The 49,035-nt window shown below is 65.0% G+C and carries 42 protein-coding genes and 1 pseudogene (1 of these 43 running past the window's edge); 17 read left to right on the top strand and 26 right to left on the bottom strand.

All coding sequences use genetic code 11. The annotated features are described in order from the left end of the window. Window positions 1-92: 92 nt before the first annotated feature. Complete coding sequence (locus BSIN_RS10685; protein WP_089340463.1) at window positions 93-941, top strand: arylamine N-acetyltransferase family protein; 849 nt, start codon at window positions 93-95, stop codon at window positions 939-941. A gap of 382 nt (window positions 942-1,323) precedes the next feature. Here the strand turns inward: BSIN_RS10685 and BSIN_RS10680 are convergent, their stop codons facing one another. The 6 genes from BSIN_RS10680 to BSIN_RS10655 all read right to left on the bottom strand — a co-directional run bounded on the left by BSIN_RS10680 (window position 1,324) and on the right by BSIN_RS10655 (window position 7,388). Continuing rightward, window positions 1,324-2,238 carry a metal-dependent hydrolase gene (locus BSIN_RS10680; RefSeq protein ID WP_089340462.1) on the bottom strand — a complete coding sequence of 305 codons (915 nt, stop codon included), beginning with the start codon at window positions 2,236-2,238 and terminating at the stop codon, window positions 1,324-1,326. Beyond that, a complete protein-coding gene (locus BSIN_RS10675; protein WP_089340461.1) occupies window positions 2,235-3,170 on the bottom strand; it encodes an SDR family NAD(P)-dependent oxidoreductase in 936 nt (311 codons plus the stop codon). Before BSIN_RS10675 ends, BSIN_RS10680 begins: the two co-directional genes overlap by 4 nt. A 20-nt stretch (window positions 3,171-3,190) precedes the next feature. Then, a complete protein-coding gene (locus BSIN_RS10670; RefSeq protein WP_089340460.1) occupies window positions 3,191-4,789 on the bottom strand; it encodes a flavin-containing monooxygenase in 1,599 nt (532 codons plus the stop codon). Between the two features lie 174 nt (window positions 4,790-4,963). Continuing rightward, the gene (locus BSIN_RS10665; protein ID WP_089340459.1) at window positions 4,964-5,629 is read right to left on the bottom strand and encodes a lysoplasmalogenase; all 666 of its coding nucleotides are present in this window, start codon (window positions 5,627-5,629) and stop codon (window positions 4,964-4,966) included. 289 nt (window positions 5,630-5,918) lie between these two features. After that, entirely contained in the window at window positions 5,919-6,785 is an 867-nt protein-coding gene (locus BSIN_RS10660) for a MerR family transcriptional regulator (protein ID WP_059514448.1), read from the bottom strand. Window positions 6,786-6,812: 27 nt separating this feature from the next. After that, the gene (locus BSIN_RS10655) at window positions 6,813-7,388 is read right to left on the bottom strand and encodes a GNAT family N-acetyltransferase (protein ID WP_089340458.1); all 576 of its coding nucleotides are present in this window, start codon (window positions 7,386-7,388) and stop codon (window positions 6,813-6,815) included. A 300-nt stretch (window positions 7,389-7,688) separates the two neighbouring features. Between BSIN_RS10655 and BSIN_RS10650 the strand changes: the two genes are divergently transcribed. After that, window positions 7,689-9,251, top strand: coding sequence for a methyl-accepting chemotaxis protein (locus BSIN_RS10650; protein ID WP_089340457.1), 1,563 nt, complete (start codon window positions 7,689-7,691; stop codon window positions 9,249-9,251). Between the two features lie 84 nt (window positions 9,252-9,335). Here the strand turns inward: BSIN_RS10650 and BSIN_RS10645 are convergent, their stop codons facing one another. From BSIN_RS10645 to BSIN_RS10635, 3 genes are all read right to left on the bottom strand, one after another. Then, window positions 9,336-11,003, bottom strand: a complete 1,668-nt coding sequence (locus BSIN_RS10645) for an ATP-binding domain-containing protein (protein WP_089340456.1) — start codon at window positions 11,001-11,003, stop codon at window positions 9,336-9,338. 552 nt (window positions 11,004-11,555) lie between these two features. Then, on the bottom strand, window positions 11,556-12,410 hold the full coding sequence (locus BSIN_RS10640) for a helix-turn-helix domain-containing protein (RefSeq protein WP_059514441.1): 855 nt from the start codon (window positions 12,408-12,410) through the stop codon (window positions 11,556-11,558). A 308-nt stretch (window positions 12,411-12,718) separates the two neighbouring features. After that, entirely contained in the window at window positions 12,719-12,895 is a 177-nt protein-coding gene (locus tag BSIN_RS10635; protein ID WP_176704054.1) for a hypothetical protein, read from the bottom strand. A gap of 724 nt (window positions 12,896-13,619) precedes the next feature. Here BSIN_RS10635 and BSIN_RS10630 point away from each other — a divergent pair. Continuing rightward, a complete protein-coding gene (locus BSIN_RS10630; RefSeq protein WP_059514437.1) occupies window positions 13,620-14,015 on the top strand; it encodes a carboxymuconolactone decarboxylase family protein in 396 nt (131 codons plus the stop codon). Window positions 14,016-14,139: 124 nt separating this feature from the next. Here the strand turns inward: BSIN_RS10630 and BSIN_RS10625 are convergent, their stop codons facing one another. Next, window positions 14,140-15,015, bottom strand: coding sequence for an alpha/beta fold hydrolase (locus BSIN_RS10625; RefSeq protein WP_089340455.1), 876 nt, complete (start codon window positions 15,013-15,015; stop codon window positions 14,140-14,142). Window positions 15,016-15,360: 345 nt separating this feature from the next. On the opposite strand from BSIN_RS10625, the gene BSIN_RS10620 reads away from it, so the two are divergent. Further along, window positions 15,361-16,353 carry a delta(1)-pyrroline-2-carboxylate reductase family protein gene (locus BSIN_RS10620; RefSeq protein WP_089340454.1) on the top strand — a complete coding sequence of 331 codons (993 nt, stop codon included), beginning with the start codon at window positions 15,361-15,363 and terminating at the stop codon, window positions 16,351-16,353. On the opposite strand, the gene BSIN_RS10615 is transcribed toward BSIN_RS10620, so the two are convergent. Further along, entirely contained in the window at window positions 16,325-17,197 is an 873-nt protein-coding gene (locus BSIN_RS10615) for an alpha/beta hydrolase (protein ID WP_089340453.1), read from the bottom strand. The two genes, BSIN_RS10620 and BSIN_RS10615, sit on opposite strands and share 29 nt — an antisense overlap. Before the next feature lie 66 nt (window positions 17,198-17,263). Beyond that, window positions 17,264-18,445, bottom strand: a complete 1,182-nt coding sequence (locus tag BSIN_RS10610) for an OpgC domain-containing protein (RefSeq protein WP_089340472.1) — start codon at window positions 18,443-18,445, stop codon at window positions 17,264-17,266. 419 nt (window positions 18,446-18,864) lie between these two features. Here BSIN_RS10610 and BSIN_RS10605 point away from each other — a divergent pair, with 419 nt between their 5' ends. After that, on the top strand, window positions 18,865-20,019 hold the full coding sequence (locus BSIN_RS10605; protein WP_059514429.1) for a porin: 1,155 nt from the start codon (window positions 18,865-18,867) through the stop codon (window positions 20,017-20,019). An 86-nt stretch (window positions 20,020-20,105) separates the two neighbouring features. Here the strand turns inward: BSIN_RS10605 and BSIN_RS10600 are convergent, their stop codons facing one another. Further along, complete coding sequence (locus tag BSIN_RS10600; protein WP_089340452.1) at window positions 20,106-21,020, bottom strand: LysR family transcriptional regulator; 915 nt, start codon at window positions 21,018-21,020, stop codon at window positions 20,106-20,108. A gap of 121 nt (window positions 21,021-21,141) precedes the next feature. Next, window positions 21,142-21,378, bottom strand: a complete 237-nt coding sequence (locus BSIN_RS25825) for a hypothetical protein (protein WP_159935940.1) — start codon at window positions 21,376-21,378, stop codon at window positions 21,142-21,144. A gap of 241 nt (window positions 21,379-21,619) precedes the next feature. On the opposite strand from BSIN_RS25825, the gene BSIN_RS10590 reads away from it, so the two are divergent. The 5 genes from BSIN_RS10590 (at window position 21,620) to bla (ending at window position 25,173) form a co-directional block, all read left to right on the top strand. Then, a complete protein-coding gene (locus BSIN_RS10590) occupies window positions 21,620-21,961 on the top strand; it encodes an AMP-binding enzyme (protein WP_256583737.1) in 342 nt (113 codons plus the stop codon). Further along, window positions 21,958-22,122, top strand: coding sequence for an acyl-CoA thioesterase (locus tag BSIN_RS25820; RefSeq protein ID WP_159935937.1), 165 nt, complete (start codon window positions 21,958-21,960; stop codon window positions 22,120-22,122). Before BSIN_RS10590 ends, BSIN_RS25820 begins: the two co-directional genes overlap by 4 nt. After that, entirely contained in the window at window positions 22,123-22,356 is a 234-nt protein-coding gene (locus BSIN_RS10585) for an acyl-CoA thioesterase (protein ID WP_089340450.1), read from the top strand. 173 nt (window positions 22,357-22,529) lie between these two features. Continuing rightward, entirely contained in the window at window positions 22,530-23,744 is a 1,215-nt protein-coding gene (locus BSIN_RS26000) for a peptidoglycan DD-metalloendopeptidase family protein (protein WP_173678664.1), read from the top strand. Between the two features lie 535 nt (window positions 23,745-24,279). Beyond that, window positions 24,280-25,173 (top strand): class A beta-lactamase, encoded by an 894-nt coding sequence (gene bla, locus BSIN_RS10565; protein WP_089340448.1) that lies wholly within the window; start codon window positions 24,280-24,282, stop codon window positions 25,171-25,173. 266 nt (window positions 25,174-25,439) lie between these two features. Here the strand turns inward: bla and BSIN_RS10560 are convergent, their stop codons facing one another. The 8 genes from BSIN_RS10560 to BSIN_RS10525 form a co-directional block, all read right to left on the bottom strand. Beyond that, window positions 25,440-26,207, bottom strand: coding sequence for an ABC transporter ATP-binding protein (locus BSIN_RS10560; protein ID WP_173678663.1), 768 nt, complete (start codon window positions 26,205-26,207; stop codon window positions 25,440-25,442). Window positions 26,208-26,248: 41 nt separating this feature from the next. After that, window positions 26,249-27,211 (bottom strand): ABC transporter ATP-binding protein, encoded by a 963-nt coding sequence (locus BSIN_RS10555; RefSeq protein WP_256583736.1) that lies wholly within the window; start codon window positions 27,209-27,211, stop codon window positions 26,249-26,251. Between the two features lies 1 nt (window position 27,212). Further along, on the bottom strand, window positions 27,213-28,154 hold the full coding sequence (locus tag BSIN_RS10550) for an ABC transporter permease (RefSeq protein WP_089340469.1): 942 nt from the start codon (window positions 28,152-28,154) through the stop codon (window positions 27,213-27,215). A 45-nt stretch (window positions 28,155-28,199) separates the two neighbouring features. Next, on the bottom strand, window positions 28,200-29,270 hold the full coding sequence (locus tag BSIN_RS10545) for an ABC transporter permease (RefSeq protein ID WP_089340468.1): 1,071 nt from the start codon (window positions 29,268-29,270) through the stop codon (window positions 28,200-28,202). Window positions 29,271-29,290: 20 nt separating this feature from the next. Next, window positions 29,291-30,889: an ABC transporter substrate-binding protein gene (locus BSIN_RS10540; RefSeq protein WP_089340447.1), complete on the bottom strand. Its 1,599-nt coding sequence runs from the start codon at window positions 30,887-30,889 to the stop codon at window positions 29,291-29,293. Window positions 30,890-30,925: 36 nt separating this feature from the next. Then, window positions 30,926-31,507, bottom strand: a complete 582-nt coding sequence (ddpX, locus tag BSIN_RS10535) for a D-alanyl-D-alanine dipeptidase (RefSeq protein WP_089340446.1) — start codon at window positions 31,505-31,507, stop codon at window positions 30,926-30,928. Continuing rightward, the gene (sapR, locus tag BSIN_RS10530) at window positions 31,504-32,421 is read right to left on the bottom strand and encodes a sap1 transcriptional regulator SapR (protein WP_089340445.1); all 918 of its coding nucleotides are present in this window, start codon (window positions 32,419-32,421) and stop codon (window positions 31,504-31,506) included. Before sapR ends, ddpX begins: the two co-directional genes overlap by 4 nt. 213 nt (window positions 32,422-32,634) lie before the next feature. Next, window positions 32,635-34,230, bottom strand: a complete 1,596-nt coding sequence (locus BSIN_RS10525) for an ABC transporter substrate-binding protein (protein WP_089340444.1) — start codon at window positions 34,228-34,230, stop codon at window positions 32,635-32,637. A gap of 304 nt (window positions 34,231-34,534) precedes the next feature. On the opposite strand from BSIN_RS10525, the gene BSIN_RS10520 reads away from it, so the two are divergent. After that, entirely contained in the window at window positions 34,535-35,791 is a 1,257-nt protein-coding gene (locus tag BSIN_RS10520) for an oxalate decarboxylase family bicupin (protein WP_089340443.1), read from the top strand. 97 nt (window positions 35,792-35,888) lie between these two features. Then, window positions 35,889-37,202: an Nramp family divalent metal transporter gene (locus BSIN_RS10515; protein WP_089340442.1), complete on the top strand. Its 1,314-nt coding sequence runs from the start codon at window positions 35,889-35,891 to the stop codon at window positions 37,200-37,202. A gap of 170 nt (window positions 37,203-37,372) precedes the next feature. Here BSIN_RS10515 and BSIN_RS10510 read toward each other — a convergent pair whose 3' ends face one another. Further along, window positions 37,373-39,703 carry an FdhF/YdeP family oxidoreductase gene (locus tag BSIN_RS10510; protein ID WP_089340441.1) on the bottom strand — a complete coding sequence of 777 codons (2,331 nt, stop codon included), beginning with the start codon at window positions 39,701-39,703 and terminating at the stop codon, window positions 37,373-37,375. 136 nt (window positions 39,704-39,839) lie between these two features. Between BSIN_RS10510 and BSIN_RS10505 the strand changes: the two genes are divergently transcribed. Both BSIN_RS10505 and BSIN_RS10500 read left to right on the top strand, forming a co-directional pair. Beyond that, complete coding sequence (locus BSIN_RS10505) at window positions 39,840-41,282, top strand: aminotransferase-like domain-containing protein (RefSeq protein WP_089340467.1); 1,443 nt, start codon at window positions 39,840-39,842, stop codon at window positions 41,280-41,282. A gap of 25 nt (window positions 41,283-41,307) precedes the next feature. Further along, on the top strand, window positions 41,308-41,640 hold the full coding sequence (locus tag BSIN_RS10500; RefSeq protein ID WP_089340466.1) for a hypothetical protein: 333 nt from the start codon (window positions 41,308-41,310) through the stop codon (window positions 41,638-41,640). A 70-nt stretch (window positions 41,641-41,710) separates the two neighbouring features. Here the strand turns inward: BSIN_RS10500 and mgtA are convergent, their stop codons facing one another. The 3 genes and pseudogenes from mgtA to BSIN_RS26885 all read right to left on the bottom strand — a co-directional run bounded on the left by mgtA (window position 41,711) and on the right by BSIN_RS26885 (window position 46,138). Continuing rightward, a complete protein-coding gene (gene mgtA, locus BSIN_RS10495) occupies window positions 41,711-44,473 on the bottom strand; it encodes a magnesium-translocating P-type ATPase (protein WP_089340440.1) in 2,763 nt (920 codons plus the stop codon). A gap of 715 nt (window positions 44,474-45,188) precedes the next feature. Next, a pseudogene (locus tag BSIN_RS26890) lies at window positions 45,189-45,644 on the bottom strand (S8 family serine peptidase); the annotation flags it as partial. Then, complete coding sequence (locus tag BSIN_RS26885; RefSeq protein ID WP_440245143.1) at window positions 45,629-46,138, bottom strand: hypothetical protein; 510 nt, start codon at window positions 46,136-46,138, stop codon at window positions 45,629-45,631. The pseudogene BSIN_RS26890 and the gene BSIN_RS26885, both read right to left, overlap by 16 nt. A 431-nt stretch (window positions 46,139-46,569) precedes the next feature. Between BSIN_RS26885 and BSIN_RS10485 the strand changes: the two genes are divergently transcribed. The 3 genes from BSIN_RS10485 to BSIN_RS10475 all read left to right on the top strand — a co-directional run. Continuing rightward, on the top strand, window positions 46,570-47,472 hold the full coding sequence (locus tag BSIN_RS10485) for a glutamate/aspartate ABC transporter substrate-binding protein (protein ID WP_089340439.1): 903 nt from the start codon (window positions 46,570-46,572) through the stop codon (window positions 47,470-47,472). A 251-nt stretch (window positions 47,473-47,723) separates the two neighbouring features. Further along, window positions 47,724-48,239, top strand: a complete 516-nt coding sequence (locus BSIN_RS10480; protein WP_089340438.1) for a sugar dehydrogenase complex small subunit — start codon at window positions 47,724-47,726, stop codon at window positions 48,237-48,239. After that, window positions 48,239-49,035, top strand: the start of a protein-coding gene (locus BSIN_RS10475; protein WP_089340437.1) for a GMC family oxidoreductase. The gene runs 817 nt beyond the window's last position; only the first 797 of its 1,614 coding nucleotides appear in the window; the start codon lies at window positions 48,239-48,241; its stop codon lies off the right edge, out of view. Before BSIN_RS10480 ends, BSIN_RS10475 begins: the two co-directional genes overlap by 1 nt.

Here is a 49,035-nt window from a genome sequence, read left to right as displayed (position 1 = left end):
CGCCGTGCGCGGAGCGGCCCGCTTGCCCCCCGTCGCGCGGGGTTATTCGCGCAGTGCTATGGTGTGGCGTTTCGTCCTCTGCGAGCGGCTCGATGCGCGACACTGTCGATCTTTCCCGTTATTTCACCCGTATCGGCTATCGCGGCCCAGCCGAGCCGACGCTCGACGTGCTGCGTCAATTGCAATTGCACCATCCGTTGGCGATTCCGTTCGAGAACCTCAATCCGTATGCGGGCTTGCGCGTCGCGCTTGATCTCGATTCGGTGTGCGGCAAGCTGATCGAGCGGCGGCGCGGCGGCTATTGCTTCGAGCAGAACAAGCTGTTCCACGCGGTGCTCACGCAACTCGGCTTTCGCGTGACGCCGCTGATCGCGCGCGTTTACTGGCAGCGGGCGCCCGAACTGCCGCCGCCGCCCCACTCGCATATGTTGCTGTCCGTCGAACTGGACGGCGCGACGTGGCTCGCCGACGTCGGTTTCGGCTCGATCACGCTGACGGCGCCGCTGCGCGTGTCGCTCAATCAGGCGCAATCGACGCCGCACGGTCAATTTCGCGTGACCAGTGCGCCGGCGGCGGATGAACTCGATCTCGAATGCGAGACGCCGTCCGGCTGGAAACCGCTGTACCGTTTCGCGCTCAGTCCCGTCGAATGGATCGACTATGAGGTGGCGAATTGGTTTACGTCGACGCATCCCGAATCGTTTTTTACGCACGATCTGGTGGTGTGCCGCGTGATGCCCGATTCGCGCGCGAATCTGTTCAACGACATGCTGACGCTGCGCGGATTGCGCGGGGACGCGCAGACGTCCCGGCTGCCGGATTTCGACGCATGGTCGGACTGCTTGCGCGAGCGGTTCGGGCTCGATCTAACTGGATTCGACGCGCCGGCGCTTTATGCGCGCGCGGTCGCTCGCACCGATGCGGGCAGGCCGGCCGCCTGAGCCGGCTCGTTGAGCCGGCCGGTGGCCGGCGGCCGGCGGCTTGACGGCCCGGCGGGCTGTCGGCCTGGAGTCGGCCCCGGCCGACGAGCGGCCAGCGGCTGACAGCCGTTGCGGCGGTGCGATTTGATTTCGCGCGAGGACGGATGGCCACTGGCGGGCGCGGCGTGGTGGCGCATCCGGCGCATCCGCGCCGCCCATATTTCTTGCGACCGCCCGCGCCCGTCCGCGACAAGGCTCGCGCGCACGCTTATCCAGACGTGCGCCGAATCCGGCCGATCATGCGCCAGAATCGCGGGCGCGCGGTGTGCCTATGCGAACCGCAAGCGCTTCGTTGCCGCGGCGGACCACCCGCGCGTGCCGCGGGCGGCGCTTGCGGTTGCGCTCAGGACTGCGCCGCGGCGGGCGTCGGATGCAGCGGCACGCGGCGCGGCGCGGCCTGATCGGCATAACGCTCGTTGGCGGCGTCGATGTTCGCGAGCAGCGTATCGACGTTCTTCAACAGATGGCGATTGTCGTAATCCCACGGATGGAAGCCCGGCCGGAAATAGTCGAGCCATTCGAGCATGATGCTGGCGAATACGCCCTTCGTCGGGCTGTACAGAAACTTGAAGAGCCGCCACATGCCTTTGAGCTTGCCGTGACGCAACCGATGCGCCAGCATCAGCCGGACGTGGAAATCGAAGATCACCGTCCAGAAGATCACGGTCGTGACGAGCATCGTGCCGGTGCGCAGCAGATAGGTTTTCACACCGGACGGCATCACCGCGTTCCAGACGTCGTAGGACACCGATTTGTGCTCGGTTTCCTCCGTCGCGTGCCACAGCCACATTTGCGTATAGCCTTGAACCGAGCCTTCGATCCAGCGCGACGGGTAGGCCAGCAACTGATTCGCGAACATCGCCGTGTAATGCTCGAGCGCGATCGTGATCGCGAGCTGGACCGAGTGCGGCAGCACTTTCTTGCCCCAGCCGAGGAACGTCCACAGGCGCTTGTCCAGCTTATGCGCGGGCAGGCCCGCCGCTTCGAGCAGATCGTTGTATTCGATGTGCTCGCGCGTATGCATGGCTTCCTGGCCGATGAAGTCCGCGACCTGCTTCTTCAACTCGGGGTCTTGAATCTGATCGCGGTAGTTGCGCACCGAATCCATGAAGAAGCGCTCGCCCGCCGGAAACAGCAGCGACAGCGCGTTCATGAAATGCGTGACGGGCGCGCCCTGGACGTGCCAGTCCTGCACGCGATCGGCGGGCAGCGCGAAACGGATGTCGCGCCGCACCGGCAGCAGATGAGGATGAGTCATGATTGTTCGCCTCCTTGGTTGGCTGCGTTGTCGTAGGTGGCATGCACCGGAGCCGGCGCGGGCGGCGTGCGGCCCGATGCACGGCGCGCCCGCGAGCGTTGCAGTTTGGTCGCGAGCACGACGAGCGATTGATACGCGCTGGGCAGCGTGCGTGCGAGCCAGTCCGCGCCATGCGCGTCGCGGCCGATCAGCACGCGGCGCTTGTTCTTGCGCACGCCGTCGAGGATCACGCGCGCGGCTTCGTCGGCGGTCGTGATGAAGAACTTCTCGAAATCCGCCTTGCCCTGCTGCTCGCTCTCGACGATGAAGCCGACCATGTTCTTCGCAAGCCGCGCCGATTGCGCGATATTGGTGCGGATGCCGCCCGGATGCACGCAAGTCGCAGACACGCCGCACTTCATCAGATCGAGTTCCTGGCGCAGCGATTCGGTGAAGCCGCGCACCGCATATTTCGTCGCGTTGTAGCCGCTCATGCCCGGCTGCGCGAAGATCCCGAAAATGCTCGACGTATTGACGATATGGCCGTCGCCGGACGCCTTCAGGTGCGGCAGGAACGCCTTCGTGCCGTGGACGACGCCCCAGAAATTGATGTTGACGATCCATTCGAGATCGCTGTATTCCATGCCGTCGATCGTGCTCGACAGCGCGACGCCTGCGTTGTTGAAGATGAGGTTCACGCGGCCGTGCGCCGCGGCGGTCTCGTCGGCCCATGCGTGCATCGCGGCGCGATCGCCCACGTCGAGCGCACGGGTGGTGACCTGGATGGAAGGCGCGAGCGCGCGCACGATCCGTTCGGTCTCGGCGAGACCGGTTTCGTTCTTGTCCGCCAGCGCGACGTTGCAGCCGTCCAGCGCGAGCTGCACGGCGAGCGAGCGGCCCATGCCCGAGCCTGCGCCCGTGATTGCTGCGACTTTGTTGGTGAAACTCTTCATGTTCGATGACCTCGTGCGGTTCAGGCTTCGGCGGGCGCCGGCGCGGCGGCGGCGGGCGCGGGCGCATCGGCGGGGACCGTGCGCTGCGCGTCGCGGGGCTTGGATTCGTAGTAGTACGGCTGGTAGGCCAACATCGAGAAGCATTCCGTCTCTTGCCGGAAACGCCAGGTGAAATCGGGCCACAGCGTTGTGTTTCTGCCGGTTTTCGGGTCGAGATACCAGCTGTTGCAGCCGCCCGTCGACCATACCGTGCCTTTGAGCTTGGTCTGTATCCGGTCGTTGTAGTCGTGCTCGACGATCGGGCGCACGTCGATCGCCTCGACACGCTCGGTGCGCATCGACTTCAGCGCGCCGAGCACGTATTCGATCTGCGACTCGATGATGTACACCATCGAGTTGTGGCCGAGACCGGTGTTCGGGCCCATCAGGATGAACCAGTTCGGATAGCCGGGAACGGTCGCGCCGAGGTACGCGTGCAACCCGTCGCGCCACGTGTCGACCACGTCGACGCCGCCGCGTCCGATGATCGTGCCGCGCGGGAACGGATTGTTGATCTGGAAGCCGGTGCCGTAGATCAGGCAGTCGACCTCATGGCGCTTGCCGTCCTTCGTGACGACCGCATCTTCTTCGATCCGCTCGATGCCGGTCGTGACGACATCGACGTTCTTGCGCGTGAGCGCCGGGTAGTAGTCGTTCGAAAGCAGGATTCGCTTGCAGCCGATCGTGTAATCGGGCGTGACGGCCGCGCGCAGCTCCGGCTCGGAGATCTGGCGGTGCAGATGGCGCAGCGCGAGCTTCTGCACCAGTTTCATCGCCGACGGGTGAACGGCGAAACCGAGCACGCGCGATTCGAGCATCCAGTACAGGCCGCTGCGCAGCAGCTTTTGCGTGAACGGCAGATTGCGGAACAGCCATTGCTCGAGGCCGTTGATCGGGCGATCGGGCTTGGGCATGATCCACGGCGGCGTGCGCTGGAACAGCGACAGCCGTGCGACGCGCGGCGCGATCTGCGGCACGAACTGAATCGCGCTCGCGCCGGTGCCGATCACCGCGACGCGCTTGCCCTCGAGCGGGTAGTCGTGGTTCCAATGCTGCGAGTGGAACGCTTCACCCTTGAAGCGTTCGATACCGGGAATGTCCGGCAACGCCGCGCGCGACAGGCCGCCCATGCCCGAGACCAGCACGCGCGCGACCACGCGCTTGCCGTTGGCGAACGCGAGGCGCCAGCGGCGCGCGGCTTCGTCGTAGGTCGCGTTGACAAGCTCGTGATCGAAACGCAGATGCGGATACACGCCAAAGCGCTGCGCACAGTCTTCGAGGTATGTGCGAATTTCCGGCTGTGGGGCGAACATCCGCGTCCAATTCGGGTTGGGAGCGAACGAAAACGAATAGACGTGCGATTGAACGTCACATGCACAACCGGGGTAATGGTTGTCGCGCCAAGTGCCGCCGACCGAATCCGCTTTTTCGAATACCGCGAAATCCTCATGGCCGGTTTGCCGGAGGCGGATGGCCATCCCGAGCCCGGAGAAACCGGTGCCGATGATTGCGATGTCCAAGGTTTCTTCCGCGTTCGCGCTGTCTAGCGGAACGAGGGGCAACTTGCTGCGCGCGTTCATCCAAGCGTCTCCTATTGGCTCACTTTTAAATGTGACATTAAATGATGTCACAATAAGCCAGGAAAGCCTGATCCGCAAGGCGGGTAGACCGGAGACTCTAGGCGCGCGCGCGCATTTATTGCACCGCGATAACATCGGTAATTCGTGTGGACAAGGGCTGGATTCGCGGCCCCGTTAATTCGATGTGCGCCGCCGCAATACGCCGAACGTGATGGCGAGTTGCGCGGCCGCATAGAGAAACCAGATCCAGTCGTCGATACCGGCGAATGCGAAGGCGGGGAGAAAACGCCCGATGCCGATCATCGCATCGGAGCCGACGAACGCGAGCGCGCCGGTGGCGATCTGCGGGCCGGGCGTGCGTGCGCATAGCGCGAGGCTCGCCATCACGCCGAGCGTCGCGATGTAGAAGGCGACCGGGGCCGCGAGCACGGCCAGATGCGGAAAGAACGCGGCATACAATCCGGGCGCCGCCACCCACAGCACCGCGAGCGCAACCGCCCGCGGCCCGCGTGGCGCGGCTCGCCACGGCGCGAACAACGCGCAGTAGGCGAGATGGGCGAGCAGGAACGCGCCGAGGCCGGCGACGAACGACAACGGCCACTGCGGGAGCGCGAGCAGCACGTCGCCCAGCACCGACGCGCCGAGCGCCGCGACAAGCCAGCCGCGCTCGCGTGCGGCGGGATGCCGCAGCGCCGCGACGAGCAACAACATGCCGAGCGCCGCTTTGGCCGCAGGCTGGCCGGGATAGGGTGTATGGCCGAGCGACAGCCCATACAACAGCGCAGCGAACGCCGCGGCGAGCCAGAGGCCGCGCGTGCGCACGGGCAGGTTGGATAACAAAGTTGTCTCCTTGCATGTAGCGGATTGACGCGCGCGGGCGGCGGCCAAGTCTGCGGGATGAGCACGAAGACAATTTCAGGGACGGATAATCATCCGTCAAGCGCAGCGAAGGACGGTTGATCGCGACAGCGCGCGCCAACGGCGAGTTAAGAGCGGGCGAAGCGGGAAGGCGAAGCCGGCCGCTGGTCGTTCCGCTGCCGCCCGGCGGCCCGGCGCCGCAGGGGATGACCTGCGCACGCGCGTGGCCCGCGAGCGGGACGCGGGCCGGCTGCTATGGGCGCGGGTGCGCCTAGCGCTTTTTCGGCCCGCCTTTTGACGCTTTCGATGCCGCCTTTCCGAGCGCGAGCGCCGTGTCCTGCGCGGCCTGGTTGCTCAGCTTCTTGTCGAGTATCGTCGCGACCCTGCCGCCCAGATAATCGCTCGACGCCGCTTCAAGCGCGCGATTCATCTCACCTTCGACGAATACCGCCGACAGCGGCCGCAGCCGCCAGATCGCGTCGACGAGCGCCGGTACGTCGGTGGGCGGCGGCAGCGAGCCTTCGTCGTAGCGGTCGAGGCGGCGCACGACGAGTTCGACGAGTACGCGTGCGATGGCGTCGAAGTACGGGCGCGTGAGCGAGATCGCGTCAAGCAGTTCGCGTGCCGGAATGCCTTCGCGCACCATCGCCGCCGCGGCTTCGATGAGCGCCGGGCTTTTTGCGATGAACGACAGGCCGCGCCGCTCGAGCAGGCCCAATTCGGCGACGCGCCCGAGCGAAGCGGGCGTCTGCGGGCCGAACATCTGGATCAGTTGCGCGAGCGAATAGCTTTGGGGGCGCTCGTGCGACCAGCGGCCGCCTATCGCGTTCTCGAGACCGAGGATCGAGCGCAGATCGTGGCCGTCGTCGATCGCCTTGATCAGATCCTGGATGTTCGACAGCGTGTAGCCGCGCGCGAGCAAGTGATTGATGACTTTCAGGCGTGCGACGTGCGTGTCGTCATAAATGCCGACGCGGCCGCGCTTGCGCGGCGGCGAGAGCAGGCCGCGATCCTGGTACGCACGCACGTTGCGTACCGTCGTGTCGGCCATGCGCGCAAGCTCGTCGACCGTGTATTCGCTCGGCGCCGTTGCTTCGTCGGCGCCTTCGGCTGATTGGGTAGGGTTTGATTTCGACATGCGGCGATTTTAACGCGGCGATGTGTCTCAATGTGAGACGTCGATGACAGCTTCTGACGGCGGGTGTTGCGCGCCGTCGCCAAGCGGGCGCTGCAGCAGCGCGGTGTCGATCCAGCGGCCGTGCTTGAAGCCGACCGCGCGCAAGGTGCCGGCCGGCTCGAAGCCGAGCGAGCGATGCAGCGAGGCCGAGCCGCCGCGGCCGCCGTCCGCGATGACGGCGATCATTTGCCGCCACGGCCCGGCTTCGCAGCGCGCGATCAACGCGGCGAGCAGCGCGCGGCCGATGCCGCGGCCGCGATGCGCATCGGCCACGTAGATCGAATCCTCGATCGCGTAACGGTACGCGCTGCGGGACCGGTACGGCGTCGCATACGCATAGCCGGCGAGTTGCCCGTCGAATTCGGCGACGAGATACGGCAAACCGTGCCGCAACACCGCGTCGCGCCGGGCGCGCAATTCGTCGACGGCGGGCGGCGTCTCTTCGAGCGAGGCGACACCCGTCAGCACGTGATGAGCATAGATCGCATGGATCGCGCCGAGATCGGGGTCGACCGAGTCGCGCACGGCGACGCAATGGGCGGGCGCGGGAGCAGTGCTGGTCATGACAGGGGCAGGCAAGGTTGGGCAAACCGTCACTATGCGCGTATCCAAAATTGTTCGCACAAAGGCGGGCGCGCGGCTGCCGGCTGGCGGACGTCGCGGCGTGCGGCATTGAGTGCGCCGGTTGCGGCGCATGACGTCGCCACCGGAGATTGGCGCGAGAGGCCGGCACGATGAAGCATGGCGCCGATCGCGGCACCGCGCCGCACCGGCCGACGGCTCGCTCAAGTTTTCGCGCGGCGGGCCGTAATAACGCGCGACTGTCCTTCGAACCAGGCGGCTACGCCGCGACATCTTTCGGTCATGAACGCTTTTTTCTCCCGTTTTACGATTCGCACCCGGATTTTCGCGACGCTGGGGTTCGTCGCGGTGCTGCTGGCCGTCGCGAGCAGCGTCGGCTTCTACGGCATGCAGCGCTCGAACGACGCACTCGACGACGCATACGCGCGGCAGCTCGCCGGCAAAACCGCGCTGTCGGCGGCAAGCCTCAATCTCGCGATCGCACGCACCACGCTCGATCGCGCGATTCTGCATCCGGAGGCGCCGGACGTTGCGGCCACGGTCGCGAAGGCCGAGCAGTACCTCGCGTCATCCGATCGCGCATGGCGCGATTACGATGCGCTGCCCGACAATGACAGCGAGAAGTCGCTGATCGCGCAGGCGGGCACGGCGCGCCGCGCGCTGATCGATAGCGCGATCCGCCCGATGCTCGACGCATTGAAAGCGGGCCGGCACGACGAAGCCGACCGCCTGGCGATGACGGTCACGCCGCCGCAGTCGGTCGCGTGGGTCAAGGCCGCCGCGGCGCTCGACGATGCGCGCGCGGCGCGCGGCCAGGCCGCTTACGACGAGGCCGAGCGGATGTATGCGTGGCTGCGCATCGCGATGGGCATCGGCATTGCATGCGGGCTGGCCGCGTGCGTGGGATGCGCGATCGGTCTGCACTACGCGATTTCCCAGCCGCTCGCCCGTATCCTCGCGCACCTGCGCCGCTTGGCGGACGGCGACTTGACAGCCGAACTGCGCTGGACGTCGCACGACGAAATGGCCGAACTCGTGAAGGGGCTGACGACGATGCAGAAGAGCCTGGCCGACACGGTACGCAAGGTGACGGACGGCTCCGAGACGATCGCCACTGCGACGCGCCAGATCGCGGCCGGCAACACCGACCTGTCCCAGCGCACCGAGGAGCAGGCGGCCGCGCTGCAACAGACGGCCGCGAGCATGGAGCAGCTCACCGCGACGGTCAAGCAGAACGCGGACAACGCGCGCGAGGCGCAGCACTGCGCGGACAGCGCGACCGAAATCGCGACGAAGGGCGCGACCGTGGTGGGCGAGGTGATCGGCACGATGACTGAAATCGATCAAAGCTCGCAGAAGGTCGCGGATATCATCGGCACGATCGAAGGGATTGCGTTCCAGACGAACATCCTTGCGCTGAACGCAGCCGTCGAGGCCGCGCGGGCGGGCGAGCAGGGGCGCGGTTTCGCGGTGGTCGCGGGCGAGGTGCGAACGCTCGCGCAGCGCTCGGCGTCGGCCGCGAAAGAGATCAAGGCGCTGATTGGCGAATCCGTCGAGCGGGTCGCGACGGGCTCGCGTCTCGTCGGCTCGGCAGGCGACACGATGCAGGAAATCCAGCGTGCGATCGCGCGCGTGACGGGCATCATGACCGAAATCGCGGCGGCGTCGAACGAGCAGCGCGACGGTATCGAGCAGGTGAACCGCGCGGTGTCGCAGATGGACCAGGTGTCGCAGCAGAATGCCGCGCTCGTCGAGCAGGCGGCGGCCGCGGCGGCGTCGCTGGAGGAGCAGGCCGACGGGCTGCGCCGCACGGTTGGCGTATTCCGCGTGGCCGAGGCGGCGTGAGCTTGGCGCCCGGGCGGCGCTGGCCCGGGTGCCGGTTGATCGGCGGGCGTGCCGTATGCGCGGCCCGCCGCCGCGCATACGGCGTCAGGCCGGCGCCGGCGCGATCGACGGAGCCGCCCGTTGCGATGCGACGATGATCAGTTTCATCGTCGCGCGCGTCGCGCCGACGAACAGCTTGCGCGCTGCGCGCGCGTCGAACGCGTCGAAATCGACTTCGGTCAGGATCACGCATGGCGCGGCCTGCCCCTTGAAGCGGTAGATCGAATCGAGCATCACGTCGCCTTCGCGATATTCGGGGTTGCCGAACAAATCGTAGCGGCCGGTGAAGCTCTTCACGCGATGCGGGCCGAGCTGCTCGAGCGCGGTGAACACCGAACCGTCGCGGCCGCGGAACGACAGCACCACGATGTCCTGCTTGCGAAAGCCGAGCGACAGCGCGTGCGTGATCGCGCGCTTCGTCGCGTCGATGCACGCTTGCGCGCCCGCGTCGCCGGATGCCGGATCGTAGGTGGAAATCGAGAGGTCGGAGCCGCCGAACGGGCTGCCCGAGACGAGCCGCGCCGCGAGCGGTTCGATGCCGCCGACGATCTCGCGCACATAGTCGAGAATATCGCGCGGGCTGCGGTAGTTGGTCGTTTCCTCGATCGTCACCCAGCCGGGCAGCGGCACGCTCTCGCGCATGTAAAGGTTCTGCAGCGGATCTTCGAGCCACCACCACGCGCCGCCGGGCGCGACAAGCCGCTCGAGCGCGGCGGCCCACGGCGGCTGAAAGTCCTGCCCTTCGTCGACGATCAACGTGTCGAAGCGCCAGCGCTCGGCGATCGGCGTTTGCGCAAAGCGCGCTTCCAGTTGCGCGAATGCGTCGCGCGAGCCGAAATCGGGCGCATAGCCGCTGTCGCGCAGCACCCAGTCGCAGAGCTGGTGGTAGTTCGCGATTTTCGCGTGTTCGGGCGCGATACGCGCGACGTGATCGGCAAGCGGCCGATTGAAGCACACATATAGCACGCGCCGGCCTGCCGCGACGGCATCGCGCATCGCCTGCACCGCGAGCTGCGTCTTGCCCGAGCCGGCAGTGGCGATCACTCGCAGCCTGAACGGCTCGAACGCGAGCCGCCGCGCCCACGTCGCGAGCCCTCCGGACAGCCGCGTGACGAGCGTATCGGCATGGCCGACGAGCGCGCTCGTGTCCGGCGTCAGCGCCAGTTCGTCCGCGAGGAAGTGATGGATTTTCGCCGCGCCTGGAAACGGCGGTTCGTCGGCGGGCAGCGCCGCGACAATCTGTTCGGCGAGCAAATGCTTGCGCGCCGCATCGACGATCTGCGCGGGCGCGACTCCCGCGATCGCCGGCTCCTTCACGGTGTAGTCCGGGCAGTAAAGCAGCGCGTCGACGCCGTAAGCGCCCGCGCCGAATGCGGCCGTAAGCCGCCTGCGCAAATGTTCGAGCGTGCGCGCAAGCTGGATCGACACGTTGCGCTCGGTTTGCAGATAGACCTTGACGAGCCCCTTGGGAGTCTCGCGCAGAAAGCCTGCTTTCTGCTCGATCAGCATGATGCGGCCGGCGGGGCTCACGATCACGAAATCGGCTTCGCCGAACACCGAGAAACTCTGGTCGGCGCGCGTCCAGTGCACGCCGTGGTAGACAGTGTAGGCGTCGGGCAGCGTCCGCTCGAGAGTCGCGAGCGTCTCGCGTTCGCGCTCAGCCGCGCCGGCGGCGGCAAGATGTTTCCAGTCGTCGGGAATGATGCGGGCCATCGTCGGTCCTGACAGTGCGTGCGTTCGAAAGACGTCGGCGTATTGTACGCACGTCGTGCGCAAGCACGCTGGGCGGGCCGCAGCGCAACGTTTTCGGTGAGGAATGCGGTCGGCAGTGGGCGCCGTTAGACCGGCAAGATCGAAGGTAACGCGGTACGAGGCCGGCGCGAGTCGAGGCCCATGCTGTCCGCGGGGATGGCGGAAAAATTCAAGCAGCTTGGCTGCTGCCGTCGGAGGGGGCGCTGTTTGGCGGCGAAGCCGCTTGCGGTGGCGCGCCATGTGCTTGACACAGCTCGAAGGCTGGAGCGGGCAGCCGCGATGTTGTTGAAACCGGCGTTGTTTAAAACGGGTTTGATTGGGCGCTGAAGCCCAAACCCGGCGGCCTGGCGCAACTCGTGCCGTTGCCCCCAAGTTCGGCTCGCTTCGAGCGCGCTGCTTTTCGGATGGAGACCGCCGCGCCGACGGCGCCATCCGAAACGGACGCTCGCTGAATCCTCGCAGCCCGCGTTTGCCATCAAGCTACGCCATCCTGGGCGCGGCGCGTTCGCGCGCTCAGGAGCGCGACAAACGCTTCGCCAAGTCGGCGCTCAGAATCGCGAGGCGCGCGGGTTTTTCGTAGCAGACGACGTCGTACATACGAATTACTTCGCTGATCTCCACCTCGCTCGCACGGCCGGTCAGCAGGTCGCCCGTCAACACGAAAATCGGCGCGCCCGGATTGTCCGAGGCGCGCACTGCCTGAATCGCGTCGGCCGCCGTGCGATTGTCGAACATCCATTCGGTGACGATTGCGTCGAACGCCTGGCCTTGCAGCGCGTCAATGAACGCGGCCGCGCTCGCGAAGCGCACGGTCACGAAACCTTGCTCGTCGAGATAGCGGCAGACTTCGTTGGCGCTTACGGTGTCGGCGTCGATTACCGCGACGAGCAGCTTGTCGTTCTCCGCGCGTCGCGGATAGATTTCAATTTTGTGAACGTCGTATGCGTTTTGATAGAGCGTGCCGGTGTGGCGCATCACACGCCAGCGGCCGTGCTGTTCGTAAGCGACGAACTCGGGGCGCGCGCCCGGTTCGAGCAGGCCGCCAATCCATGCGGTGCATGGAATTTCGGCGATGCCCGAGTACAGCATGGCGTCCTGAGCGCATGCGCCGACCATGCCTGGATCGAGGGCTTGCGCGCCGAACAGCTGCGCGGCGGGCTCGCCATATGCTTCGGCGACTTTCTTGATTTGCGACAGCGTCCACGGGCTGCTGCCGCGCAATTTGCGATGCCCCTGCGAAAAACTCAAATCAAGAATGCGGCAAAGCTCGGTGGTCTGTTGACGCTTGCCGATGCCGTGGCGAGTCATGAGCTCGCGCACACGCTCTGCGACGGCAAGAGAGTCCGTAGTGATTGCTTCGTTGGCCATGTGCTGCGCAAAACGATCGGATCGAATGACGTTCGAACATGCACGCCTCGCGGCGCACGGTACGGCATCGCACGATGCCCCGGTGTGAAGCGAGCCGACCGGCCACGCGTGAAAGTGTGAACTTTACCGCAAAACAAAGTTCGCTCCGCGCACCTATGTGCGCTTTTTCTGTGAAAGGTGTTTCCGCAGGTAACAACCGTTCGCGATGGACGTCCGGCGGTATCCGGCGTGACGACGAATAAGCCGCGAATTGCCTCGAATCGCCGCGAATGGACACGCGCAGGACGTTCGCTGAGCGACGCCCGGCGCTACCCGAGTGGATCGTAGGGTACAGGCGCGGCACCGCCGGCCGATAGCGCGACGATCGCGCGCAGCTCGTCCAACGTGAAGCGTCCGCCCAGCAGGATCTGGCCGTTCAGCCAGCCGGGCCGGTCATGTTGGCGATCCCAGGCGACGCGGCCGTCATCCTTCGCAGAACTGAGCATGACGCGTGCGATTTCCTCGTTCACATCTGAAACTCCGTATACGTGTAGCTGATTCATATGTCCTGATGAGGTACGGCCGGTCTGGTGCAACCGGTTTGTGGGCGCTTGCGGGCCGTCAATCCGACAAAAACCGCGACGGCGTCGGACGAGCGAGCGAAGGGCGGCGGCGCTGCCGCAACAACATTCCGTTAACGGCAATTTTGTTAAAAAACTTGAAGTCGATGTGCATCGCGCCGGCGCTTGCGCCAAGGCAATGTTTCTTTCGGTAAGGCGATCGTCCGCGCCGGCGGTGTTTCATGCCGAGAGGTATGGCGTGCGAGTCGCACGGCATGAGCCATTGAATCTCATTGAGAGATTGTTGGAAAATTTACCTTTCAATATTGATTATTGGGATGTAATTGCGGGCGCACTGCGATGTCAGCCGGGCATGGCGGCCGTGCGAAATCGAGGCTGTCCGCGCCTTTCTTGCGAGCGGCTCGACCGTGTTTTTGCAAAGCGCGATGCGCAAGCGGCTCATTCGTGAACGGCCCAGGGCCGGCAACGAATCGCGAGCGCAGTGCGCGCATATTGGGCGTCGGGCGCCACCATTCACCGTGGAAAGCGGCCCCACGCAAGCCGGCCAGCGTGGCGACGAACCGTTGCCGCAGGCATGCACGCTATTGCGTACATCCGTTAAATCGTTTGAACTGCTGGTTTTCCCGACTATCAGGATCAGGAGAGCAGCATGAGCGAAGCAGACCGCGAGCAGGGCAAGGCGCGCCGGACGCAGGTGATGGGCGAAGCATTCGTCGAGCGCGCGATGAGTGATCTAGACGGCTTTTCCCGGCCGCTGCAAAACTGGCTCAACGAGCATGCATGGGGCAGCACGTGGCAGCGCGGCGGTATCGATTTGAAGACGCGCAGCCTCTGCACGTGCGCGATGCTCGCCGCACTCGGCCGAGGCAACGAACTGAAGGGGCATATCCGCGGCGCGCTCAACAACGGCGCGAGCCTTGCCGAGATTCGCGAGGTGCTGCTGCATAGCGCGCTCTACGCGGGGGCGCCTGCGGCTGTCGAGGCGTTCCGTCATGCGCGCGAGGTCATCGATGCGCTCGGGCTGAGCGTGCCCGACGATGAATGAGCGCCGTCGAACGGGCCGTGCGCGGCGACGGCCTCGGGCGACGGCGCATAGCCGGCTGAGGCGCGCAGCCGCCGGTTGCTGTTTGCGATGCCGCGGCGTTTGCGTAGGGCCCGGTAGCGCCGGTTCAGGCGGCGGTGAGCCGGGCCGTGAGCGGGCGCGCCGCGATCGATTCGAGGATCAGCGCCGCAAGCTGCCCGGGGTTTTGCTCGGGAATCCAGTGCGTCGCGTTCGGCAGTATCTCTAGCCGAAAGGGCCCGTTCACGAAGCGTCGAGCCAGTTCGGCGCCGCGTGGCGACAGCGCCGAATCCCGCGCGCCGAAAACATGCAGCACGGGCGTGGACACCTTGCGGGACAGATCGCCCGGCGGTGTCAATGTCATCGCGCGATACCAGTTGAGCGACGTCGTCAGCGCGCCGGCATCGAAGATATCGGCATAAACGCCATCCGCATCGGCCGGCGTCATGCCGGTGCTGAGCAGCAGCCGCTTGAACAGCCCTCGAAAGCGCGTGATGAACCACTCCGGCAGTCTGGGCAACTGGAACAGCCCCATGTAATACGAGCGCAGCAATTGATCGCTCGTCAGCATCGAGAGCATGAACGCGCCCGAGTGCGGCACGGATACCGTGGTCAGCGTCTGCACTCTGTTCGGGCGCTTGCCGGCGAGCGCCCAGGCGACGGCCGCGCCCCAGTCGTGGCCGGCGACGTGGACGGCTCCCGCGCCCAGCCGCTCGATCAGCGCGACGACGTCGCCGACGAGCCGCGACATCCGGTAGGCGCCGACGCGCGGCGGCCGTGCGCCCGGCGAATAGCCGCGCTGGTTGGGCGCAACGGTTCGATAACCTGCGGCGTTGAGCGTGGCGCTGACCTTGCTCCAGCATTTCGCGGTTTGTGGCCAGCCGTGCAGCAGGACGATGGTTTCACCGTCGAGCGGGCCGGTATCGATGACGTCGAAAGTCAGTCCATCGTTGTTGAACGAAGTCACGCGTTGCGACTGTTCCATGATGCTATCTCCCTGATTTTATTGTCGGCGTCTGCGGTTTTGCGATGCGGCGGTGAAGACGTCGCGGCGCACGGACACGAACGTTCGTGCGATAAAAGTCTAGCTGATGACGGCACGATATGCGGAAGCAAGCGGATGAAATATTCGTCGCTTGGATGACGGAGCTGGACGGTTTTTTACGGCCATTGCAGCATTGGCCGTATGAAACGTTTGGTCGAAGCCGGACACCGCACGCGATATGAGCCGGCCGGTTCGGCCGCGCGGCGGCCGAACGCGTGCGCACGCCGCGCATTCGCGCGCGAAGCGGCCGGACATGCTTGAGTTTGGAGAACGACGGGAGACGCGATGACGGCAACGGTATTCGACGCCGCACAAACGGCACGGCTGACGCCGTTCGCCGAACTGGTGGATGCGTTGGGGACAGCGGCGCTCGACGCCGCCGATGGCCTGATCGCGAGTCCGGCGCGGCTCGTCGTGCCGCTCAACGAAGGCGGCGTATTGTTGTCGATGCCGGCGGCGGCATCCGATCTCGCGATTCACAAACTCGTGACGGTCTGCCCGCGCAATCGCGCCAGCGGCTTGCCGACGATACACGGGCAGGTCGGCGCGATCGATCCGTCGAGCGGCGCGCCGCTGTTCGCGCTCGACGGCCCGACCGTCACCGGCCGCCGCACGGCGGCCGTTACGCTGCTCGCGATCCGCACGTTCCTGGCTGCGGCGCCGCGCGACGTGCTGTTGATCGGCACGGGAACGCAGGCCGAGCATCATGTCGCTGCGCTGGCCGCGCTGTTTCCCACGGCCCGGGTGCATGTGAAAGCGCGTACTGCCGCGCAGGCGGCGGCGTTCTGTGAGCGATTGCGCACGGCGTCGCCGGCGCCGGCGCGGCTCGAACCGCTCGCGTGCGATGCCGCGTTGCCCGATGCGCTGGATGTCGTCATCACGTCGACGACGAGTGCCGCGCCGGTCTACGACGAGCCTGCGCGCGCGGGGCGGCTCGTCGTTGGTGTGGGAGCGTTTACGCGCGATGCGGCCGAGGTCGGCGGCCGCACGATCGCGGGCAGCGCGCTCTATGTCGACGATCCCGACGGCGCGCGCCATGAGGCGGGCGATTTGCTCGTCGCGGGCGTCGAGTGGTCGCGTGTGCATTCGCTGGCCGATGCGCTGCGCGAGCGCGCGGCGTCGGCCGGCGGGGCGGCCGGCCACGCGGCGCGCCGCCCGGTCCCGCACGATCGGGCAACGCCGGTATTCTTCAAGAGCGTCGGTTGCGCGGCATGGGATCTTGCCGCGTGCCGGGTCGCGCTGGCCGCCGCTACTTTACGCACTCAAGCGTGTATTTGAGCGCCGAGCCGAGCAGCCGCCGCCACACGTCCCACGTATGCGCGCCGCCGACGATCCGTAGCGCGGCGGGATTTTGCGCGCGCCGCAAGTTCGTATAGAGCACGCTCGATTCGGCCTGGATCGACAGGTCGTCGTCGCCGGCGGCGATGAACATCGGCAGGCGCAGCGGTTGCGCGAAGTAGCCGTGCCAGAGTGCGGGATAGTTGAGCTCGTGCCAGATCTTCGGGTCGAACTGCTTGTCGCCGAACACGCCGACGTAGCGCGCGGCCGACCCGGTGGGCGGCTCGTTCGAATAGATCGCCGGGCTGAGCAGCATCGCGCCGCAAAAGCGCTCCGGCTCGAGGAGCGCGAAGCGCAGCGCGCCGTAGCCGCCCATCGATACGCCGCCGATCGCCCGCCCCGCACGCTGGTTCGACACTGCATAATGCGCTTCCACATCCGGCAGCAGATCGTCCAGGAACGCGCTTTGCATCTTCTCCTTGCGATCGACGTACCAGTCGGTGCCGCCTTGCGGCATCACGATCACGACAGGGGGAATCTCGCGGCGCTCGATCAGTGCGTCGGCGGTGATTTGCAGGCGGCCTTGCGTGATCCAGTCGTAGGCGTTGCCGGCATTGCCGTGCAGCAGGTACAGCGCCGGGTAGCGTGCACCTTCCGGGTTGTAGCCGGGCGGCAGATAAACCAGGTAAGACCAGTCGCGGCGCAGTGCCGGCGAGCGGAACGAGCGGGCGACGATGCTGCTGGCGGCGGCCGTCGGCGCGGGCGGGGCCGCGTGGGCGGCGAGGGTAACGGCAGCGAGCGCGGTGACGAACAGCGTGACGAGAGGCGAAAGGAATCGGCGCATGGCGGCGTCATTATCATGGCGAGCGCGTAGGCTATCAGCGTCGGATGACAGCCGTCACTCGGATTTTCAGCGTTTGTGCCGGCGATGCGGCAGTCGGATCGGCCACTGCGGCCCAGGCGTGCGCGGCGGCCGCGCCGGCGGCATTCGCTGGAATCGCGCGGCAATGCGTGCGGCCACCGGCGGATACAGCTTCGCCACGACGTATAGCAGCCCGAGCGCCGCCGCATCCGCGGCGAGGCCGAGCGGCACGTTCAGATAGCCTTGCGTGGCCGCGTACAGCAGCGAGTCGACCAGCAACGAGATGCCGGTGCCGGCGACGAAGCACAAAAGCCCCTGCCGGCCGATCGTGCCGATCCACGGCATGGCCTGTGCCACCCGATGCATCCAGCCGAGATGCACGAGCTTGGCCGCGAGCCACGCGATCGCCAGGAAGTTCGCGAGCCGCCACGCGCCGAGGTTCTGCTTGATCGACGGATCGGCCGGGAACGGCTCGATGCGCAGCCGGTAATACGCGCCCGCCACGACGACGGCCAGCGCAATGGCCGTCACGCAATGCGAGCGGGCGGGCCGCCGCGCGAGCACGCGGTAGACAGGCTGGCAGCGCGCGACGATGCCGAGTACGAACAGGAATTGCCACGCGAATGGATTGAAGTCCCATTGCGTATCTTCGGCGGTGGGCAGATAGCCGACGATATTGCGCGCCGCAAGCCAGAGCGCGGCGCTCGCCGCAATCAGCAGCCACCATGCCCGGCTTCTCGCGGCCGGCAGCGCGAGCGGCACGAGCAGCGCGAAGAATGCGTACATCGGCAGCACCGAGGCCAGATAAGGCTGGCGCCGCAGCAGCAGGATATCGCGCAGCGCGGCGAGCGGCGCGCTCATCAGCCCGTCCAGATCGTTGGTCGGCATGTTCGGCGCGTCGATCGCGAATGCGCCGAGCGCCGCGGTGATCGACAGCATCAAGCCAGCCGTCAACAGGAAGGCACGATAGATTTCAAACGCACGTTTGATGAAGCGCTGGCGCGCGGCCGCTTCCGTTTGGCGCTCGGCGAGCGAGTTGTATGCGATCGCGGTTGCGAAGCCGCCAAGAAACACGAACACCTCGGCGGCATCGCATAACGCATACGCATGCAGCGTGACGCGCGACAGGATGCTGCCGCCGATATGGTCGACGACGATGACGAGCAGCACGAGGCCGCGAAAAAAATCGAGTTCGACGAAGCGCCGCGACGGCGCGGCCGCAGCGCTCATGCGGCGCGGCACGCGTGAACCGCGCGACGACGTGGGATGGACATGCAAACGGGGACAGACAATGGCGGCATGGCGAAAAGCGGCACGGCGAGGCATCCGGACGATAGCTGCATATTTTGCCATCGATCGCCGCTTTTAAGGGTTTACACCGGGAAAATGCCGTTTTTGCCCTGATTCCGGCGCTTTGGCGGCGCATTAGTTGGCCGCACGCAACATAGGTAAGCAATTCCATGCACCGACATGGACAGTGTATTTTGTGCATGACAGTATTGCGAACATCGTATCAATCCTACGAAATGATTCGTTGAGGTTGACACAATGGATGCGCTCCGGCGCCGGGCGCCAGGACGACCACTATTCAAGGCTGCGTTGCCAGGCAGCCGATTGAGCAACTAGAACTAGGTTTGGAGATACCGATAATGAAAAAGCAAGTTGTTTGTGCAGCGGTTTCGCTCGCCTTCGCCGCGCCGGTTTTCGCGCAGAGCAGCGTGACGCTGTACGGCGTGATCGACGAGGGCTTCAACTATACGAATAACGTCAACGTCAACGGCGTCAACAAGAGCAACTATCAGCTCGCAAGCGGCTATGCGCAGGGCAGCCGCTGGGGCCTGCGCGGCTCGGAAGACCTGGGCGGCGGCTTGAAGGCGATCTTCACGCTCGAAAACGGCTTCGACGTGAACAACGGCCGGCTCGGCCAGGGCAGCCGGATGTTCGGCCGCCAGGCGTTCGTGGGCCTGTCGCACAGCCAATTCGGCTCGCTCACGCTCGGCCGCCAGTACGATTCGGTCGTCGACTACCTCGCGCCGCTGACGGCGAACGGCAACTGGGGCGGCACGTTGTTCTCGCACCCGTTCGACAACGACAACACGGACAACTCGTTCCGTGTGAACAATACGATCAAGTACGCGAGCCCGGATTGGAACGGCCTGTCGTTCGGCGGCACGTACAGCTTCAGCAACGGCACGGGCTTCTCGAACAACCGCCAGTACAGCGCCGGCGCGCAGTACACGGTTGGCGGCCTGCAACTCGCGGCGGCTTATCTGCAGGCGAACAATCCGGGCAAAACGGCGGCCGGCGCGATTTCGGGCGACGACGCGAACTTCACGGCCGACCGCCTGCGGATCTTCGGCGGCGGCGTCAACTACACGTTCGGCCCGGCCACGGTCGGTTTCGTGTATACGAAGGCCGACATCAAGAACCCGGTATCGACCGTCTATCTGCCGGCATCGACGTTCGCGGGCCTGGGCCTGACGGCGACGAAATTCCAGAACTTCGAAGTCAACGGCAAATACCAGCTGACGCCGGCGCTCTTCATCGGCGCGCAGTACGTGTACACGGACGGCAAGTTCGACGCCGCCGCGGGCAACGTGAAGCCGAAATACCACACGGTTGGCCTGATGGCGGACTACAACCTGTCCAAGCGTACCGACGTCTATCTGCAAGGCGCGTATCAGAAGGTCGCGGGGGACAAGACCGGCACGATCGCGGATGGCGGTTATGTGGTGGGCACCGACGGCCCGTCGGCCTCGGGGAACCAGTTCGCGGTTCGCGCGGCGATTCGCCACAAGTTCTGATCGGTCCGCTGTTCGACTGTTTGACCGCCTGACGGCGGGTCGGCGGCGGCGTGCACTGCGTGCCGCCGCCGTTGCGCTTACGCCGCTCAGTTTTCGTTTTCCGGCTGCGTGCCGTCCGGCTGACGCGACAGGAATGCGATGAAATCGCGCGTGTACTTCGGCAATTCGTCGAAACGTCGCGCGCAGATCGTCAGCCGCCGATGCGACCATGCGTCGGTCAGCTCGATCAGGCGGATTTTCATCGTTTGCTGCGCGCGCAGCGCCGCATGCCGCGACACGATGCCGATTCCGACGCCGCGCTCGATCAGCCGGCAAATCGCGTCGAAACTCTTCAACTGCACCCGGTAATCGATCCGCTTGCCCAGCGCCTTCGCCTGCTCGGCGAGATGAACTTGCAGTGCGCTGCCGTCGGTCATGCCGATGAAGTCGGTGTCGACGAGTTCGGCGAACGCCACCCGCTCGCGCGCGGCGAGCGGATGATCGAGCGCTGCGACGGCGATCAGCCAATCCTCGCGAAACGGCTTTTGTTCGAGCCCGTCGACTCCGACCGAATCGGCAACAATCCCGAAATCGGCTGTCTTGCCGCGAATCGCATGTACGATTTCCTGGCTCGAACGTTCCTCGACGCTGACCGACAGCGTTGGATGGCGCGGCAGATATTCGGCAAGCGCATCCGGCAGGTATTCGCTGAGCGCCGCGGTGTTGCAGAGCAGGCGGATGTGGCCGCGCAGGCCGCCGCCGTACTGCTGCAGCTCGCCGCGCATGTGGTCGATCTGCTGCAGGACGACGCGTGCGTGATGTTCGAGCGCGCGGCCGGCATCGGTCGCGCGCGTGCCGCGTTTGGCGCGCTGCAATAGCGGCACGCCGAGTTCTTCTTCCATGCCACGGATGCGCTCGCTCGCGGATTGCAACGTGATGTGCGCGCGCTCGGCGCCGCCCGTGATGCTGCCTGCGTCACAGACATGTAGAAAAAGGCGCAGATCGGTCAGGTCGAATCGCATGGGGCGGGGGCTGTCGTTGTAATGGGCGATACGGTAACAGGAATGTTGCGGGCCGCGTTCAGGCGATGCCTGAGCCAAGCTTCGCCCGTTTCCGCATTTTTCCGCGGCGAAATGCCGCGCATCATGTTTGCCGATGGGCCGACATGGGGGCGGAGATGGGCGGTGACGATTCGTCTTGGTTGCTGGCGTTCAAGTTTGCGTTGCATATTTTCTTTGTTTGCTGCGGCGTTGCGGTGGCGATCGATGCGGTTTTTGTCCGTCCGCCGCAAGCCGGTTTCGGCGCGGTGCCGGAAGGTTTGACGCGCGCGAACGCATCGGCCGCTGTTGAGCTGAGGCCCGCGCCGGTTTCGTCGGTCACGGCGGATTAGGGCGGCGCTGATATAGATCGATACGTGTTTATGCCGGTTTCCGATCGTATTTCAAGGACGTCGGCGAGATCCTGCATCTGCGGGCTCGAATGCGCGCCGACCAGCCCGCCATTCTCTGCGAAGGGCGCACGACGGCCTACGCCACGCCGCATGCGCATGGCAGCCAGGTCGCGGCGTATCTGAGCGCCGTCCTGAAGTCTGCATCCGGACGCCGGCGCGCATGACCGGCTATTGGGGATTGCCCGACGCGACGGGTGGATTCACACCGGCGACGCCGGCTATCTGAACGAGCAAGGCTATCTGTTCATCTGCGACCGGATCAAGGACGTGATCATCACCGGCGGAGAAAAAATCTTTCCGGCGGAGGTGGAGAACGTCGTGTCGTCGTTCCCGTCGGTGCATGAGTGTGCGGTCATCGGCATTCCAGACGACGACTGGGGCGAGCGGACGATTTGCCCGTTGGTGCCGAAGTCCGGCGCGAACGTCGATGTCACCGCGCTGTACGCGTATTTCGACACGCGACTTTCGATCGCGGTATCCGTTCGTTATCCGCCATTCTGGTTTTCGACATGACATCCTCCACCGACATCCGAGTCAGATACTGCGAAATCGATCAGCAGAACGTGGTATTCAATATGTGGTACGTCGCATATCTCGGCGAAGCGTGGGCCGCGTTCCTCGAGTTCCGCGGGTTGCCGTATCGCGTTCTCGCATCGACGGGCACGGAAGTGTAGTTGGTTCATCTCGAAATAGACTGGCGCGGCAGTTTGTCGATGGGCGATTCGGCGCGCATTGACGTGCTGCCGATTCGGATCGGCACGACCAGCTTCACGCTCGGTTTTGACATCTGGCGAGACTCGGCCGAGATCGCCAGTGCGAAGGTCGTCTATGTGTGCATTGCAACCGACGGCAGCGGGAAAAAGCCGGTGCCGGCGGCGTTGTTGCACGCGCTGAAGGGCCATGAGTGAGCAGGCGTTCGACGGACCGGCGCCAAAGTATGAAAGGTCACCGAAGATTGCGCAAAGAAGGGAAGCGATTGGTGGCCGAGAGCACTTTGTCATCATTGCTTGCATCCGGTTACATGTGTGTACCGCCGATTTTGAGATGCTTGAGAGCTTCATCGTTTGGAGTTGACTCGAGCATGAGCAAGAGCGAGATCGACCGCCGTGTCTTGTGGCTTTCCGGGATAGCCGCCGCGCTGATCGTTGCCGGTTGCGCGACACAGTCGTCACCGGTCCAGCCGACCGACACGCTCGCGAGCGCAGCCGTTGCATCGCAGGCGAGCGCCGCGCAGGCCGCAACGACGGCGCTCGCGCCAAACGGCCAGGATCAGGCCGCGTCGCCGCTGGCCGCAACCCGTTACGTGGTGAAGCGCGGCGATACGTTGTCGGTGATCGCGCAGGCGAAGGGCTGCACGGTCAAGGAGCTGCAAAAATGGAACCGGCTCGGCCGCCGCACGCGGATTGCGATCGGCCAAGTGCTGTGGACCGCAGCGCCGGATGCACGCGGCGCGGTCAGTTCGCAGGCGACGCGCCCGGCCGACGCGGCAAAGCCGGGCGGCTCGGACTCGGCCGATGCAGGTGACGCAGCGCTGGCATTCACCGATTCGGCCGGTTTGCTGCCATCGCCGGTCGATGTCGCGACCGGCGATGCTCGCGCAGTAAGCGATGTGCTCACGATGAGCGATGCGCTCGCGGCGATTCCGGCGAGCGCTGCATCGGGTGGCAGCTCGAATGTGTTCGAGTTGGCCGGGGCGGGCGCGGTGCCGGCGCAAGCGTCGCAAGTGCAGCAAGCGTCCCAAGCGCAGCAAGCGTCGCAAATGCAGCAAATGCAGCAAATGCAGCAAGCGTCCCGAGCGTCGCAGGCGCAGCAAGTGCCGCAAACGTCCCAAACGTCCCAAACGCCGGCGGCTTCCGGCAGCGCCGCCGAGCGCGCAGCTGACCGGCGCGTTGTCCAACAGACGAAGCGTCATGCGCAGTCGATCGCGCTTGCGTGGCCGGTGGCTGGCACGGTCGTCGAAACATTCCAGCCGGGCCGCAACCGTGGCATTCAGATCGTGGGCCGTGCGGGCGATCCGGTGCGCGCGGCCGCAGCAGGGCGCGTGATGTATGCGGGCGCGGGTTTGAACGGTTACGGTACGCTGATCCTGGTCCAGCACAATGCAGATTTCCTGACGGCTTATGCGCGCAATCGCAAGCTGCTCGTGAAGACGGGCGATGTTGTCCGGCAAGGCGAGCAGATTGCCGAGATGGGAAGCGGTGCCGACAATGGGCGTGCGGCGATGCTGTTCGAAGTGCGGCGCGACGGCAAGCCGGTCAATCCGATGCTTTATTTGACGGGCAAGCAGCAGGGGTGAGCCGATGCAGGCGTGCGAAGCGCGCAATGCCGGCCGTGTTGCCCGTCAGCGGCCGGGCGGCGGTTGGCTCGTCGCATCGCGGCAGCCTGCCGTACCGCGATGCGACGCGCAAATCAGACGGCGTTTTACCGCTGCCGTGCGCCGGGTGGGGATCGCATGTCATGCGGCCCGTGTGTAACGCCGCGCATCGGGCGATGGCATCGGACACTGTTGACGAACGCTTGCAAAGCGGCTTGTAACGGCCGTTGCGTTGCGGCGAACGCATGCGCAATTCATGAGTTTTCTCGACACGGCCTGCGGCCTGACGCCGAGTGACGGCGCGCCATCGTCACGCAAGCAAATCTCTGCAAAGGCCGGCACATCGCCGGCCACGCACGCTGCCGGGAGAGCACAACGCACGTCGACGCGGCGACAAATCCGCACGATCGCGCACATCAAGAACTGATACGCTCACCGGCGTGCGAATCCGGCATGCGAGTGCCGCGCGTCGGATTGGCCGACATCCACACATCACTTCACCATTCACCCATCGATCATGAAGCATTCCCTATCGCGCCGCTCAGTACTGATCGCCGCCGTTTCCGCGCCATTGATCGGCGCGTGTGCACCGCTTACCGGACATTCGGACAACGCCGGCACAGCCGATGCCCAACGGGCGCTCCGTGAGCTCGAGGCATCGTTCGACGGCCGTATCGGCGTGGCCGCGCTCGATACGGCGACGAACGCGAAAATCGCGTACCGCGCCGACGAACGCTTTGCGTTCTGCAGCACGTTCAAGATGATGCTGTCGGCGGCAGTTCTCGCACGCAGCGCCGCCGAACCTGATCTGCTGCCGCGCAGAATCGCCTATGCCAAACGCGACCTCGTCGAGTATTCGCCGATCACCGGCAAGCACGCCGGCGCAGGCATGACGACAGCCGAGCTATGTGCGGCGGCGCTGCAATACAGCGACAACACGGCCGCGAATCTGCTGATTTCGCTGTTGGGCGGCACTCAGGCAGTGACCGCCTATGCGCGTTCGATCGGCGACGCCGAGTTTCGTCTCGACCGTCGGGAGACCGCGCTGAATACCGCCATTCCCGGCGACCTCCGCGATACGACCACACCGTCGGCGATGGCGGCGAGCCTGCGCCGTCTGCTGCTCGGCGATGCGCTCGGCCAAGCGCAGCGCGAGCAGCTCAATGCGTGGATGCTCGGCAATACGACGGGCAACGAGCGGATTCGCGCGGGCGTGCCGCCGGCATGGCGCGTTGCCGACAAGACGGGGACGGGCGATTATGGGACAGCCAACGATATCGGCGTCTTGTATCCGCCGGGCCGCGTGCCGATCGTGCTCGCGATCTATACGACGGGGCGCGCTCAGCAGGCGCGCGCGCGCAATGACGTGATCGCGTCGGCTGCGCGGATTGTCGCGCGTGCGTTCGGCTGAGGTCCAACTTATTACCGCCCGTCGCGATGCCTTGTCTTGGATAGCGGCATACGTCAGCGGACGATCCGGCGTCGAGCTGCGCGGTTTCGCTGCACATCGCGCACTGAGCGCGCAGGCGGGCGATACGCCGATCTGGACGGACGAAGCGATAAACGGACGGTTCGCCATGAACGGCTTGTCGTAAAGGCGCGCAGCATCGGAAGGCTCGCTGTGCCGGGCCGCCCGGCGCAGCCGAATGCATGGATGTGACCGGTGCGGCGCCGTCTTCAGCCGGCGCGCCGGTATCCCTGCGTCGCCGCGAGCAACGTGCGGGTGTAATCGGTTCCGACACGCGCCGCACGCACGTCCTCGATGTCAAGCTGCTCGATCATCATCCCGCCGCGCATGACCGCCACGCGGCTGCACAGAAATCCGACGACCGCGAGATTATGGCTGACGACGATCATCGTGAGCCCCCGTTCGCGATGCAGCCGCTTCAGCAAATTGAGAATCTCCGCTTGAACCGATACGTCGAGCGCCGACGTCGGCTCGTCGAGTAGCAGCACGCGCGGCTCGATGATCAGCGCGCGCGCGATTGCCACGCGCTGCCGTTGCCCGCCCGACAACTGGTGCGGATAGCGGAAGCGAAATGCGGGCCCGAGGCCGACTTCGGCGAGCGCGCGCGGAATTCGTTCGTCCGGGTTCGGCAGCCGATGGATCGCGAGCGGCTCGCGCAGCGTTTCGTCGACCGTGAAGCGCGGATGCAGCGACGCATAAGGGTCTTGGAACACCATTTGCACGTCGCGGCGCCATGCGCGCTCGAGCTTGCCGTCGATCGGGCGCGAGCCGATCGACAGCGTGCCGTGCGCAAGCGGCACGAGGCCCGTCAGCGCGCGCAGCAGCGTCGACTTGCCGGACCCGGATTCGCCGACCAGCCCGAACGCGTCGCCCGTGCCGATCGATACGCTCACGTCGCGCACCGCGTCGACGCGACCGGCGCGGGTCGTAAAACGGATCGACGCATCGCGGATCTCGATCATGGGGGCGGTCGTCATGGTGGAGGCTCCTGTTGCTGATTCCATGTTCGGCGTGCCTTTCACGTGGAGCCGAGCCACGCGGGATCGCGCTCGAGCAGCGGCAGCGTGTCGGGCGGATCGGCGAGCGGCGGTGTCGCGGCAAGCAGGCCACGCGTATAAGGATGGTTCGCATGGGCCAGATCGCGCGCCGCGCAGGTCTCGACGACGCGCCCCGCGTACATGACCGCGACCCGGTCGCAAAACGACATCACGAGCGGCAGGTCATGGCTGATGAATACGAGCCCGGTGCGATGGCGGGCGATCATGTCGTCGAGCACTGCGAGCACCTGCATCGACACGGCGACGTCCAGCGCGGACGTCGGCTCGTCGGCAATCAGCAGGCGCGGCCCGGTCGATACCATCATCGCGATCATCACGCGCTGCCCCATGCCGCCCGACAATTCGTGCGCATACGCGTCGGCGACGCGTGTCGGATCGCGAATCTCGACGGCGGCGAGCGCATCGACGATCCGCTCGCGCAGCGCGCGGCCGCGCAAGCCGGGCTCGCGCAGCCGGAACGCCTCGGCCATCTGCTGGCCGACCGTCATTACCGGGTTCAACGAATACTTGGGGTCCTGAAGGATCATCCCCATCGCGCTGCCGCACAGCCGGCGGCGCTCGCGAGGCGCGAGCGCGAGCAGGTCGCGGCCTTCGAAACGCAGCGCTCGCGCGCGCCATTGCGCGGCAGCAGGCAGCAGGCCCAGCAGCGCACGGCCCGTCAACGATTTTCCGGAGCCGGATTCGCCGACGATGCCGAGCCGCTCGCCGGGCTCGAGCGACAACGACAAATCGTGCACCGCGTCGACGAGCGTGCCGTCATGGGTGCGAAAACCGATTTGCAGTCCTTCTATTTCGCAAAGAGGCGGGGCCGATGCCGTGCGTGTCAGGGCGCCGGTCGTACTCCCGTGTGCCGATCCGCCCGAAGCATGCGCGCGCTCGGCGTTGGGCGAAGGTACGTGAAGCGTGTGTGCAGGCAATCGCATGTCAGGCTCCATGACGCGGATCGAAGACGTCGCGCAGCCCGTCGCCGAGCAGGTTGAACGCGATGCTGACGACTAGGATCGCGATGCCGGGCAGTGTCGCGACCCACCAGGCGTCGAGCAGCACGTTGCGCCCGGAAGCCACCATGAAGCCCCATTCGGGGCTCGGCGGCTGCGCGCCGAGCCCGAGAAAGCCGAGTCCGGCGACGGTCAGCACGATGCCCGCCATGTCGAGCGTCGCGCGCACGATCACGGACGACACGCACAGCGGCGTGACATAGCGCGACAGGATGCGCAGCGGCGATGCGCCTTGCAGCCGCGCGGCATCGATGAAATCCGCGTGCGCGATGCGCAGCGTTTCGGCGCGCGCGAGCCGGGCATAGGCCGGCCACGCGGTGATGGAGATTGCGACGACCGCGTTGACGACGCCTGGCCCGAGCGCAGCCGCGAATGCCAGCGCGAGGACGATTTTCGGGAATGCCAGCGCGATATCGGTGATGCGCATCAGCACGCTGTCGACAAAGCCGCCGCAGAAACCCGCCGTCGTGCCGATCGCGAGCCCGATAGGCACGACGATCGCGACGACGAGGATCGCGATGCCGAGCGTCAGGCGCGAGCCGGCGATCATCCGCGACAGAATATCGCGGCCGAGCTGATCGGTGCCGAACCAGTGCGATGGCGAGCCGGGCGGCAGCAGCCGGTCTGACAGCACTTGCCGCAGCGGATCGTGGGGCAGGATGAATGGCGCGACGATCGCGACGGCCACGAGCGCGGTCAGGATCGCAAACCCGATCAGGTTCAGCGGATTGCCGGCGAAGCGCCGCCAGCGCCGGTATGCGAGGCCGAGCGTCGCCTGGCGGCGCGACGCGGGGGCATCGGTGAGCAGCCATTCGCGCAGCGTGGGCGCGGCCGATGATGGCGAGCGGCGATGGGAGGGCGAAGGCATGTCGAAATCGTTCAATCGTTCGATGAGGATGAGGGGCGTGGTAAATCAACGGGCGCGCGGATCGAACACGCGATAGAGTGCGTCGGTCAGCAGATTGATCGTGATGAATAGCGCGCCGATCACGAGCGTGCAGCCGAGTACCGCATTCATGTCGGCATTGAGCAGCGCCCCGGTCAGATACGAGCCGATGCCGGGCCATGCGAACACGATCTCGGTCAGCACCGAGCCTTCGAGCAGATTGCTGTAGGTGAGCGCGATCACCGTCAAGAGTGGCACCGCGATGTTGCCGAATGCATGCCGCCAGATCACGGCGCGCTCGGCGAGCCCTTTCGCGCGCGCCGTGACGATGTATTCCTGGCTCAATTGATCGAGCATGAACGAGCGCGTCATCCGGCTCAGGTAGGCGACCGAGTAATAGCCGAGGATCGCCGCAGGCAGCACGATATGCGACAGCGCATTGCGCAGCACGTCCCATTCGCCCGCGAGCGCCGCGTCGATCAGCAGGCTGCCGGTGCGCGGCTCCACCATGCCGTCGTAGACGGGATCGAGCCGCCCTGGCCCCGCGACCCAGCGCAATTTCGCATAGAACAGCAGCAGTCCCATCAATCCGAGCCAAAACACCGGCACCGAATTGCCGATCAGGCCGACGAAGCGCGCGACGTGATCGATCGGCCGGTTGTGTCGCGCGGCCGCCGCGACGCCGAGCGGCACGCCGAGCGCGACGCCGATCAGCGTGGCGAGCGTCGCGAGTTCGAGCGTTGCGGGGAACACGCGCTTGATGTCGTCGAGCACCGGGTTCGACGTCAGCAGCGACATGCCGAGATTGCCGTGCAGCACGTCGCGCGCATAGATCATGAATTGCGTCGCGAGCGGTTTGTCGAGCCCGAGTGCGATTCGCTCGGCCGCGTAGGCCTCGGCGGATGCGCGGTCGCCGAGCACGGCGAGGACGGGATCGATCGGCACTTTGCGGCCGATCACGAACGTTAGCGCGAGCAGCCCCGCGAACGTCACGGCAAGCGTGAGCGCCGCGCGCGCCGCACGCAGCGCGCGGCGCACGCCGGGGCGGCGCGCGGGCAGTGTGCGCAGCGTGTCGAAAGCGGTGGTGGGTGTCGACATATCGGGATTGGCAGGTTGCGTCATTGTTTCTTCAGATGCCGATACGATACGAGATCGTTGATCGGACCCACTTCGAGGCCGCTCACGCCGGGCCGTGTCGCGACCTGCGCGACCTTCTCGAACAGGATCACAAACGGCGATTTCGCAAGCACTTCTTTCTGCATCGCCTGGTAACGCTGTGCGCGCTTGGCCGCCGACGGCTCGACGAGCGCCTGCTGTGTCTGCGCGGTGAGCGGCGCAATGTCCCACGCGTTGCGCCATGCGAGCATCTTGTAGCTAGACTGATCGCTGTTGTCAGGGTTCCATGCGAAACCCTGCGCGTTGCTATGCGGATCGATGTAATCGGCCGACCATTCCCCGATGTAGATGTCGTGCTGTCGCGCGCGGTATTTCGCGAGCGTCTGCTTGTTGTCGCCGGCAATGAGCTTGACGTTGATGCCGGCCAGCGCGAAATTCGCCTGCACGGCCTGCGCAATTTCGGTGTACGGATAATCGTTGCGCACGTCCATCGTGATCGTGAAGCCGTTCGGCACGCCGGCTTTCGCCAGCAGCGCCTTTGCTTTCGCGACGTCCTGCCGGTACGGGTTCGCGTCGAGGGCGCCGAGAAAGCCGTCCGGCATGAAGGTTTGATGGACCTTGTACGTCGTCTTCACGACGTGGTTCTGGATGCCGTTATAGTCGACGAGCCATTTCAGCGCTTCCTGCACTTGCGGTTTCGCAAGCGTCGGATTTTTCGTGTTCAGGCCGAGATAGAGCAGCGTCGCTTGCGGCGCTGCCGTGGCCTTCGCGGTGCCGTTTTTGACGACGGCGGCGAGATCGTCGGGGCTGAGGTCGCGTGCCGCATCGACATCGCCGCTTTCGAGCAGCAGACGCTGGCTGGCCGCTTCCGGCACGTGCCGCAGCACGATGCGCTTGATCGCGAGCGGCAGCCGGTAGCGGTCGTTACGCTGCAGCACGATGCTGTCGCCTGCCGTCCACTTGACGAGCTGGTACGCGCCCGAGCCAGCCTCGCGTGTCTTCAGCCAGCCGTTGCCGAAGTCGTTGCCTTGCTGGTGCGACAGCAGCAGCTTTTTATCGACGACCGATGCGGGCCATGAGCCGAGCACGTTCAGCACAAAGGTCGGCGCATATTTCCTGTCGGTGGTGACCGACATCGTCAGATCGTCGACTTTCTTCACGTTCGCGAGCACGTTCGTCTTCGTGAGCCCCAGGCCCGCGAGCACGGTGGCCGGCCCTTTGTCGAGCAGCACGGCGCGCTGGATCGACCAGGCAACATCGTCGGCTGTGAGCGGATTGCCCGAATGAAACTGGAGGCCCGGCCGCAGCTTGAACGTGAAGGTGAGTCCGTCCGGGCTCACGCTCCACGACTGCGCAACGTCGCCGTCGAACTTCGACGGATCGGCCAGATTGACGCGCACGAGCCGGTCATAGGTGTTCGCCACGTACTCTTCGGGCACGAGTTCGTAAATCTCGCCGGGATCGAGCGAAATGAATTCGTCGAGCAGCGTGGCCATCACGAACATGTCCTTCGGCGTCGCCGCGTGTGTGCAGGGGGCGGCCGCGAACAAGGTGCAAGCGGCGGCGAGCGCCACGGCGAATTTGGTCGGCGAGGATTTCATACGTACTCCATGGGGCAGAGGGGCGTGCGGCCGGGTTTACATCAATCGCCACGGTCCGCTCGCCTGGTTGTCGATCAGCGGCCATGCGCGCGAGTCGGGCAACTCGTAATGCCACCATTCGCTCGCGATGTGCGTGAAACCGGCGGCATGCATCACGCCGAGCAGCAGCAGCCGGTTGCGCTGCACGGATTCGGGCAGGCCGTCGTGGAAATGATTCGATGTGTTGATCATTTCGTCGAAGTCCGTGCCCATATCGAGCGCGGCGCCGTTCGCGTCGACGAGCGTCAGGTCGAGCGCGGTGCCGCGGCTGTGATTCGAGCCGCGTTCGAGGTCCGCGACATAATCCGGATCGGGCAGGAAGTCCCATAACACCTGCTGCGCTTGCGGCGGCCGGTAAGCGTCGTAAATGCGCAGCCTCAAGCCGAGTTGAGCGGCAATCGCGACTGCGCGGCGCAGCGCGGCTTCGGCGGGTTCGAGCAGCAGGCAGTGCGCACGTTGGTAGATCGGCCGGCCGGTCAGGTTGCGTGCGCTCGCGTAGACGAGGTCGATGTCGATGCCGTGTGTGTGCGGCTTGATTTCGACGAGCCGATGGGCGCAGGTGTCAACGGACGGCTTCATGGTTCGAATTGATCGAATTCGCGCTGCAGTTCGCGATTGCGCTCGACGCGTGCGTCGAGCGCGCTGCCAAGCCGATCGACTACCGCGCTGATCAACAGATTGAACAGGCAGGTGAGCGGCGCGAGCGAATCCCAGAACAGGCCGACGTCGGTTTTCACCTGCAGCAGATCGCAGCGCAGTTCGCGCGCCCATGGGCAGTAGACGTCGGTGACGAGCGCGAAGCGCAGCCCGCGCGCGGCGGCCGCTTCGCAATAGCGTCGCGCGATGCGCGAATACGCGCGGATGTCGGTGACGATGCAATAAGGATCGGTGAAACCGGAGTTCAGCGAATCGACATACGAGCCGGACATGCCATCTGAGTAGAAGACGCGCGGCCGCAGATATTCGAGATAACTGTGCAGGGCATTGCTGATTCCACGTGTAGATTGAATGCCGAGAATGAAGACTGCTTCCGCATGCGCGATGCGATCGGCGATTTGCGCGAACGCCGGCGTGCGCGCGAGTTCGTATACGTGGCCGATTGCGTCGAGTTCGCGCGCGAGCGCGTCGTCGAGGTGGGCGGCTGGCGAGGCGGCAGGCGAAGCCTCGCGCGCCGCAAACGGCGCAGGCGCGCCGCGGCCGTGCGCGGGCACGCCCGTCACGCGCCGGTATTCGTCGAGGCGATCGGTGATCATCCACGGGCGTTCGGATATGCCACGCAGTTCGCGCTTCAGATCATCGAGGTTGCGATAGCCGACACTGCGCAGAAAGCGCCCCACCGAAATGCCGCTCGTCCCGGTCTGCCGAGCGATCTGGTCGGCGCTTTCGAGGCCGAGCCGCTCCAGATTGGCCAGCATGTAGCTCGCAATGCGCTTGGCGGTGGGCGTCAGCTCGGCAAAGCGGGTTTCGACGGTCTGAACGAAAGCGGACGGCATCGGGCGTTTGAACGGTGGTCTGTTGGATCGTTGTCGTTTGGTTGTGCGTTGTCATCGATCTAACAAAGACAAAAACCTGCGTGCCAGTTTATAAAATAAATAGAGATAAAATATCGAATAGCTGGAAATTATCCGTTGCCGCACGAAACGGCGCCGATGCGCCCTCGCATTGGCCGGCCGGCGGCCTGCTCCGGCCGCCGGCTGCGGCCACGCTCACTTCTTCAGCGTCCGGTACGACACGAGATCGTTGATCGGTCCGATTTCCGGCCCGGTCACGCCGGGGCGCGTGGCGACTTGCACGACCTTCTCGAACATGATCACGAACGGCGAGTTCGCGAGCACAGCCTTCTGCAACGCCTCGTAGCGCTGCGCGCGCTTTGTGGCTGACGGCTCGGCAAGCGCCGCATCGGTCTGCGCGGTGAGTTGCGCGATGTCCCAGCTATTGCGCCAAGCGAGCAGCTTGTACTTTGCGTTGTCCGAATTGTCCGGATTCCATGCGAAGCCGCGCGCATTGCTGTTCGGGTCCATGTAGTCGGGCGACCACTCGCCGATGAAGATATCGTGCGCGCGTGCGCGATATTTGCCGATCGCCTGCTTCGCGTCGCCGGGGATCAGCTTCACGACGATTCCGGCTTTCGCGAAATTCGCCTGCAGCGCCTGCGCGATCTCGATGTACGGGTAATCGTTGGGCATGTCCATCGTCACGGCGAAGCCGTTCGGCAGCCCGGCTTTCGCGAGCAGCGCTTTCGCCTTCGCGACGTCCTGCCGGTACGGGTTCGCGTTTAGCGAACCGAGAAAGCCCTCCGGCAGGAACGTCTGGTGGACTTTGTACGTCGTGCCAACGATGTTGCGCTGGATGCCGTCGTAATCGACGAGCCACTTCATCGCTTCCTGTACGCCGGGTTTCGCGAGATTGGGATTCTTCGTGTTCAGGCTCAGATAGAGCAGCGCCGATACCGGCCACGACGCCACTTGGATCTTGCCGGCCTTCGTCAGGGCCGCGAGGCTGTCCGGGCTCAGATTGCGCGCCGCGTCGACGTCGCCGTTCTCGAGCAGCAGCCGTTGCGCGGAGGCTTCCGGTACATGGCGCAGCACGATGCGCTTCATTGGATACGGCGTGCGGTAGCCTTCGAAGCGCTGCAATACGAGGCTTTCGTTTGGCGTCCATTTGACGAGCTGATACGGGCCGGAGCCCGCATCGGCATTTTTCAGCCAGCCATTGCCGAGGTCGCCGTTCTTTTCGTGCGACAGCAGCAGCTTCTTGTCGACGATCGATGCCGGATCGGCGCTCAGCACGTTGAGCACGAAGCTCGGCGCGTACCGGTGCGTGGTTTCGATCGAGACGGTTTGATCGTCGATGCGCTGGATCTTTTGCGCGACGTTGTCTTTGGTGAGGCCGAGATCGGCGAGCACGCCGGCCGGTCCCTTGTCGAGCAGCACGGTGCGGCGCAGCGACCACGCCACATCGTCGGCCGTCACCGGATTGCCCGAATGGAACTTGAGACCGGGCCGCAGCTTGAACGTAAAGGTCGTGCCGTTGGCGCCGACGCTCCACGACTGCGCGATCCGGCCTTCGAACTTGGACGGATCGCGCAGATCGACGCGAACCAGCCGTTCGTAGGTATTCGCGACATATTCGGACGGCACCAGCTCATAGATCTCGGCCGGATCGAGCGTCGTGAATTCGCCGAGCTGCGTGGCGATCACGAAGATGCCGGGCGGGGTGGCGGCGTGAGCGCAGAACACGGGCGCGAGCGAAAGCGCGCCGAGCGCGGCGCCGATGGCGAGCTTGGACAGCAAATGCTTCATCGATGCTCCGTCAGAAAAAGAACGAACCCGATTTTCGCATTACGGGCCGGAATCCAGAAATCGGCGATGCCACGCCGCGTCGCTGCGTGGCAGCCGCGCGGCGGCGACCCGGTCACGCCCGCGCCGCCCCGAGGATTACAAACTTAAAGGGAATCAGATTAATTCATTAACCCATCTTGACAAATCATTTAATTTTTCTGGTGATTTGTATTTAACTTGCGTTGCGGAACATTTGATTGAAAGAAAATCGAATGATTAATCCGTTGGGTTTTATTTCCAAATTAGAATCGATGAAGAGGATTCGATGAAAAATCTATCCCGGCGCAAAATGCTTGCGCACACGGCCGGCGCGGTCGCCGCCGCCGGCATTGCCGTGTCCGCCAAGGCCGCTTCGTTCGGCAATCCCGACAGACCGCCCGAGGGCGCGGTCAATACACGCAGTCCGCAGAGCCTGACCGATCCCGGTCCGAAAAATCAGGCGTTGATGGGGCAATTCCCGTCGTTTCAAGATCCGCCGGCAACCGATATAAACGGAATGCCATTATTCTGGGCGTCTTTCAATAATGCACATAAACGGATTCAAAACGGCGGTTGGGCGCGTGAAGTCACGCAGGACGATTTTGCAATTTCCGAAACCATTTCCGGCGTCAATATGCGCTTGACGCGCGGCGGCATTCGCGAAATGCATTGGCATCAGCAGGCGGAATGGGCGTTCATGCTCGACGGCCGCTGCCGGATCACCGTGCTCGACGAGCAGGGGCGGCCATCGGTGCAGGACGTCAAGACGGGCGATCTCTGGTATTTCCCGCCCGGCCTGCCGCATTCGCTGCAAGGGCTTGGCGTCGATGGCGCGGAGTTTTTGCTCGCATTCGACAATGGTCGGGCGTCCGAATTCAACACGCTGCTCGTTACCGACTGGATCGCGCACACGCCGCCGGACGTGCTCGCGCTGAACTTCGGCGTGCCCGCCGATGCGTTCAAGCAGATCCCGCTCGACAACCTTTGGATCTTCCAGGGCGACGATCCGGGGCCGCTTGCCGATGCGCAGCGGGCGTCGGCGTCGTCTCGGGGTGTGCCGAGGCAGCCGTTCGTCTTCTCGATGGGCGACATGAAGCCGAATGTGCAGACGCGCGGCGGCGAAGTGCGGATCGTCGACAGCACGAACTTCAACGTGTCGAAGACGGTGGCGGCCGCGCTCGTCACCGTGCGGCCGGGCGGCATGCGCGAACTGCACTGGCACCCGAACGCGGACGAGTGGCAGTACTACATACAGGGCAAAGCGCGGATGACGGTGTTCGATACCGGTCCGAAGGCGCAAACGGCCGATTTTCGCGCGGGCGACGTCGGTTATGTGAAAAAGAGCCTGGGGCATTACGTGCAGAACACCGGCCAAACCGATCTCGTGTTCCTCGAAATCTTCAAGGCCGATCACTACGCGGAGGTGTCACTGTCCGACTGGCTTGCGCATACGCCGCCGAAGCTCGTCGAGGCGCATCTGAATCTCGCCCCGGACGTGATCGCACGCATCCCGCGCAACCGGCCGGACGTGGTGCCGATTTGAACGCGACGGCCCGGCGCGGCGGCGACGAGCCGAGATCGGCGCGTGACAGCCGCTGTGCCGGCCACATTGCGAATCCAATATTCGAACGGACTTCACTATGCCATCCACTCCCGCATCGCCGGCATCCGCCGGCGATTTCCCGATGCCCGGCGCGGCGACGTCACGCACGATCAGCGCGGCGCGCGATGCGCTCGACGGGCGGCGCAAAGGCCTGTCGGCCGTGCTGCCGTTCGTTGGGCCGGCCGTGATCGCGTCGATCGGCTACATGGACCCCGGCAATTTCGCGACCAACATCCAGGCGGGTGCCGCCTACGGTTACACGCTGCTGTGGGTCGTGCTGCTCGCGAATGTGATTGCGATGGCGTTTCAAGCGATGTCGGCGAAGCTCGGCATCGTGACGGGGCGCAACCTGGCCGAGCTGTGCCGCGAGCACTTTCCGCGGCCGGTGGTCTGGGGGATGTGGGCGGCGTCTGAAATCGCCGCGATGGCGACCGATCTTGCCGAATTTCTCGGCGGCGCGCTCGCATTCGGCCTGCTGCTTCATTTGCCGCTCCTCGCCGGCATGGCCGCGACGGCGGTGCTGACCGGCGCGATCCTGACGCTCGAGAAGCGCGGGTTCCGGCCGCTCGAGGCGGCGATCGCGGCGCTCGTCGGCGTGATTGGCGTGAGCTATCTCGGCGAGTTGCTGATCGCGCCGCAGAACTGGCATGCCGCTGCCTATCATCTCGTCGTGCCGCAACTGCGCGACGGCGCCGCGCTGACGATCGCGGTCGGCATCATCGGCGCGACGATCATGCCGCACACGCTGTATCTGCACTCTGGTCTCACGCAACGGCGCACGACGCCGCGCGATGACCGCGAGCGCCGTCTGTTGTTGCGCTTTTCGAACTGCGAGGTAGCTGTCGCACTGGGCATTGCCGGCTTCGTCAATATCGCGATGGTGATGATGGCATCGTCGGCATTTCACGCGACGATGCCCGGCATGACCGACATCGGCGACGCCTATCACACGCTGATCCCGCTGCTCGGGCCGGCCGCCGGCGCGCTTTTTCTCGTCGCGCTGTTTGCGTCGGGCGTGTCCAGCTCGGTGGTCGGCACGCTCGCGGGGCAGGTCGTGATGCAGGGCTTCCTGCGCCGCCAAGTGCCGATCTGGGTGCGCCGTGCCGTGACGATCCTGCCCGCGTTCGCGGTGGTTGCGCTTGGTTGCGACGTCACGCATGCGATGGTGCTGAGTCAGGTCGTGCTGAGTTTCGTATTGCCGCTGCCGATGGTTGCGTTGATGCTGCTGTCGAGCCGGCGCGACGTGCTCGGCGAGTATGCGCTGCGTGCGCCGATGATCGCGGCCGCTGGCGTGGCGAGCGCGGTAATCGTCGGCTTGAACGGGTATCTGGTCTGGGTGGCGCTCGGTTGACGCGGCGGTGAGTGGGGGAATAGCGAACCGGCATTGATTGTGCGGGGTTTGTGAGCGCTGGAGGCCGGTAATTCGCTGCATGGCGGGCACTCGCCGTCTGCGGTGTTCCAGCCTGATTCTGCGGGACTGCTGCGCAAGCGCGGCCCGGGCGGCGGCGCTTGCAATTCTCGTCACGCCGCTTGCGGCGCGACCGTGCGGGCCGATCGATGCATCAGCACCGGGATCGACTTCGAGGTCGGGGTATTGCAGACGTCGCCAACGCTGTCGAGCGGCACGAGCGGATTGGTTTCCGGATAGTACGCACCGAGACAGCCGCGCGGAATGTCATACGCAACGAGCAGGAAACCTTCGACGCGCCGTTCGATGCCGTCGTCCCACACCGTTTCGAGATCGACGCGTTCGCCCGCCTCGAAACCGAGCATCGCGAGATCCTCAGGATTCGCGAATACCACGCGCCGCTGCCCGAACACGCCGCGATAGCGGTCGTCGAGTGCGTAGATCGTGGTGTTGTACTGATCGTGCGAGCGCGTCGTCATCAGCGTCATCAAGCGCTTGCCGTGGCGCGCGCGGGCGCGCTGGATCGGCGTGTCGGCGGGCAGCGGATGGACGATGAAATTCGCTCGGCCGGTGGGCGTCAGCCATTCGCGCTCGCGCGATTCGATTCGCAGATGAAAGCCACCTGGCCGGGCGATCCGCGCGTTGTAATCGTCGAAGCCGGCAATGGCGGCTTCGATCGCGTCGCGGATCTTCGCGTAATCGTTCATGTAGCCGAGCCAGTCGATCGCGCCTTCGCTGCCGAACAGCGCGTCGCCGAGCCGCGCGACGATCGCGGTCTCCGACAGCAGGTTCGGCGACGCCGGTTTGTTCATCCCATACGACACGTGCACCATGCTCATCGAATCCTCGACCGTCACGCCTTGAGCGACGCCGTTCTGCATGTCGATCTCGGTGCGCCCGAGCGTCGGCAGGATCAGCGCGTTGCGGCCGTGAACGAGATGGCTGCGGTTGAGTTTGGTCGTGATATGGACGGTCAGGTCGCAGTTGCGCAAACCTTGCCAGGTGCGCGGCGTGTCCGGCGTCGCCATCGCGAAGTTGCCGCCGAGCCCGATGAACACGTCGATGCGGCCGTCGAGCATTGCCTCGATGGTTTCGACGACGTCGTAGCCGTGCTCGCGCGGCGGCTCGAAGCCGAATACGCGGCCGAGCCGCGTGAGGAAGGCCGCGCTCGGCTTTTCCTCGATGCCGACCGTGCGATTGCCCTGGACGTTCGAATGTCCGCGCACGGGGCACAGGCCGGCGCCGGGGCGGCCGATATTGCCGCGCATCATCATCAGGTTCGATAGCATCTGCACGGTGGCCACCGAATGTTTGTGCTGAGTGAGACCCATGCCCCACGTCGCGATCACGCGCTTGCCGCGTGCGTAGACTTGCGCGAGCGCATCGATCTGTTCATATCGCACGCCGCTTTGCGCGCTTAGCGCGGCCCAGTCCTGCGCGCGCAGATCCGCGGCGAACGCGTCGAAGCCGTGCGTATGCGCGGCGATGAACTCCACGTCGAGCACGCGCGCGCCGCCGCGCTCGCGCGCGGCATCGTCAAGTTCGAGCACACGTTTGGCGACTCCCTTGATCAGCGCGAAATCGCCGCCGATCGACGGCTGCACGAACATCGACGCGATCGGCGTGCTAGACATCGTCAACATTTCCGCCGGATGTTGCGGGCTCGCGAAGCGTTCGAGTCCGCGCTCCCGAAGCGGATTGATCGATACGATCGCCGCGCCTCGCCGCGCGCATTCACGCAGTTCACCCAGCATTCGCGGATGGTTGGTCGCGGGATTTTGGCCGAAGATCAGCAGCGTATCGGCCTGCTCGAAATCGTCGAGCGTGACGGTGCCCTTGCCGACGCCGACCGTCGCCGGCAGCCCGCGGCTCGTTGCCTCGTGGCACATGTTCGAGCAATCGGGGAAATTGTTCGTGCCGTAGCGCCGCCCGAGAAGCTGATAGAGAAACGCGGCCTCGTTGCTTGCGCGACCCGACGTGTAGAATGCCGCGCGATTCGGATCGTCCAGCGCGCGCAGATGCCGCGCGATCAGCGCGAACGCGTCATCCCATGCAATCGGCGCGTAGCAGTCGGTTGCGGCGTCGTAAATCATCGGGTCGGTGAGCCGCCCGTGCTGCTCGAGTTCGTAATCGGATTGCGCGAGCAGCGACGTGACGGTGTGCTCGGCGAAGAATGCCGGCGTCACGCGCTTCGCGGTCGCTTCGGCCGCAACGGCCTTCACGCCGTTCTCGCAGAATTCGAAGGTCGACGCGTGCTCACGGTCGGGCCACGCGCAGCCGGGACAGTCGAAGCCGTCCGGCTGGTTCTGGCGCAGCAGCGTGCGGTAATTGACGCCCGGCACTTTTTCCTTGATCAGGTTGATCGCGACGTATTTGAGCGCGCCCCAACCACCGGCCGGATGGGCATACGGTTCGATGCGTGCGTCGGAGTCCTTGCTTTTCATGAAGAGCGGATCGAATGGCAACGAGTCAAGCGTACGCGTGCGGCGGCGCCTACAGCGGCACACCTCGTTCGAAAGAAAAAGAGTACAGTCTGTGTTTTTGGCAAAATTTGACGGAAAACTGTACTTCATCGAAGCGATGAATCGACCATCGAAAAGCAACGCGAAGCGTTACGAACAGCTTGCGGACGAGATCGACGCGATGATCCGGCGCGGCGTCTACCGGCCCGGCGAGCGCATTGCGTCGGTGCGGCAGGCAAGCCGCCAGCACGGGCTCAGCATGACGACCGTGGTGCGCGCGTACCTGGTGCTCGAAAGTCGCGGCGCGATCGAGAGCCGCCCGCAATCCGGCTATTTCGTGCGTGCGCGTGCGGATGCGGCGGTGCTCGAGCTGCGCGCGTCGGCGCCCGATGCCGCGCCGTCGGCCGTCGACGTGAGCCGGCTCGTGTTGTCGACGTTGCGCTCGATCGCGCGCGACGACGCGGTGCCGCTCGGCTCGCCGTACCCGGATTCGACACCGTTCCCGTCGCAGCGCATCGCGCGGCATGCCCATGCGATCGCGCTGCGCCGTACCCGATGGGGCGTGATCGACGATCTGCCGCCCGGTAACCCGGCGCTCGTCAGGCAGATCGCGCGCCGTTACCTGGAGCATGGCCTCGCGCTCGATCCGCACGAGATCGTCGTGACGATCGGCGCGACCGAGGCGATCAACCTGTGCTTGCAGGCGGTCGCGAAGCCGGGCGATACGATCGCGGTCGAATCGCCGACGTTCTATGCGCTGCTGCATGCGATCGGGCGGCTCGGGATGCGTGCGGTCGAAGTCGCGACGCATCCGGGCGACGGGATCGACCTCGATGCGCTCGCACGGCTGCTCGAGCGCGAGCGCATTGCCGCCTGCATGGTGATGCCGAACTTCCAGAATCCGTTAGGGTTCCTGATGCCCGATGCACGCAAGCGCGCGCTCGTCGATCTGCTCGCGCGGCACGACGTGCCGGTAATCGAGAGCGACGTCTATCACGAGCTGTACTACGGCGACACGCGCCCGAGCACGTTAAAGGCGTTCGATACGCGCGGGCTTGTGCTGCATTGCGCGTCGTTCTCGAAAAGCCTGTCGCCTGCCTATCGGGTGGGCTGGACGATGCCGGGGCGTTATCGCGATCAGGTCGAAAAACTGAAATTCCTCAATACGCTTGCGACGCCCGCTATCGATCAGCTTGCGATCGCCGAGTATCTGCAGCACGGCGGCTATGATCGTCACCTGCGCCGCATTCGCAAGCTGTATGCGCAACAGGCGGGCCTGATGGCGGCGATGGTGCGGCGCTTCTTTCCCGATGGCACGCGGTTGTCGCAACCGAAGGGCGGCTACGTGCTGTGGGTCGAACTGCCGCGCGACGTCGACGCGATGGAGTTGTACCGGCTTGCGCTCGCGCAGCGGATCACGATCGGCCCGGGACACATGTTTTCGACGTCGGATGCGTATCGGCATTTCATCCGGCTGAATTACAGCTATCGTTGGTCGCCGCAGATCGAAGAGGCGATCAAGACGCTCGGCAGGCTGGCGGCCGCCTGTGCGCGGCGATGACGGGCAGACGAAAAAAGGCCAGGCGATGGATGCGAATCGTGAACATGACGGCGGCTCTGGCGGGCACGCGCATTTAAGCGAAGAAAGTGATGGGCAGGCAGGCGGCGACACACTCGATCCAGCGATCGTCGCGGTACTGTTGCGGCTGCGCGAGGCCGCTGTCGAGACGCCCGGCGGAGCGTGGTCGCTTGCGAAGCTCAGCAAGCGTGCGCGCTTGCCGATGAGCGCGTTGCGGCGCGCGCTGACCCAGCTCGATGCGGCGGGCCTGACGCAAACGCTGATGCGTGACGACGCAACGGGCCGCGCCGTGCTGACCGCGCTGGGGCGCGAGTTGAGCGACGCGCTGGCCGAGCAGTGAGCGACGCACGCAGCCGGACCATGCGTGCGGCCCACGTCGCGCGGGCCGCACGCATGGCGGGCGGCTTACCTCAGAACCACCGCTTGTAACGCCGCACGTAGAAGGTCTTCACGGTCTGCGCGAGCGCGATATAGCCGGCCATCGTCGCGACGAGCCACAGCCAGTAGCTGCCCGGCAGTTGCGTGAAGCCGAGCGCACCCGCGAACGGCGAGAACGGCAGCCAGCAGCCGATCGCGATCGCAATGGCCGTCGACAGCAGCACCGGCAGGGCGGCGGTGCTTTGCAGGAACGGAATTTTCTGCGTGCGCAACAAATGCACGACGAGCGTTTGCGACACCAGACTCTCGATGAACCAGCCCGAGTTCATCATGATCTGGCCGCCCGCGCCGCCTTGCGCATGATATATCGCACCCGCGCCGAACACGGTCCACATCAGCACGTAGGTCGTGATGTCGAAGACGGACGAGGTCGGCCCGATCCACAGCATGAAGCGCCCGATGTTGTTCGCCTCCCACTTGCGCGGCTTCTTCAGGAATTCGGGGTCCATACGATCCCACGGCAGCAGCATTTGCGACGTGTCGTAGATCAGGTTGAGCACGAGCAATTGTGCGGCGAGCATTGGCTCCCACGGCAAAAACGCACTTGCGACCAGCACCGAGAGCACATTGCCGAAATTCGAGCTGGCGGTCATGTTCAGATATTTGAGGATGTTGCCGAACGTCTCGCGCCCTTTGATCACGCCTTCCTCGAGCACCATCAGACTCTTTTCGAGCAGGATGATATCGGCGGTTTCCTTCGCGATGTCCGCGCCGCTATCGACCGAGATACCTACGTCGGCGTCGCGCAATGCGGGTGCATCGTTGATGCCGTCGCCGAGAAAGCCGACAGTGTGGCCGTTCGCCTGCAGTGCCTGGACGATGCGCGCTTTCTGCAGCGGCGTAAGTTTCGCGAACACCGTGGTTCGTTCAGCGGCCGCTTTGAGTGCGTCGTCGTCGAGCACGTCGATTTCCGTGCCCACGAGCGGTCGGCCCGGCGCGAGGCCGACCTGGCGGCAGACGTTCAGCGTGACGCTCGGATTGTCGCCCGTCAGCACCTTGAGCGCCACGCCGTTCTCGCTCAATGCGGCGAGCGCCGGCGCGGCCGAATCCTTCGGCGGATCGAGAAAGGTGAGCAAACCGCGAATCACGAGATCGCGCTCGTCCGAGTTCCGGTACTGCTCGCGCTCGTCGCCGGGTGCGATCGTGCGGGTGGCGACGATCAGCACGCGAAAGCCGTCCTCGGCGTATGAGTTCGCGTGCGCGAGCAGCCGCTTGCGCCGGGCGGCGTCCAGCGGATGCTCGCCGCTGTCGTCCTGCACATGCGACGACACGGCAAGCATCTCCTCGACCGCGCCCTTGCAGATCAGCAGATGCGCGCCGCGCGTATCCTCGACGACGACCGACAGCCGCCGCCGCACGAAATCGAACGGCAGCTCGTCGATCTTCCGGTAGTCATGGGGTTTTGCGCGCTCGCCGATCTGGTTCGCACGATTGACGATCGCGATGTCGATCAGGTTCTTCTGGCCGCTTTGATGAAAGCTGTTCAGCCAGGCCAGGCGCAGCACGTCCTCGTGCTTGCGGCCGCATACGTCGAGATGATGCTCGAGGATGATTTTGTCCTGCGTGAGCGTGCCGGTCTTGTCCGTGCAGAGCACGTCCATCGCCCCGAAGTTCTGCACCGAGTTCAGCCGCTTGACGACGACCTTGCGCCGCGCCATCGCGACCGCGCCGCGCGCGAGATTCGCGCTGACGATCATCGGCAGCATCTCCGGCGTGAGGCCGACTGCCACTGCGAGTGCGAAGGTGAGCGCGCTCAGCCAATCGCCTTTGGTGAGGCCGTTGATCGCGAAAACGATCGGCACCATCACGAACATGAAGCGGATCAGCAGCCAGCTCACGCTCGATACGCCGCGATCGAAGCTCGTTTCGATACGCTTGTGGCTGACGACGTTTTTCGCCAGCGCGCCGAAATACGTGTCGGGGCCGGTGGCGACGACTACCGCGCTTGCCGTGCCGCTCACGACGTTCGTGCCCATGAAGCACACGTTGGACAATTCGAGCAGCGAGCCGGGTTGCGTATCGCCGCCGGGCATCTCAAGCGTCGCGCATTTCTGCGCGACCGCGCCGAGCGTGTCGTACTTCTCGACGGGAAGTGCTTCGCCGGTGAGGGCCGCCTGACTGATAAACAAATCGCGTGATGCAATCAGGCGCACGTCGGCGGGAATCATGTCGCCGGCCGACAGATGCACGATGTCGCCGGCGACGACCTCTTGCATCGGCACATCCTGCTTGACGGGTTCGGCTGCATCGTCGGACCAGCGCTGAACGGTCGCCGTCGTGCGGACCATCGCCTTGAGCTTTTCGGCGGCGCGCAGCGAGCGGAATTCCTGAACGAAACGCAGCAGTGCGCTGATCGTCACCATCGTCAGCAAGATCGTGATGCCCACGTAATCGCGATCGTCCGGCGCGGCGAAATAGATGTCGGTGAAAAAACTGATCGCGGCGAGCGCGAGCAGCACGTAGACGAACGGATTGTGAAACGACTGCACAAGCTGACGGCTCCAATGAGGAGGTCTGTCGTGCGCGATTTCATTCGGGCCGTCCAGCAGCAGCCGATTCGCGGCGTCGGCCGCGGTGAGGCCGTGCGCGCTTGTGCGCAGATTCTTCAAGGTATCGTCGAGCGATTGCGCGGCTGCTTGCGCGATGCGCATCGAAGGGTGGCCGTTGGCGTTGTTGCGTGCGCCGTAATTCAGGAAGCCGCGCTGTTTGCGTTTCGATGGGATGGTTTGTTTCATTGGACGCTCCGTTTGCCGCGCGCGGCAAGCGGAAAGCGCCCGCGTTATCGACGAACGAGCGCGTCCCGCCGCTTCGCGCCGCGCGCGTTCGGCTGAATGGCAAAGAGATAGGGAAGGCCCGCCGGCGCAGGCGACGCGACGCGTGCGTCGCGCGTCGCCGCACCGGCGAGTGGTAATCGGCTACTGTCGTCTTCTTCCATCCGGACTCCTATCGATGGTTGGCTTGGCGCGATCGCGCATCGGCGATCGACGTGGCACGGCACGCAGCGCAATTAAGCGTGCGAAGCGGCGTGCAAGCAATGGCGCGCATGGCGGCGGCCATACGCGTGCGGGCGAACGCGTGCCGGCGCGCGAGAGCGCGGGCATGGTTCATTCAAGAAATCGTCGCGGGAAAGTCGGGCCGCAATGGCCTGAAAGACGCCGCATCCTGCTGGCCGGGATGCGGCAGAAGCGGGGGGCTCTGCGCGAATGCCTCAGTCAGCAGTCGAGCCGGTGCGGGACCGACTACAACTCGCATCGGGGTTCACGGAACGCTCCAGATATTAAGACGGGGCGATGGTAATGGGTCGGTGTGCGAAGCGTCAAGTTTTTTACGGCCGGTTGACGTGTGGGCTGTGGACCGCTTGCGAACGTGGCGCGGGGCTCGGCGGCGGCGTGACCGCCGGGCGCGGTGTGACGCACGCAGATATGCGTTGGCCGCGGCGTGCATTGTCCGTCATGGGGTTGCGGATGCAACGGCCTGCCCCGCATCGACGATTCCGGCGCCCGGCACACGGGCGAGACACGGCGCGCTTGCCGCAGACGCCCGTGCGGTGCGCGTGAGCTTCTGCGCGATTTGCGCGGGCGTCAGCGCTGGATTGGCCGCGAGCATCAGCGCAGCAACGCCCGCAACCTGCGGCGCGGCGAAACTCGTGCCGGTGCGCGCGCTGTAGGTGTCTTGAGCCGGCGCTGTCGTGCCTGTGTTGGACGTCGACAGAATATCCGTGCCCGGCGCGCTCAACGTGACATATGCGCCGAAGTTGCTGTACCACGCGCGCAGGCCGGTGTGGTCGGTCGCACCGACTGCGATCACGCCTTTGCAGTTTGCCGGACGATCGAGCGTCGTCGAGCGGCCGTCGTTGCCGGCTGCGACGATGACAGTCGCGCGTTGCGCGGTCACGTCGTCGATTGATGGAAGGCGGGATCGGTCGGCGTTGCATGGGCGAACACGCGGCGATTCGGCTCCGCGTAGGCGACATCCGGATCGGATGCGAATGCTTGCGCAAGCGTATCGGCAGTGTCGGCATTCAGTTTTTGTCCGAGTGCGATCAGCAGCGCGCCGTCGGAGATCGTGCGCTCGGCCTGCATCGAGCCCGATGCGCTTCGTTGTGCGTAGGCGGACACGGCTCCCTGTTTGCCGCTCCATCGTGCGGCAACCCGCCGGATAACGGCGTCGATGCGCACCGCGCTGCCCGCCTCGGCCAGGATGTGCGCCCCCGCGGGCGCGGCAGCCGCTTCGCGCAGCTTGACGATCAGATGATCGACGCTCGCGGGTGCACGCTCGCTCGCCCGCGCAACCGATGTGCTGTGGGCATTCGACGGGGCTTGCGTGGCGGTGCAAGAGGCCGCCGTATTCGGCGGGGCGGCTTGAGAGGGAGGCGAGGGCGCCGGCGTGGAGGCGGGCATGGGCGCAGGTATGAAAGGAGCCGGCATCGGTTGTGCTGCCGGCGACGGGGTGGTGCTTCCGTCGCCGCCTCCGCAGCCGGATAGCGCGCCGAGGAGGCACAGCGAGACGGCGCCGGCGAATGCGTGGGGTTGACCGGGCCGCGTCTTGTGGGCTTGGTTGCGGGTTCGATTCATGACGCCTGGGTTATCGCTGGGGCTGCACGGGTTGGTTCGGGCTCCTCGTGATCGGCGCGGATTCGTCCGATTGGGGCTTTGAGGCGGGTAACGGCAGGGATCGGGATTTCTTGATGGCGCAACGGCAGATATTGCCGATCGAGACGACCCGGCGCCGTAGAAACTGCTTGGTCGCGGCGTATACCGGACAGATCGATGGCCGAGTATTTTTGGATCGCATTACGATCGGTTTTCGTTCACCCTCTCAGGAGGCAATCATGGGCGTCCGATTGAATTTGCAATGGATCGCGGCTGCCGTTGTTTGCGTCGCGGCGGGCGCGGCGCATGCGCAGGAATTGGCCGGCACGCTGAAGAAGATCAAGGAGACGGGCGTTGTCGGGCTCGGCATTCGCGAATCGTCGGTGCCGTTCTCCTATTCGGACAACCAACAGAAGAACATCGGCTATTCGCGCGACATCGCGGCGAAGATCATCGACGAGATCAAGCGGCAGTTGAAACTGCCGGCGCTTATCGTCAAGGAGATTCCGATCACGTCGCAGAACCGCATTGCGCTGGTACAGAACGGCACGATCGATTTCGAATGCGGATCGACGACGAACACGCTCGAGCGGCAGAAGCAGGCGGCGTTCTCGAACAGTATTTTCTTGTACGGCATTCGCTTCAGTACCCGCAAGGATTCGGGCATCAAGGATTTCGGCGATCTGGCGGGCAAGACCGTCGCGACGACGGCCGGCACCTCCGACGAGCGGCTGCTGCGCAAGCTCAACGAAGACAAGGCGATGAACATGACGATCATCAGCGCGAAGGATCACGCGGAAGCGTTCATGAACGTGACGACGGGGCGGGCGGTGGCGTTCGTGATGGACGAGCCGCTGTTGTATGGCGAACTGGCCAAGGAGAAGAACCCGTCCGCGTACCAGGTGACGGGCACGCCGCTCGTTCACGAGAACTACGCATGCATGATGCGCAGGGATGATCCCGCATTCAAGCAATTGATCGACGCGGTGATTGCGAGGATGCAGACCTCCGGCGATGCCGAAAAACTCTACGACAAATGGTTTACGCAGCCGATCCCGCCACGTGGGCTGAATCTCAATTATCCGTTGTCACCGGAAATGCGGGCGCTTTTCCGCAGCCCGAGCGATCGTGCGCAGTACTGAACTGCGCAGGCCGTCGCCGGGATTTGCTCTTGATGGGACTGCCGGAATAGTGCAATACGCTGATACGAAATAACTTCTTGCTAGAAACGCAAAAACGGCTAGAACTCATATTGTTGCAAAAAACTGTCGATATTTAGATCGCTGGAGGGGATTGTTCAAATCGCGGCGAGCGCGTACATTTCGAGTCCGCATCGAAGTTTGAGAAATATCAAGATAGGTTTTCCCGTATTCGGTGTAAGAGAGAAGGAACAATGAACAACGACATCACCCCCCATACGCGTCGCTTGGACGACGCCGCCGGGCCTGCCGCGGGCGGGCTCACCCGGCGCCAATGGCTGCAAGGCGCGCTGGCGCTGACGGCGGCGAGCCTCGCCGGCTCGCTGACGTTGCGGGCGCTGGCCGATACGCCGAGCAAGGCGCCCCTCGACGCGTTCATGACGTTGTCCGAAGCATTGACGGGCAAGACCGGGCTCGATCGCACCGTCGGCGAACGGTTGCTGGCGGCGTTGCAAAAGGGTTCGCTGTCGTTCGGCGATCAGTTGCCGAAGCTTGCGGGCGCGCTCGCATCGAATGCGCTCACCGCCGAGCAGGAAGCTGTCGCGCTGAAGATCCCGGAGGCGTGGTACACCGGGCTCGTCGACAACACGGTGATCACCTATGAGGACGCGCTGATGTTCAGCGTCGTGTCCGATACGCTGGTGGTCCGCTCTTACTGCCCCAACAAGCCCGGATTCTGGGCCGACAAACCGATCGAGAGGCAAGCCTGATGGCCGATACACAACAAGCCGATGTCGTCGTGGTCGGCTCGGGCGTCGCGGGCGCGATTGTCGCCCATCAGCTCGCGTTGGCGGGCAAGTCGGTGATTTTGCTGGAAGCGGGCCCGCGGCTGCCGCGCGGCGAGATCGTCGAACGCTTTCGCAACCAGGCAGACAAGATGGATTTCATGGCGCCGTATCCGTCGACGGCGTGGGCGCCGCATCCGGAATACGGTCCGCCGAACGATTACCTGGTATTGAAAGGCGAGCACAAGTTCAACTCGCAGTACATCCGTGCCGTGGGCGGCACGACGTGGCACTGGGCCGCGTCGGCATGGCGCTTCCTGCCGAACGACTTCAAGGTGAAGACGGTGTACGGCGTGGGCCGCGATTGGCCGCTGCAGTACGACGATCTTGAGCACTACTATCAGCGCGCGGAGGAAGAGCTGGGCGTCTGGGGGCCGGGGCCGGAAGAGAACCTGGGCTCGCCGCGCAGCCAGCCGTACCCGATGCCGCCGCTGCCGCTGTCGTACAACGAGCGGACGATCAAGACGGCGTTGAACGCGCACGATGCGTCTTTCCATGTGGTGACGGAGCCGGTGGCGCGCAATAGCCGGCCATACGACGGCCGGCCGACCTGTTGCGGCAACAACAACTGCATGCCGATCTGCCCGATCGGCGCGATGTACAACGGGATCGTGCACGTCGAGAAGGCGGAGCGCGCGGGCGCGAAGCTGATCGAGAACGCGGTGGTCCACAAGCTCGAAGTGGGCGCGCAGAAGAAGATCACGGCGGCGCTGTACAAGGA

Source organism: Burkholderia singularis (assembly GCF_900176645.1).
In the GTDB taxonomy this organism is placed as follows: Bacteria; Pseudomonadota; Gammaproteobacteria; order Burkholderiales; family Burkholderiaceae; genus Burkholderia; species Burkholderia singularis.
The sequence above is the reverse complement of the archived record's forward strand: the minus strand, read 5'-3'. Positions and strand labels throughout refer to the sequence as shown.

What these genes read in the sequence shown, in the direction of transcription:
- sapR (WP_089340445.1), bottom strand. Translation starts at nt 32,421, where the DNA reads ATGCCGTCCGCTTTCGTTCAGACCGTCGAAACCCGCTTTGCCGAGCTG.
- BSIN_RS10635 (WP_176704054.1), bottom strand. Translation starts at nt 12,895, where the DNA reads ATGCTCAGTTCTGCGAAGGATGACGGCCGCGTCGCCTGGGATCGCCAA.
- BSIN_RS10480 (WP_089340438.1), top strand. Translation starts at nt 47,724, where the DNA reads ATGAACAACGACATCACCCCCCATACGCGTCGCTTGGACGACGCCGCC.
- BSIN_RS10675 (WP_089340461.1), bottom strand. Translation starts at nt 3,170, where the DNA reads ATGAAGAGTTTCACCAACAAAGTCGCAGCAATCACGGGCGCAGGCTCG.
- BSIN_RS10540 (WP_089340447.1), bottom strand. Translation starts at nt 30,889, where the DNA reads ATGAAATCCTCGCCGACCAAATTCGCCGTGGCGCTCGCCGCCGCTTGC.
- BSIN_RS10485 (WP_089340439.1), top strand. Translation starts at nt 46,570, where the DNA reads ATGGGCGTCCGATTGAATTTGCAATGGATCGCGGCTGCCGTTGTTTGC.
- BSIN_RS26885 (WP_440245143.1), bottom strand. Translation starts at nt 46,138, where the DNA reads ATGCCCGCCTCCACGCCGGCGCCCTCGCCTCCCTCTCAAGCCGCCCCG.
- BSIN_RS10630 (WP_059514437.1), top strand. Translation starts at nt 13,620, where the DNA reads ATGAGCGAAGCAGACCGCGAGCAGGGCAAGGCGCGCCGGACGCAGGTG.
- BSIN_RS10555 (WP_256583736.1), bottom strand. Translation starts at nt 27,211, where the DNA reads ATGCGATTGCCTGCACACACGCTTCACGTACCTTCGCCCAACGCCGAG.
- mgtA (WP_089340440.1), bottom strand. Translation starts at nt 44,473, where the DNA reads ATGAAACAAACCATCCCATCGAAACGCAAACAGCGCGGCTTCCTGAAT.
- BSIN_RS10520 (WP_089340443.1), top strand. Translation starts at nt 34,535, where the DNA reads ATGAAAAATCTATCCCGGCGCAAAATGCTTGCGCACACGGCCGGCGCG.
- BSIN_RS10650 (WP_089340457.1), top strand. Translation starts at nt 7,689, where the DNA reads ATGAACGCTTTTTTCTCCCGTTTTACGATTCGCACCCGGATTTTCGCG.
- BSIN_RS10620 (WP_089340454.1), top strand. Translation starts at nt 15,361, where the DNA reads ATGACGGCAACGGTATTCGACGCCGCACAAACGGCACGGCTGACGCCG.
- BSIN_RS10550 (WP_089340469.1), bottom strand. Translation starts at nt 28,154, where the DNA reads ATGCCTTCGCCCTCCCATCGCCGCTCGCCATCATCGGCCGCGCCCACG.
- BSIN_RS26000 (WP_173678664.1), top strand. Translation starts at nt 22,530, where the DNA reads ATGAGCAAGAGCGAGATCGACCGCCGTGTCTTGTGGCTTTCCGGGATA.
- BSIN_RS10610 (WP_089340472.1), bottom strand. Translation starts at nt 18,445, where the DNA reads ATGAGCGCTGCGGCCGCGCCGTCGCGGCGCTTCGTCGAACTCGATTTT.
- bla (WP_089340448.1), top strand. Translation starts at nt 24,280, where the DNA reads ATGAAGCATTCCCTATCGCGCCGCTCAGTACTGATCGCCGCCGTTTCC.
- BSIN_RS10560 (WP_173678663.1), bottom strand. Translation starts at nt 26,207, where the DNA reads ATGACGACCGCCCCCATGATCGAGATCCGCGATGCGTCGATCCGTTTT.
- BSIN_RS25820 (WP_159935937.1), top strand. Translation starts at nt 21,958, where the DNA reads ATGACATCCTCCACCGACATCCGAGTCAGATACTGCGAAATCGATCAG.
- BSIN_RS10660 (WP_059514448.1), bottom strand. Translation starts at nt 6,785, where the DNA reads ATGTCGAAATCAAACCCTACCCAATCAGCCGAAGGCGCCGACGAAGCA.
- BSIN_RS10515 (WP_089340442.1), top strand. Translation starts at nt 35,889, where the DNA reads ATGCCATCCACTCCCGCATCGCCGGCATCCGCCGGCGATTTCCCGATG.
- BSIN_RS10525 (WP_089340444.1), bottom strand. Translation starts at nt 34,230, where the DNA reads ATGAAGCATTTGCTGTCCAAGCTCGCCATCGGCGCCGCGCTCGGCGCG.
- BSIN_RS10625 (WP_089340455.1), bottom strand. Translation starts at nt 15,015, where the DNA reads ATGGAACAGTCGCAACGCGTGACTTCGTTCAACAACGATGGACTGACT.
- ddpX (WP_089340446.1), bottom strand. Translation starts at nt 31,507, where the DNA reads ATGAAGCCGTCCGTTGACACCTGCGCCCATCGGCTCGTCGAAATCAAG.
- BSIN_RS10615 (WP_089340453.1), bottom strand. Translation starts at nt 17,197, where the DNA reads ATGCGCCGATTCCTTTCGCCTCTCGTCACGCTGTTCGTCACCGCGCTC.
- BSIN_RS10505 (WP_089340467.1), top strand. Translation starts at nt 39,840, where the DNA reads ATGAATCGACCATCGAAAAGCAACGCGAAGCGTTACGAACAGCTTGCG.
- BSIN_RS10640 (WP_059514441.1), bottom strand. Translation starts at nt 12,410, where the DNA reads ATGGCCAACGAAGCAATCACTACGGACTCTCTTGCCGTCGCAGAGCGT.
- BSIN_RS10655 (WP_089340458.1), bottom strand. Translation starts at nt 7,388, where the DNA reads ATGACCAGCACTGCTCCCGCGCCCGCCCATTGCGTCGCCGTGCGCGAC.
- BSIN_RS10605 (WP_059514429.1), top strand. Translation starts at nt 18,865, where the DNA reads ATGAAAAAGCAAGTTGTTTGTGCAGCGGTTTCGCTCGCCTTCGCCGCG.
- BSIN_RS10500 (WP_089340466.1), top strand. Translation starts at nt 41,308, where the DNA reads ATGGATGCGAATCGTGAACATGACGGCGGCTCTGGCGGGCACGCGCAT.
- BSIN_RS10600 (WP_089340452.1), bottom strand. Translation starts at nt 21,020, where the DNA reads ATGCGATTCGACCTGACCGATCTGCGCCTTTTTCTACATGTCTGTGAC.
- BSIN_RS10685 (WP_089340463.1), top strand. Translation starts at nt 93, where the DNA reads ATGCGCGACACTGTCGATCTTTCCCGTTATTTCACCCGTATCGGCTAT.
- BSIN_RS10510 (WP_089340441.1), bottom strand. Translation starts at nt 39,703, where the DNA reads ATGAAAAGCAAGGACTCCGACGCACGCATCGAACCGTATGCCCATCCG.
- BSIN_RS10545 (WP_089340468.1), bottom strand. Translation starts at nt 29,270, where the DNA reads ATGTCGACACCCACCACCGCTTTCGACACGCTGCGCACACTGCCCGCG.
- BSIN_RS10670 (WP_089340460.1), bottom strand. Translation starts at nt 4,789, where the DNA reads ATGAACGCGCGCAGCAAGTTGCCCCTCGTTCCGCTAGACAGCGCGAAC.
- BSIN_RS10645 (WP_089340456.1), bottom strand. Translation starts at nt 11,003, where the DNA reads ATGGCCCGCATCATTCCCGACGACTGGAAACATCTTGCCGCCGCCGGC.
- BSIN_RS10680 (WP_089340462.1), bottom strand. Translation starts at nt 2,238, where the DNA reads ATGACTCATCCTCATCTGCTGCCGGTGCGGCGCGACATCCGTTTCGCG.